Here is a 55,974-nt window from a genome sequence, read left to right as displayed (position 1 = left end):
TTGCCAGGAAGCTGCGACCCTTGGGGTTACACATTTTCGTGAGTACTTGCCGATGGGCCAGCGGGTTTTGTATGAAGTGTTCCCGAGTGAAGGTCTTGTCGTGGTGGCTTTGGTTATCGGTCAGCGACAAAGTATCGAGAAGCAATTGCTCGACTACTGCTTGTTGCTCTGACAGTTCGCTACTTCTGCCAAGGGTTGCCTCAAGGCAACCCTTTTTGGTGAGTGCTCAATAAAGGCAACGCTTCTCCCTCAACGAAACAGAATCAAAAAACCAACCCCATCCGCCGCTCATAACCAATCCGGCCCTTGTACGCCTCGCCGCTGTCGACATAGCCATACTTGGCATACAGCGCGATAGCCGAGTCGTTATCGGCGTCGACCGACAATTCCAGCCCTTTGATTTCCGGGAATGCCTGGCGCGCGGCGGCGGGCAGGGCTTGCAGGCAGGCCTTGCCATACCCTTTGCCCTGGCAACGTTGATCCACTTGCAAGGCGTGCAACGTGGCGCTGTGTTCGTTGGCCCAGTCCGGCAAAACCGGGGGCGCTTGAGCAGCAGGAAGGCCACCGGAATCTCTTCGACCAGCAGCGCAAAACCTTTGACCCCAGGACCTGGCTTGGACAGCAAGGTGTGCAGCGCGCCGTGGATGTCGCCGCAGAATCTGATTTGTTCTTTGTGGACTTCGATGGCCTCGACCTGCTGGCGCTGGTGCGCGTTCAGGCTTTCGTAAGGCACGAGCTTGGCTGTCACTGGAGTGTCCTTTTTCCAACACAAATGAGTCTCGGATTCTAGCGAGTTTGCGTGCCTGGATTATTTTTATTTCGGTTGTCGATTTGCCTCTTCGTGGAGCGACTAAGGGTGTCTTCACAACAAAAACCACGGAGAACCACCATGAGTGCGCAAACACCCATTCATCACCTGATCGAAAACTACCGCCAGGCCGTCATCGCCAAGGACGTGGAAAAAGTCATGGCCCTGTATGCCGACGACATCGTGTCCTTCGACGCGGTCAAGGCCCTGCAATTCAAGGGCAAAGCGGCGTACCGCGCGCATTGGCAGGCCTGCATGGAAATGTGCCCTGGGCCGCACATCTTCGAATTCCACCAGATCGACATCGAGGCGTCGCAAGACATCGCCTTCGCCCATTGGCTGGCCCATTGCGGCGGCACCAATGACAAGGGCGAAACCCAGGCCTGCTGGATGCGCGTCACCGCGGGCTATCGGCAAACGGCGGGGCTTTGGCAGATAGTCCACGAACACTGGTCGGCGCCGTTCGACATGATGACCGGCACGACCCTGTTCGGGCTTGAGCCCTGATCGTCGGTTTTTTCGCCAAAGCATTAATCAGCAGCCATAGTTGATCAGCCGATCACGGAGAGCCCCATGAAATACCTATGCCTGGTTTACAGCAACGAACAGGCGTTGCACTCGCTGCCCGACAGTCCCGAGGATGCCGAGTGCAAGGCCTACGCCGAGTCGATCCAGGGCAGTGGCCGGATGGTCGCCGCCGAGGCGCTGGAGTCAGTGCAGACCGCCACCACGGTGCGGATGCGCAACGGAAAAATGTCGATCACCGACGGTCCGTTCGCCGAAACCAAGGAACAGTTGGCGGGCTTCTACCTGATCGATGCCAAAGACCTCAACGAAGCCATCCAGGTTGCCGGCAACATCCCGGCGGCCCGGGTCGGCTGCGTCGAGGTGCGTCCCGTTCGCCAGTTGAATCCCTGAACAATCAAAAATAAACAGGAGATCTGCATGAGCCCGCAACCGCTTGAAAAACAGCCTGCCCCATTCGAGTTGTCCATCAGCCGCCTGATCGACGCGCCACGCCAAAAAATCTTCCGCGCCTGGACCGAGCCGGCCTTGCTCGTCCAGTGGTGGGGGCCGCACGGCATGACCACGCCGGAGTGCGAAATGGACCTGTGGGTCGGCGGCCAGTTTCGCACCCTGATGCGCGCGCCCGACGGCAACGAGTACCCGACGATGGGCGTGTTCCTGGAGATCGTTGCGCCTGAGCGGCTGGTGTTCACCGATGCGTTTATCCCCGGCTGGATTCCGGCGGGCAAACCGTTCATGAGCGCCGAAGTGACCCTCGAAGACCAGGGCGGAAAAACCCTCTACACCGCCCGCGCCATGCACTGGAGTGAGGACGATCGCCAGGCTCATGAGGCCATGGGCTTCCACGACGGTTGGGGGCAGAGCCTCGAACGGTTGGTGACGCTGGTGACTGAAGGCATGCCAGACTGATGTCGGCCGAGGCGGTCAAGGTTCGAGTCGAGCAGGTCTATCGCGAAGACTCGCGGCGGATCCTTGCGACGCTGATCCGTTTGCTCGGCGATTTCGACCTCGCCGAAGAGGCCTTGCACGAGGCGTTCTTCGTCGCGGTCGAGCGCTGGCAGCGTGACGGAGTGCCGGACAATCCGCGCACTTGGTTGGTGTCCACCGGGCGCTTCAAAGCTATTGACGTGTTGCGTCGGCGCGCGCGTTTCAACGCATCGCGGCCGATGTTGATGGCTCAGTTGGCGGCGCTGGAGCAATCCGACTGGAGTGACGAAGACGTCGAAGACGATCGCCTGCGGCTGATCTTCACTTGCTGTCACCCGGCACTCGCGGCGGATGCGCAGGTGCCGCTGACCCTGCGCGAAGTCTGCGACCTGACCACGGAAGAAATCGCCCGGGCCTTCCTCTCGGCACCGGCGACCATTGCCCAGCGGATCGTGCGGGCCAAAGCGAAAATTCGTGACGCGAAAATCCCCTATCAAGTGCCTTCGCTGGCCGAGTTGCCCGAACGCCTCGACAGCGTATTACGGGTGATTTACCTGGTGTTCAATGAAGGCTACTCGGCGTCCATCGGTGCCGAACTGACCCGCGAAGACCTGACTCGCGAAGCGATTCGCCTCGGGCGCTTGTTGATGGAATTGTTGCCCGAGGGGGAGGTGATGGGGTTGCTGGCGCTGATGCTGTTGCATGAGTCGCGGCGCCCGGCCCGGACCTCGGACACTGGCGAGCTGATCCTGCTCGATGAGCAGGATCGTTCGCTGTGGGACGCAGCAATGATTGCCGAAGGTTGTGCACTGGTGGAGCGGGCGCTGACCCTGCGGCGCTTCGGACCGTATTGCCTGCAAGCGGCCATTGCGGCGGTGCATGCCGAAGCACCGACGGCGGGGGAGACGGATTGGCCGCAAATTGTTGGCTTGTACGATTTGTTACTACGGGCGGTGCCGTCACCGGTGATCGAATTGAACCGCGCCGTGGCGCTGGCCATGCGCGATGGGCCGTTGGCAGGGTTGACGGTGGTGGAAGGGATTCTGGGGCGCGGGGAATTGCTGGATTACCACTTGGCGCATTCGGCGCGGGCGCAGTTTTGTCGGCAATTGGGGCGGGTGGAAGAGGCACGGGGGGCGTATCAACGGGCGCTGGAGTTGACGCAGCAGGAGCCGGAGCAGCGGTTTATCGAGGGACGATTGCGAGCCTTGGGATGACCGGGTTCAGTGGCGCAGCGGCTGACGCCATCGCGGGCGAGCCTTGCTCCTACAGGATCAGGTCCAATCACAATAGTGCGATCGACTCTATACTGTAGGAGCAAGGCTTGCTCGCGATAAGGTCCGCAGGACCTTCAGCTTTTAATCAGGCCTGCTGCCGGGTAGCGGTCAACACAATCTCGCGAACACACACGTTCTGCGGCTGCTGATACGCATAAGCAATCGCCGAAGCCACATCCCCGGCACTCAACACCGTACCGCCCATGTCCTGTTTCCAGGCCTGGTAACCGGTCTTGATCGCCTCATCGGTGGTGTGGCTCAACAGCTCGGTTTCCACCGCGCCCGGTGCAATGGTGATCACCCGCACATTGTGCGGCGACAGCTCTTCACGCAGGTTTTCCGACAGGCCATGCACCGCGAATTTGGTGCCGACATAGGCCACGTGATTCGGGAACGTCTTGCGCCCGGCCACCGAGCTGATGTTGATGATCGTGCCGTGCTTGCGCTCGACCATCCCCGCGACCACCGCATGTACGCCGTTGAGCAAACCCTTCACATTGACGTCGAGCATCTGGTCCCACTGGGCCGGGTCCTGCTGGGTCATTTCACCCAGCAGCATCACCCCGGCGTTGTTGATCAAGGCATCCGCCGGACCGAATTGCGCTTCAGCCTCGGCGACCGCCGCGAGCAGCGCGGCGCGGTCGGTGATGTCGACGCGGCGGCTCAGGGTGTTCGGCAGTTCCAGCGCCTCCAGGCGTTCAACGCGGCGTGCCAGCAGCAGAAGTGGATGGCCGGCAGCGCTCAACAGCCTTGCAGCGGCTTCGCCAATGCCCGAACTGGCCCCGGTGATGATGATCAATGGCTTGCTCATGGCTAGACTCCTGAAATAAGAAAAACAAATATCTGAACGTGGGGCGCAGTATATTTACCGCCATTCAGGCTGAAAAATGCCTTATTCCTCTGTCTGCTATCGGAATTTCCTATGGATATCCGTCATCTCAAAGCTTTCCTCGCGGTGTTCGAGGAACGCAATATCACCGCCGCGGCCCAGCGGTTGTTCATCAGCCAGCCGACGTTGTCCGTGACCATCAAGCAACTCGAAGAAGAAATGGGTGCCGCGTTGTTTGTGCGTCAGCCTCGAGGTGTCGAGGTCAGTGACGAGGCGCGGGTGCTGTATCCGCAAGCGCGGCGGATGGTGGCCGAAGCCGAGGCCTTGAGCCGTTTGTTTCGGGGCCGGGAAAACCGTGCGCCGCTGACCCTGGGCATTGAAGGCGATATCGCAGATCGTCAGATCGAAGCCTTCGTGCGCATGGCTCATCAGGCGCTGCCCAACCTGCTGCTGACGCTGGAAGAAGGCTGCCACGGCGACGGTCGGTTGGCGGTGGAAGAGATGTGCTGCGAGGACGAACTGTTCCTGCCGTTATGGGAAGAGTCCTATGTGATGGCGTTGCCGGTCGGGCATCCGATGGCATCGGCGGAATCGGGGCAAGCCTGGGCGCCGATCGATGACTGGATCACCTGCCCGCAGCATCCGTCCCATCAGCGCTTGATGGCGTTGTACGGGCGTTCGCCGGAAGCGCTGGCGGGGCATGCCGGGTCATTGACACAGGCGCTGCACATGGTGGCCGCCGGGGTCGGCGTGGCGATGTTGCCGCAGTCGTTGGTCAGTGGGCACGCACGGGTCGTGACCCGCGCCCTGCACCTGCCGGCACCGACGCGTCGGGTCGGGTTGTGTTATGCGGCGCAGGCGCTGGAGTTGCCAGCGTTTCGCGGGTTGCATGAGTATTTTCAGGTGAATCGGCCGGTAGAGGTTGTGGCGGCATAACACAACCAAAATCAAAAGATCGCAGCCTTCGGCAGCTCCTACACGCAATCGCGTTTCAACTGTAGGAGCTACCGAAGGCTGCGATCTTTTGATTTCATTCCAACATCTTGCTCAATAGCCAACTCCCCGCCGGCCCCGGCGGATGCAGCCGCGACCACAGCGCATCGACATACACCGGTTTCGGCCAGCCCCGCACCTCCAGTTCCACCAGCGATCCCGCACCAAACCGCCCCACCAGCCAACGTGGTAGCGGTGCCCAGCCGAATCCGCCCTGAGCCATTTCCAGCAGCATCAAGTAACTCGGCGCCGACCAGACCCGGCCCTTGGCCCGGCTTTCATATGGGTTGACGATGGTCGCCAGACGCAACTCCCGGTGTTGTCGCAACACGTCTTGATCGATCCCGCCGAGTGTCGCCAACGGGTGCTTTTGAGCAACGAACAGCGCGATTTCCGTGCGTTCATCGACAGTCGAACTGACCAGGTCCGGCGGGTAACTGTCCTGCATTTCGGCAAAGGCGACTTGAGCCCGGCCCCGTTGCAGCAAGGCCACCAGGTCGTCGCATTCGGCGATCAGGCATTCAAGCTCGAGGTCCGGATAACGCTGTTCGAACGCACTCAGGGCCGCTTCGAAACGGTCGGACTGATAAGTGTCGGAAATCGCCACGGTCAGCTTCGCCTCGACCCCTTGGGATAATTGGCTGGCGGTCATTTCCAGGCGACTGGTGGCCGCCAGGATTTCCTCGGCCCGTTGCAACATCACGTGCCCGGCCGGGGTCAGGCTGGGCTTGCGGCTGCTGCGGTCGAACAGAACCAGGTTCAGGTCGATTTCCAGGCTCGCCACAGCGGCGCTGATGGTCGACTGACTGCGCCCGAGTTTGCGTGCCGCCGCGGAAAACGAGCCTTGGGTCGCGGCCTGGACAAATGCCAGCAATACTTCGTGGGAGGCCATGAACTATCGCCTTGGTCGATGGTTATTGGTTATGAAGTATCGGTTGGCTGACAGATCATGGCAACCACAGTCACTCAGGGAGTCTGGCCATGAACGCCAACAAATCCATTACTGAACGTATTTTCCAGGCCGTCGGTTTCGAAACGCTCGCCGTGATGATCTGCACCCCGCTGCTGGCCTGGGTCATGGACAAACCGATGGTGGAAATGGGCCTCGTCACCATGGCCATCGCCGCGCTTGCCTTGATCTGGAACGTGATCTTCAACGGCTTGTTCGACCGGTTGCTCAAGCGCCTTGATGTTGTGCGCAACGCCTGGGTCCGGGTGGTGCATGCGCTGTTGTTTGAAGGCGGCCTGATCGTGATGGGCGTGCCGCTGATTGCCTGGTGGCTCAGCGTCAGTCTGTGGCAGGCGTTCCTGCTGGACATCGGCGTGCTGCTGTTCTTCCTGCCGTACACCTACGTTTACCACTGGGGCTATGACGTGATTCGGGAGCGGATGGTTTTGCGCTCATCTTGCCAAGGATAAAAGCAAAGATCGCAGCCTTCGGCAGCTCCTACAGGATCGGGTTTACACGCGGTCAATGTAGGAGCTGCCGAAGGCTGCGATCTTTTGATCTTGATCTACCGCTGCTCACACAACTCACTCACAAACGCCAAAAACGCCCGTACCTTCGCCGCCGGCAAATGCCGCGACGGGTACAGCGCATACAACGGAAAGCGCTCATCCGGCCAATCCGGGAACAACTCCACCAACCGACCTTCGGCCAATGCCGGAGCAATCCCCAAATCCAGCACCTGGGCGATGGCCTGGCCGCTTTCGCAAATGCTGTGCAAGGTACCGACATCATTGACCAGCAACCGGCAGTGCGGCTGTACATGCAGCACCGCGCGCCCCGGACGATGAAACTCCCAGCCAAATGGCCGAGCGGTTTGCGGGTCACGGAATTGCACGCACACGTGTCGCTCGTCTTCCATGTCCAGCGGCGCCAACGGTCGGCCGTGACGCTTCAGATACGCCGGCGAAGCAAGCGTCAGGACTCGAACATCCAACAACTGACGCGCCACCAGCGACGAAGACTGCGGATGGCCGAAACGCACCGCCAGATCAAAGCCGTCCGCCACCATATCGCCCAGTTGATCGCGGGTTTGCAGTTCCAGGTACAGCTCGGGATAGCGCGCCATGAATTGGCCCAACTGCGGTCCTAGAATCAGCCGCGAAAAATACGGGTCCATGTTGACTCGCAGTCGCCCGCGCACCTGCGTGGCGCTGGTCGAGGCCGAGTTGGCCGCTTCTTCCAGGCTGGCCAGCAGCGGCGCGATTTCCCCATGGAAGCGCCGACCTTCATCGGTGAGGGTGACAGTGCGGGTGGTGCGATCAAACAGCCGGATACCCAGGCGTTTCTCCAATCGGGCGATGGCCCGGCTGACCCCGGAGGGCGTCAGCTCCAGCACTTCGGCGGCGCGGACGAAGCTGCCGCCATCGACCACAGCGCTGAACACACCCATGCCGTTGGCGAGACTGGCGTCAAAGCTCATTGGTGACTCCCGATCATTTGTTCAATGACATTCATGCTATCGGAGAATGTCTGCCTTGAGCTCGATAATCTGCCCAACGCGATAACCGTCGCCGTCTTGCAGGAGAACAGCTGATGTACGCAGTCATGGGCATTACCGGGAAAGTAGGCGGCGCGGTCGCCCGGACGTTGCTGGCCGCCGGGCACTCCGTGCGTGCAGTGGTGCGCAGTGCCGATAAAGGTGCAGTGTGGGCGCAGCAAGGGTGTGAATTGGCCGTGGCCGATGTCGATGACCGAGACGCCATGATCGAAGCGTTCGCCGGCGCAGAAGGGGTGTTCGTGATGATGCCGTCGAATTTCGACCCCTCGCCAGGCTTCCCGGAAACCCGGCAAGTGGTGGAAAACATTCGCTCGGCGCTGGACGTCGCACACCCCGGCAAAGTGGTGGGCCTGTCGACCATTGGCGCCCAGGCACGCCAGCCAAACCTGCTCAATCAATTGCGATTGCTGGAGCTGGCATTGGGTTCGCTGGCGCTGCCGGTGACCGTCCTGCGGCCCGCCTGGTTCCTCGAAAACGCCTTGTGGGATGTCGAGCACGCGGTCGGTTCTGGTGTCATTCCAAGCTTTCTGCAACCGCTGGATAAACCCGTGCCGATGATTGCCACCGCTGACGTCGGCCGAGTGGCGGCGCAACTGCTGCTGGAAACCTGGCCCGGTCAGCGCGTTGTCGAACTGGAAGGCCCGCGACGGATTTCACCGCTGCAACTGGGTGCTGGTTTCAGCGAACTGCTGGGCAAACCGGTGCGCATGCAAAGCGTGCCTCGGGAGACGTGGCAGGGACTGTTTGAACGTCAGGGGATGAACCATCCACTGCCGCGGATGCAGATGATCGATGGCTTCAACGAGGGCTGGATCGAGTTTGAAGGCGAACCGCGCAAGGGCCGGGTCGAGTTGTTGACGGTCTTGGGGCAACTGTTGTCGGGCCATTGATCGCGTTGAGCGGGCTGATGTCAGCCCGCTCATGCCATGGTCAACTGCGCCAGCCCGGCTTACTTGCAGCGCCATGTCGTGCCGCAGGGGCTTGAAGACCTGATGCAGCATCGGCTGGTGCATTACGTTGGGGGGCTGGGTTCGCGTTCGCAAGGGGTTCTGTACGAGGAAGAGGGCAGCTGCATCGCGTGCCGATGGCCGGCAGCATCACGGTGAACAACACCGATGGTTATGAGTCGGCGTGCCTGGGCGGCTTCGGTCTGATTCAAGCGCTGCTGATGGGCATGCAAGCGTATTTGCAGCGCGGAGAACGGGTGGCGGTCTTGCCGCACCTCAACGCGCCGTCGATGGAAGTCTCGCTGCTGTATGCACGGCAACGGCATTTGCCGCTGCGGGTACGGGCGTTCATGGATTGGTTGGCCCAGATCATCCAGACAGCCCAATGACCTGTAGGAGCGAGGCTTGCCCGCGATAGCGATCTCAAGAACGCCATCGCGGGCAAGCCTTGCTCCTACAAGTCCGGGGTGGGTCAGAACAATTTGGTGAACAACCAGTACAAGCTTCCCGACAACAGGATCGCCGCCGGCAAGGTCAGCACCCAGGCCATCAGCAGGTTGCGGATGGTCTTCATCTGCAAACCGCCGCCATTGGCGACCATGGTCCCGGCCACACCCGAGGACAACACGTGGGTGGTGGAGACCGGCAAGCCGAACATGTCAGCGGCGCCGATGGTCAGCATGGCCACGGTTTCGGCCGACGCGCCCTGGGCGTACGTCAGGTGGGTCTTGCCGATTTTTTCACCGACCGTCACCACGATGCGCTTCCAGCCGACCATGGTGCCCAGCCCCAGCGCGATGGCCACGGCGATCTTCACCCACAGCGGAATGAAGCGCGTGGCGTTGTCGATCTGTTGCTTGAACAGTTGCAGCTTGCCGGTGGTGTCAGCGTCGAAGTTACCGACCTTGTTCTTGTCCATCAGGCGAATGGTTTCGCTGGTCAGGTACATGTCGTTACGCACGTTGCCCATGGCCTCGGCCGGGACTTTCGACAGCGAGCCATAGCCTTTCACTTCGTTACCGATGTGGCCGGCCAGCGAGGCGAGGGCGGGCACCAGTTGCGGCGTGACGTCTTTGCTGCGCACGTAATCGGACAGCACCGCACGCGGGTCGGCGGGTGTCGGCAGCGGTGCGCTTTTGACCAGCGCTTGCTGGGTGACTTCGGCCACGGCGGCGAACTGCAACGCCTGATCGGCCGGCATGGTGCAGTTCAGCGCATACGCCATCGGCAGGGTGCCCACCAGAATCAACATGATCAGGCCCATGCCTTTCTGGCCGTCGTTGGAGCCGTGAGCGAAGGACACGCCGGTGCACGTCAGAATCAACAAACCTCGAATCCACCAAGGTGGCGGCGCATCACCTTGCGGTGCCTTGTACAGCGAACGATTCTTGACGAACGCCCGCAGGGCCAGCAGCAACAGCGCGGCAAAGCCGAAGCCTACCAATGGCGAAAGCAGCAGCGCATAACCGATCTTGGTGGCTTGCGCCCAATCCACACCGCTGGTGCCATCGCGGCCGTGCATCAAGGCATTGGCGACACCGACGCCGATGATCGAGCCGATCAGGGTGTGCGACGAGGAGGCCGGCAGGCCCAGCCACCAGGTGCCGAGGTTCCACAGGATCGCAGCGATCAACAGGGCGAAGATCATCGCAAACCCGGCGGAGGAACCGACTTGCAGAATCAGTTCCACCGGCAGCAACGCGATGATGCCGAATGCCACCGCGCCACTCGACAGCAAGACCCCGAGGAAATTGAAGAACCCGGACCAGGCCACCGCGAAGTTCGGCGGCATCGAGTTGGTGTAAATCACCGTGGCCACCGCGTTGGCGGTGTCGTGGAAGCCGTTGACGAATTCAAAACCGAGGGCGATCAGCAGCGCCACGCCCAGCAGCAGAAACGGTGTCCAGGTGGTCACCACCGTGCCGAGTTCGTGCATGTCGTGCATCAGGCTGTAGGCGGTGAACAACAACCCGCTGGCCAGCACTCCGAAGAAAATCACGAAGGTGAACAGGCCGGGTTTTTTATCGAAGTGCGGTCTGGCGCTGCGGGCGGGCGCCTGGCCAGCGGATAAGGAAGGAGTAGCCATCACGGACAATCCTGAGTGAGGAAGGAGTATTGCCTATGATCGTTTCAAAATATGACAGAGAGACTGCGGTGGGTCAGTGTTTGGGGGGTTTGGTTATCCGTTGATCCGCAAGATCAAAAGATCAAAAGATCGCAGCCTTCGGCAGCTCCTACGGGGGGAATGTGTACACCTGTAGGAGCTGCCGAAGGCTGCGATCTTTTGATCTTGCTTTAGACTTTAGTAATCCTGGCGCTTACGAAACGCCCAACGCCCGGCCAGTAGGGTGAAGGTCGCCACCAGCGCCACCAGAATCCAGAACCCTTCCGGGTCGCCCGAGAGTGGTATCCCGCCGACGTTCATGCCGAAAAAACCGGCAATGATGTTGATCGGCAACGCCAGCACCGTCACCACGGTCAGGGTGAACAACGTGCGGTTGCTCTGCTCGTTGAGGTTGGCCGCGATTTCTTCCTGCAACAGCTTGATCCGTTCACCGAGGGCCGTGAGGTCGTTGATGATCAGCGCAAACTCCTCGGTGGACTTGCGCAACTCCTTGACGTCTTCCTTCTGCAACCATTGCGGCGGACGGTTGAGCAGGCGCAATAACGACCCCGGCTCCAGCGCCAACAAGCGTTGCAGGCGCACCAGCACCCGGCGATTGGCGCCCAATTCGGCACGGTTGGTCGACAGCCGCGAAGACAGCAACTCATCTTCGATCTGATCGACACTCTGGCTGGTCTTGCGCACGATCTGCGTCAGCACCTCGCCCTGATCGCGCAGCAGGTGCACCAGCAACTCCAGCGGTGAGCGAAAACATTCACCGGCCTTCACCGAGGAGCGAAGCTTGTCCACCGAGTGCAGCGGTTGCAGCCGAGCGCTGATGATCAGCTTGCTGCGGGCGCAGACCCACAGCGTCGAGACATCCGAAGACACCATGCTGCTGAGGTTGAACACCACGTCGTTGACCACCGCCAGCAACGCCGAGTCGACATGCTCGATGCGGGTCGAGCGGGAGCCTTCGTGCAGCGCCTCGAAAAACTCCTCGGGTAATTCCAGATGGCTTTTCATCCAGCGCTCGCACGCGGCGTGGGCCAGGTTCAGGTGTAGCCAAAGGAATTCGTCGTTGCCTTCGGTGTGTTGCAGGCATCGCAGGGCTTCGGCCGAATCGATCTCCCGGCCGCGCTCACCGGGACGAAAACGGAAGCCGTAAAGCAGGCCGAACAAGTCAGTGTCGCGATGGCTTTGGTCGATGCTGTGGTTCATGAGGTCTCGCTGAGAAGAAGTGCCGGTCGCTAATGCCGCGTTATGGCTGCTATCGCCCGTAGCAGCTGTCGAGCACCGCGAGGCAGCGTCCGGCGGCGTAGCCGTCGTAAAATCAGGCGACTCGGTGTTTCAGGAACACCGCGTCCGATCGCGGCCCGCGCCTCGCGCTGCTCGACAGCGGCTACCGGGCATCATCGCAAGGTGTTTTGACGGTTTTGTGACGGTTACATGGCGGCGCAAACGTGTGCGTTACCGGTGGTCGGGAAGGATTCAAGAAGCGCTCTGGCACGCCGATGACGCAGGTGTCAGGTTGCGCGGCTTTGGCCACGAGCCGAGATTGCAGACAGGGAAGTTTGGACGTCTTTCACGCCCAATCAGGCGTGCTTCTTTCTTGTCATGAGTATCACTCGATGCTGAAAAAATCCCTGAGAGCCCAAATCCTCGCGTTGCTGAGTGGCAGCCTGTTGGCGATGTTGTTGATCGCCTTGGCCTGCTTTCACTTCCTGTCCAGTGGCGTCCAGCGTTACGCCAACCTGATCGACGGCCCGCTGCGCACGTCGCAATTGATCGATGAAGCCAACCTGCAATTCAAGGTGCAGGTTCAGGAGTGGAAAAACGTGCTGCTGCGCGGCAAGCAGCCGGCGGACCTGGACAAATACTGGAAGCAATTCGAAGACCGTCAGCGCGACGTGCAGGGCATTCTCGGCGAACTGGCCGGGCAGAAAGGCCTGGATGGCCAACTCAAGAGCAGCATCGAACGCCTGCGTGACGAACATCGCCAGTTGGGTAACGCTTACCAGAAAGGTCGTGATGCCTATGTTGCTGCCGGCGCCGATCCAACGGCAGGCGACAACGCGGTCAAGGGTATGGACCGTGCCACCAGCGATCAGATGAGCGAATTGGTTGGTGAACTGCGCAAGCACGGCACCGAGCAGTCGGCGTTGATCAGCGCCAGTGCCGATCGCACGGTGTTGCTGGGGATCATCGTGATGCTCGCGTCCGGGCTGCTGATCGGGCTCTTGAGCCTGTGGCTGATCAACCGCAACCTGGTTGACCCGATTCGCAAGCTGATCGACTACGTGGCGCAACTCAGCCAGGGTAAATTCGCCGAGCGCGTGGCCAGCAGCCGTGAAGACGAGTTGGGCAAACTGGCGATGGCGGCCAACACCTTGCGCGATTTCCTTGCCGAAACCTTCACCCGTTTGCAGCGCAGTGCGTCGGACCTGGACAGCGCCAGCGGCGAGCTGAACTCCATCGCCACGTTGATGGCCAACGGCACCAACGAGCAGTTCAACCGCACCGATCAGGTGGCCACGGCGATGAACGAAATGTCTGCCACCGCGCAGGAAGTCGCTCGTCACGCAGCGGACGCTGCACGTGCGGCCGATGATGCCGACCAGTCCGCCCAGCAGGGCGAAAAAGTCATGCAGGGCACCATTCAGACCATCACCCAAATGCGCGGCGAAATCGCCAACACCGCCACCGTGATCCGTCGTCTGGAAACCGACAGCGGGCGTATCGGCAAGGTGCTGGAAGTGATTCGCGGGATCGCCGAGCAGACCAATTTGCTGGCGCTGAACGCGGCGATCGAAGCGGCCCGCGCCGGTGAAGCCGGACGCGGTTTTGCAGTGGTGGCCGATGAAGTGCGCAGCCTGGCCCAGCGTACGGCGGCGTCGATCATCGAAATCAACCAGATCATCCAGACCGTGCAAACCGGTGCGGTGGACGCTGCCCAGGCGATTGAAAGCGGTCAGTCGCGCAGCGAAGAAAGTGTCGAGCAAGTGACCCAGGCCGGCGCCATGCTGGAGCGCATCACCCATGCCGTGGAAGCCATCCGCGACATGAACCGCCAGATCGCCACGGCGGCCGAAGAGCAGACGTCGGTGGCCGAAGACATCTCGCGCAACCTGACCGAGATCACCAGCATCGCCAGTACCAACCTGGACCACGTGCAGCGCACCGAAGCGGCGAGCCACAACCTGCACGGGTTGTCGGGGCAGTTGAATGAGGTGACGTCGCGCCTGAGCGCGTAACGGAAAAGGCTGTGTACCGGCTTGCTTACCGAGTCGGTACACAGTTGATCTCAAGTCCGGCTAAACGATGTCGATGATGGATTTAACCTGAACCCAAATAGGATAAGTCCCATGGTCAGCATCACCTCTGTTTCGATCAATCAGACCCTCTCGACGCCGACGAGCCAAACCTCGATCAACGGCAGCACTGGCGACACTACATCAGCAACGTCCACCACCTCCAGCAGCACGACTTCCAGCGATGGCCCCAAGGCTGCTGCTGGCGGAGCCGCGCCGGCTGGCGGCAGTAGCAGTTCGAGCAGCAGCACTGAATCCGATGCCGTGAAAGCGCTGCGCAAGCAGATCGCTGAACTGCAAAAGCAACTGCAGGAACAACAGCAGCAACTGCAAGCGGCTCAGGCCAGGCAGGAAAGCCCCGATGCCAAGGCCGCGGCTGTTGCCGCCGCGCAGTCGCAGCTCTCAGCCACCTCGGGCTCGTTGGAGACCGCCACCTCGGCGTTGGTGCAGGCGCTACAGGACGAAGGCAGCAGCACTTCCGGGTCGATGGTCAGTACTACGGCTTAATCCACTGTTGGCAGGCTGAAGGTAAACAACGTGCCGTTCTGCGTCGTGAACGGATTCCAGTGGCCCCTGGCGCACGCAGGCACAAAAAAACGCACGACCCGAAGATCGTGCGTTATTAAAAAACGTGTAGGCGCGAAGCTTGCTCGCGAAAGCGGTGTGTCTGTCACATCAATGTTGAATGTGCTGCCGTCTTCGCGAGCAAGCTTCGCTCCTGCAGGGACTGCGGTGATTATTTGTCCTGTTTGTTGCTCAGCACCTGGCCGGTCTTGGCGTCCAGGTCCACGTCCCACTCAACGCCTTTGGCGTCGCGGATTTCCACCTGATAGACGTAGGTGCCGGTGGCAGTCTGATCCAGTTCGGTGTCGGTGATGTTCGCCGCTGTAGTGCCTGGGTGCTGGGCGAGGGCGGCCTGGTTGAGTTTTTCCAGGTCCATGATGGTGCCCGCTTTCAGCAGCCCCGGAATCAAGTCCGGGCGAACGTCAGCCTGGGCCAGGCCAGCAGTAACAGTCAGGGCCGCGGCGGCGAACAGGGCAGTCAGGGTTTTCATAAGCGTCTTTCCTTGGGTGAGCTGTTTAAGTGGGCTCAGATTAACCAGCGCAACTTAACTCACCCTTAATTCTTCGGCGGCGGTAAAGCATTCGCGAGCAAGCCCGCTCCCACACTGGATCGCAGTCGTTCACAGACTCCATGTATGCAGGCGATCCAATGTGGGAGCGGGCTTGCTCGCGAAGAGGTCGACGCGCTGTCGCCTCAGGTGCCGATCAGTAGCCGTTGTTCTGCAGCAATTGCGCGACGGAGCCAGCCGCCGGGCGTTTGTAGAACTTCAGCAGTTCGCTGGCGCGATTGGTGAAGATGCCATCGACGCCGGCATCCATCACCTTTTGGTAATCCACGGCATCGTCGACGGTGTAGACGTGCACCAGCATGCCCTGATCGTGGGTGTACTGGTTCATCCAGGGTTGCACCAGGTCCGAATAGCTCTGGTCGCCGCCCTTGGTCAGCGCCGCCGAAGGGCCGGTGCCGATCGCGCCCTGGGCCTTGGCGTACTCGATCCATTGCTGGAATTCGGCTTTGCTTTTCGGCTCTTGCCTGGCGTAGTAAGTGGCTTTGTCCTTGTCGCCGGATTGCGCGAAGGTCTCTTTGGATTTCGGCTCGATACTGCCTTCACCGACCCACAGCAACAGGACCTTCGGCACGTTGGGCATTTCTTTTGCAGCAGTTCGAGGCTGCTCTTTTCGAAGGTTTGCAGCACGACCTTGCCTTTGCCCTGGCCGACCGAGAGCTCGCTCTTCGCCAGTTTCGAGCCCGCCGGGCTCAGCCAGCCGCGATCCTGGAGTTTCTCCTTCAGGTCATGCTCGATACCGGGGAATTGCTTTGGCTCTTTGGTCTCGATGTACAGGCCGGGCTTGTGCAGCGGGTTGCCCTGGGCGATGTCGATGATTTCATCGAGGGTCAAAATCTTCAGGCCGACGTAGGCCGCACGCGCGCGATCAGGGTAGGCGGCGTTGAACCAGCTACCGGCGTCGAGGGTTTTCAGTTCGGCGAGGGTGAACTGGTTGGCCGGCGCATCCTTGCGCTCAGGGAATTTGCTGGCAACGTCGGTGGTGCGTTGCAGGTTGTTGTCGTGCAAGGCGAACAGCACGCCATCCTTGCTGCGTTGCAGGTCCATTTCCAGGTAGTCGGCGCCCAAATCGCGGGCCAGTTTGTAGGAGGCAGCGGTGGATTCCGGGGCATCGAAGGACGCGCCACGGTGGGCAATCACGGCCGGATGCGGGATGCCTAATGTGGTCGCCAGCGCGGTGGGGCTGGTCTGGCTGGCAGCCTGTGCCTGGCCGAGGCAGAGCAGCAGGCCCAGCGCCAAGGCGCTTTTGCTGAAGGTAACAGGCATGGTCGAGATCCTTTCGCAGAGGTTTTCAAAGACGTCCCTTTTAACAACTGAGCGCCGCAAGCGCTATCGCAAGACCGACATAAACTTGTTTAAAACAGTTTTTTCTGCGCTTTTGTGCGGTTCTTTGCAGTACTCTTGGCCGCGGCAGTTTCCCCGCCAGAGGGAAACCCGTTCGCCAGCCCTGCGTGTAAACCATCGATCACCGGTCCCTTAGCGACCTTTTGTGAGGTTTATCATGCGCATCACTTCCCAGCTCATCTGCCAGGCCGCTGACCAGCTCAAAGGCTTCGTTGGCCTCAATCGAAAAACCGGTCAGTACATCGTGCGTTTCAGTGAAGACTCCTTTGGCATGGACGTGGCGGACGACGGCATTATTCCCACCAGCGAGTTCGTCTGGGCGCCAGGCCCGGAGCAGGCCATGACCCTCAAACGTGAGTTGATTCAGTTATTGCTGGATCAGAATATTGATGACCGGATCAACATTACCGAACCGTTGCGGGTGTATATGAATCGGCGGGAAGTGCCGCAGATATCGGCGGTGCGGAGTTTGGTTCAGGGGTGATGTTTTTGTGGTGATCTTGCTGGCCTCTTCGCGAGCAAGCCCGCTCCCACACTGGATTTGCGGCGTTCACAAAATCCAATGTGGGAGCGGGCTTGCTCGCGAAGGCGTCCTTCAAAACGCTGCATCAATTAAAGTTTGAACTCATAAGCCCGCTCAACCCGGCACACCCGCGTATGACACGCCGCATACCACGTCGAGCGCCCACGCTCACGAATCGCACTGTGCTCGGGGTGATGCTTCCACGCCAAAATCGCCGACTCGCTGGTCCAGTACGACACGGTAATCCCCAACCCGTCCTCGCCCGGGCTGACTCCACACCGAGGAAGCCCGGTTGCTCGCGAGCCAGTTCGACCATGCGCTCGGCCGCCTCGGCGTAACCCAGGTCACCGTCGGTGCGCAGGGACGTAAAGATCACCGCGTAATAGTGCGGCGGCGGGGTGGCGGCGATCATGACTGTTGCCTCGCACAGGCCTCGATCAAGGCCCGAACCAGAGGCGGCAAAGTCCCCTTGAGGGCCGCACGTTCCGGCTGGAACAGGGTGGCGACGAAGAACGGATGACCTTTCAATTCCACCGCGCGCAAATCCCCTGTCGAATCGTGACCGACAGCCTTGAGTTGCTGCTTCAGTAGCGCCTGTTCGAATTGCGGATTCACACCATAGCGGCAGCGATAGCCTTCGTGAATTTCGGACTTTTCATACGCCCCGGCGATCAACGAGCCTTCCACCAGTTGAATGCTGTCGACCGCCTCCACCAGCGCGCACGTCAGCGGCGTGAGCAAGGCCCGCGCAGCCTCGGGGCGGTTTCTCCGTGCTCGGCATCGGCCCAGCCCAGTACATTGCGGGCATATTCCAGCACCGCGTGTTGAAAACCGCCGCAGGTCCCAAGGAACGGTCGCTGATGTTCGCGGGCAAACCGGATCGCCCGCAAGGCGCCGTCCCTATCGCGATAGGGGCTGGCGGGCACACACCAGAAACCGTCGAATGTTTCGAGCGCAGTATCGGCGTGGATGTGGTCAGTGGCGAGCCATTGCAATTGCACGTTCAGGCCTGAATGTTCGGCGGCCATGCCGAGGGCGACGGGGATGGCTTGATGGGCGGTGACTTGCGGGTCGTAGTCGCCGATCAGGGCGATGCGAATAGCGGTTGCAGGAGAAACAGCGTCCATTTGGTTTTCCTTTTAAACAGCGATCTTGAAAGTGACGACTAACCCTGTGACGAGGTTGTTCGTTTCTGGCACCCACTATAGATTGGCGTTCACGCACTCAATATTGGCGTTTACCCAATTGATCAATGCACTGTCGCACTATCGGCTCGATTACCCGGACCTGGCGTTGATCCTGGCCCTGGTCCGTGGCGGCTCTCTGGCCCGGGCTTCACAGCTGTTGAAAGTCGACGTCTCGACGGTATTCCGCGCTGTGCGCCGACTGGAAGCCGCACTCGGCCAGCAATTGTTCGAAAAAAGCCGCGCCGGCTACCTGCCGACAAGTTTGGCGCAGTCCCTGGCGGTGCAGGCTGAGCGCGCCGAACAGGCGCTGGACGCGGCACGCATCGGGGTCGAGCAGGGCGGTGAGGTCATCAGCGGCACCGTGCGCCTGACCTGCACCGATTCCGTCCTGCAGGGTTTGTTGCTGCCGGCGCTGGCGCAATTCATGCCGTCCTACCCGGCGTTGACCATCGAACTCAGCACCTCCAACGATTTCGCCAACCTCAGCCGCCGGGATGCCGACATCGCCCTGCGCCTGACCCGTACACCGCCGGAGCATTTGGTCGGGCGATGCCTGGCGCAGGTCTCGTATCGGGTCTGTGGCAGTGCGGCCTACCTGAAAACGGTTGATCCCACCGATCTGGCTTCGCTGACCTGGATCGCTCCGGACGACTTCCTGCCCGATCATCCGACCATTGCCTGGCGCCGACAGCAATTACCCGGCGTGGTGCCGGGTTATCGCTGCAACAGCATGCTGTCGGTGACGGAGTTGGTGCGGGCGGGGCTCGGCGTCGCGGCGTTGCCGGACTTTCTGATGGGTGACAGCTTGCAGCCATTGACCGAACCGTTGCTCGGTTGCGACACGGCGCTGTGGTTGCTGACCCGCCCGGACTGCCGCGCCTTGCGCTCGGTGGTGACGCTGTTCGACGAACTGGGGCGAGCGCTACGGCTACCTTGAATAAGCGTCAGGCTTTCGGCCCATCCTTGTGCACAAAATGCTGATGCATTTCCGAGGTCAGGTTTTCGATGCGCTCGGTCAGGCTCTTGGTCAACTCGGTGAGCCGGGTGTTCTGCTCCAGCAACTCCATCAATTGCGTCGTATTCTGTGCGGCCTGAGCCTGGCGCTCGCTGTTAGCAACCGCCAGGGCTTCGCGGTGTTGCGCGTCGGCCTCGGAGTTGACTTTATCACGCGCAGCCTGACGGGTCTGGGCCAGCAGAATCAGCGGCGCGGCATAGGCCGCCTGCAGGCTGAACGCCAGGTTGAGCAGGATGAAGGGGTAGACGTCGAAGTGAGTCACGCCCGCCAGGTTGACGCCGATCCAGATGGCCACGATCAGGGTTTGTGCCCCCAGGAACGTTGGCGTGCCGAAGAACCGCGCAAACGCCTCGGCGCGCAGGGCGAAGGTGTCATTGCCGAAGGTCGGGGCGAGGTGAGCGTGAGGGCGGTGGAAGCGCAGGTGATCGATCGGGGCAGCGGTGGGCTTGGTGTCGGACTTGGTTGAATTCATGATGCGCTCGGCAAGGATTCGGGACTTGGAGTCACTATAGCCCTGGGCAAGCGTTGACTGGCTGAATCAATGTTGAATGACAGTCCGTCTTCGCCAGCAGGCTCGCTCCCACAGTTGATCTGTGGACGACACAAATCCGCTGTAGGCGCAAAGCTTGCTCGCGAAGGCGGCGACAAGGTCTCTGACCAAGCAACGAAAAGCGGCCCCGTTTGTTGACATGTTGCACAAGTTTTCAGGCTGAGATGCGTGTTGTTGAGCCGCCGGTGGGAGGGGGCAAGGTGACACTGATCTTGTTGCGCCCGGTGTTTTTCGCGATGTAGAGGGCTTTGTCTGCGTCGTTGAGCCAGGCAATCGCGTCGGTGAACGCCGTTTGATAGGTGGCCAGGCCAATGCTCAACCGGATTCGCAGCTCGGGGACTTGCGGGTGGCGATAGTCATTGAGCAACTTGCGCAAGCGCTCCATGACTTCCCAGGCTTGGCGCAACGACATGTCTGGCAGGATCACGCAGAACTCATCGCCGCCATAACGTCCCGCCAGATCTCCTTCACGCAGGTTACGCCTGAGTTCAATGCTCAATTGACGCAGCACCGAATCACCGATGATGTGCCCGTAGGTGTCGTTGATCACCTTGAAGTGGTCGATGTCGATCAGGGCAATCACTGACGTCACCTGATTTTGCCGGCATTGCTGGAATGTGACGTGCAGCAGATCCTTCCAGGCGCCGTGATTGAGCAGGCCGGTCAAACTGTCAGTGCGGCTCAAGGCGCTCAAGGCGCGTTTGTGTTCGGCGAGTTTGAACGCCAATCGATAGAAAACCATCCCCACCGCCAAAGGGTAAAGGGTCAGCGACGGCAGGCAGGCCCAGACCTGGATCGGCGTGGTCGTCGAGGTGAAGGCTATGCCGAACAGTAGCCAGGCAATGATCACACCGCTCATTTGAGCCAGGGCGCCTTGCAGGAATAGCTTCGGACCACCGGCTGCGACGTTGTTCATGGTCATCATTGAAAGAATGGTGACGGTTGCGATCGGGTTGAACTGAACGCTGGCGGCCCAGAAACCGCCCCACAGCGAATCGCAGATGATGTTGCGACGCTCGGCTTGATAGGGGCGGAGCGAACGGGAGGCTATCTGGTAGGCGAGATGGGGCCAGACAAAACCGTTGAACAACATCAGGGCCCAGACCCAGCCCGGCATGTTCAATGGATACAGCGCGGCGGACACACAGATGCAGCCAATGCCCAGTCCGACAGTCCTGGGCATGTAGATGCGTCGGGCGAATGAAAGGCCTTTGCCGCGTTGCTTTTTCATAATTCCCTATACCAGTTTCATTCTGAAACACATTACGGTGTTTCATTCAGAGCTTCCGTTCATAGGCAAAGCAACAGACATTGTCATTTATTCCAACAGGAATAATCAGTGTCCCTGGAAGCCATTTAACGAGGGCGCAGGCGTGGCACAGACGTGATCTAGAGCTGATAGCAGGCCAGGAACATGTCCATGGCCGACTCGACCACTGTGGCTTGCACCTCGGGTGAAAGGCCCGTCTGGCCCATGGAAATCTGCGGCCAGAACGCAAAGGACTTGAGCAGCCCCTGGACCTGCTTGGCGGCAAATTCCGGGGCGACCGGCTTCACTCGGCCATCAGCCTGAGCGGCGCGAATCCACAGGGTCAGGCCTTCTTCGCGTTCACCCATGCGAGTGATCATGTTCTGGGCGCGCTCGGGGGAATGGATGGTGGCGGCAATCGCCACGCGTGCCAGGTCGAGAAAGTTGTTGTCGCCCATCATCTGCACTTTTGCCATCAGGATCTGACGAAGCTGATCGCGCAAAGGCCGTTCCGGGCGGTAGGGCGTTTCCTGTTCGGCCGTCACCCGTGCCCATAATTGATTGAGGATTTCGGCAAACAACTCTTCCTTGCTCGGGAAGTGGTTGTACACCGTGCGCTTCGACACGCCGGCGGTGGCGGCGATCTTGTCCATGCTGGTGATTTCAAAACCGTTGGCACGGAATTCAGTAATCGCCGCCTGGATGATGGCTTCGCGTTTTCGGTCGGTGAGACGCTGTGGAGCTGTCATAAATATGCTTCGGCAGGAAGAAGTGAGGGAATTACACTCGGCAGTTTACTTGTGATCGGCTTTCATGCAACCTAGAAACTACACTGTGCAGTGTAATGTTTTGTTAATCCTGCACGGTGAAAAATAGAATCTTCGGCTGATGCGTGCGTGCCTTGGCCATTTATCGTCCCAAAGCGCAAACCGTGAATTGCACGGTTTTCTGGAGTTCAGTCATGGCCACTTCAACGTCCTCTGTGGATAACGCCACCCAGCCTGAAGCGTCCCGTCACGCTCAAGGGCAATATCGAAACCATGCGCCGGTGCAACGCGAAGGCTTTCGCAAAACCTTGCGCATCATGTGGAACATGATCTTCCACAAACCGCGAAACACCCGCCCAAGTGCTGCCGTGCCCGTACAAGCACTGACCCGGGCCGCGTTGATCGCCGCACCCAATCACAGCGTCTACCGCCTCGGTCATTCCACCGTGCTGCTCAAATTGCGGGACAAATTCTGGATCACCGACCCGGTTTTCGCCGAGCGCGCCTCACCCGTGCAATGGGCCGGCCCCAAGCGTTTCCATCAGCCACCGATCAGCCTCGAAGAATTGCCGCCGATTGAAGCGGTGATCCTGTCCCACGATCACTACGACCACCTCGACTACCAGGCCGTGCTCAAACTGGCGGACAAGGCCAAGTACTTCCTGACCCCGCTGGGCGTCGGCGACACCCTGATCAAGTGGGGCATCGACGCGAGCAAAATCCGTCAACTGGACTGGTGGCAGGGCACTGAAGTCGACGGGATTCAATTCATCGCCACACCGTCGCAGCACTTTTCCGGTCGCGGCCTGTTCGATGGCAACAGCACGCTGTGGGCCTCGTGGGTGATGATCGATGGCAACACACGGGTCTTCTTCAGCGGCGACACCGGTTACTTCGACGGCTTCAAACGCATCGGTGAACAGTACGGCCCGTTTGACCTGACCCTGATGGAAACCGGCGCCTACAACGTTGAATGGCCGCACGTTCACATGCAGCCCGAACAAACCCTGCAAGCTCACATCGACCTCAAGGGGCGCTGGTTGCTGCCGATTCACAACGGGACCTTCGACCTGTCGATGCACGCCTGGTACGAACCTTTTGACCGGATTCTGGCATTGGCCTGGGAGCGGAATGTATCGATCAGTACGCCGCAGATGGGGGAGGCGTTCAACGTGATGTATCCGCAGCGTGGCAACCCTTGGTGGTTGGGGTTGGAAAACGTTGGGGATCAAGTGACGGTGCAAAATGCTTGATGGCCTGAGGCCGGGCCGCTTGCCATGAAAGCGGTCCTGGCTTCACCACTAAACTACCTGCTCTTGTCGTTTAGTCGGTTCAGGTATTCCGAGATCTTTGCGACGGTCAAATCGCGAAATTGTCCGCGGAGCATTTCACTCAGTTCCTCCTGAGACAGCCCGAGCTTGTGCGCCACCTCGTCCTGACTCAGATGCCCGGTTTCGAGAAGCATGCCTATCTTCATGACGTATTCAGCTTTGGCCCGCATCTCGGCAGTATCGGGACAATCGAGCGCGTCATAAACGCTGCTGTTTCTTCCAGTGATGTCGTTCATTTGCAGGCTCCTCACTCAACCATCGCATAATCCGCCCGCGCCACCGGATTCGGCGTCGACCCTTTCACATTCATCCCTCTGCCCGGCGCGAACCCGGGGAAGAACACCAACCCTTCCGATTCAAACCGATACGCCAACGCCAGCCGCGTGACATCCAGCACATCGTGTTCGGCCTCGAAACGCTCGATGGCCTCCACGCTAACCCCGGATTCGCGAGACAGCTCTTGCACGCTCCAACCCAGCATCGCTCGGGCCTGGGCGCTGTGGGCCGGGGTGAATTGGAAAAGGGCGATACGTTCCAGGGTGATTTTCATCGCAAGAGAGGCCATGGTGTTCTCCGGGCTCGAGAGTGCTGATTCAAAATGTACTGTGTTTTTGTACAGTTGTTTTGATCCCGGATCAAACGCATTTTTTGATTTGTGCTATTTCGCCGCCTCCATCCAGACAGACGGTGCCTGCCCCAGTACCCGACGAAACATCGTCGAGAACGCCGTGGGCCTGTCATAGCCGAAGTCCGCGCCAGGGCCAGTACCACGCAGGCTTGCTGCCGCCATTGGCTGAAACTCCAGCCGGTCTGTTGGCGGAACAATCGATTGAAGGTGCGCAGGCTGCACGTAATCGGCGCAAAGAAGTGAAGCGTGAGATTCGGGCACTGGAGCAGCAACTGAGCGGGGCAGAGTACTAATCCGCCAACCCCGGCGCTTCCCGAACAATAAAGTGATCCAGGTTCTCAATACTGGCACTGAACACCCCGAACGTCTGTTCGGGGTTTTTCTTGCTCGGCACCTGCTTCAACTCCGGCGTCACGCCATAGAAGAAACAAAACAACGCTTTCCCGCTCTCGATGGCGTGCTTGATCTCTTCCAGGAACGCCTTGCGCTTGCGGTAGTTGTCGATCAGCTTCTTGCTCAAGTAAACATTCACCGAGTAAGGCTTCTTCTTCGCCTCATCCGGTGCCTTGAACCAGACCTTCTGCTCGAAGTCGATGCGAAAGCTCTGGGTGTAATCCTTGATCTCCTTGATCTTGCCCCAGTAAATCAGCCCCTTGTTGTCCTGCAGGTACTCGATCTTCTTGAAGAACGACCCATAAGGCGCCGTGTGCTCGCCAATCTTCAGCGGCATGCGCTTGAGCAACTCCTTGTCTTCGAAGTTCGACACAAAACACTCCACCGGGTGGGCGAAGACACTGGTCTTGTCCGGCGCCGACTCGCGCCCCGGGTGCTCGGCATGACTGTCCGCCGAAGTGCTTTTCGGCGCATCCCGCAGCACATCCGCCGCTACCGCCGAGGTCGACGGCTTGCGCACATACTCACGCCGCGTCAGCAACAATTCCGACGGGAAATGCTCCTCGCGGCCGTCATCCGTTTGCGTACCGTCGACGCCCGTTACCTGCGCCTTGAGACTGACATAAGGACAATCGGCCACGTGCCGGGTGCCGGGCGTGTTCTTGAAGTGCGGGGTTCGAACGTAATTCACATTCCTGGCGTTGAACGTCGTCAACACATTCAACCCATCGAAGGCCAGACGACAGGCATCGTTGGGGCACTGGAAATGTTCCTTGGCCGAATCGAACGCCACCGTCTCATCGAAATTCAAATCCCGCACGTCATAGATCGACAGCTTGTCATCGAGGCTGAGGCAGTAGGCGAGGTCGAATTTCATGGTGGGCTCAGGTCCTTGCAGGCGCGAGCTTGCTCGCGATGGTGGCCAACGATAACGCATAAAACCTGACACCTCGTGGCGTTCTCAGGTTTTCGTCGCAACGCCGCCCGGAGCCGGCTCGCACCTGTACCCATCAGCGCAATCCAGTCCTGCCCACCGCTGCTCAACCCTGGCGGATATCCAGCAACCGGGGCTTGGCAATCGACAGGTAATCCTGGGTATCGAGCACCATTGATGCATCCAGCCGACCGGCGTTGAAGGCGATTTCGCCGTAGCCCGTGGTCAGGGACGGATCGACGATCAATTGAATCCGCTCATCGAAGGTAAACGGAGGGATGGCGCCGATACTGCAGCCGGTCAGTTGCATGGCCGTTTGCGCGTTTACCAGCTCGGCTTTTTTCCCTCCCAGGGCCGCTCCGACTTTCTTCATGTCGAGCCTCTGGTCCCCTGGCAGTATCACCAGGGCATAGGGTTCGGCCTGACCCTTTAGCGCGCAGAGCATGGCTTTTGCGCCTTGGCCGGGTTCGGTGCCACGGAGTTCGGCGACCCGCGCCGACTGGCCCTCGGCATCGTGCATCAACACCCGATAGGAGGCGGCGTTGGCATCGAGTAGCGTCACCAGGCGATCAAACATGGGCTGCATGGGCTTTCCTCAGGTTTTCAGTAACAGGTCGTAGGACAGTTTGCTGATCAGGATCACCAGCAATACCAGAAACAGCGCCCGGACAAAGGGCACGCCTTTACGCACCGCCAGCCAGGTGCCGGTCAGCGCGCCCAGGATGTTGAAGACCGCCATGGGGAGGGCGATCAGGTACAGCACGTTACCTGTCGGGATGAAGAATATAAGCGCTGCCACGTTGGTCGCGATGTTCACCAGCTTGGCCGACGCCGAGGCGTGCAGGAAGTCGAAGGCGAAGCAGCGGATAAACAGGAAGATCAGGAAGGTACCGGTGCCAGGGCCGAACAGCCCGTCGTAGAAACCGATGGCGCCGCCGATGACAACCGCCAGCCACTTCTGCCGGATACCGATGAAAGTGGGGGCGTGCAGGGCGCCGAAGTCCTTTTTGCAGAAGGTGTATATCGCCATCAGCACGATCAATACCAGCACCGCCGGGCGCATCACTGACTGGGGCACGAACGATACCGTGGCCGCGCCGAAGAAGGCCATGACAAAGGCGGCGCAGGCGGCTGGAATCACCAGGCCCCAGTCGATCACCACCTTGCGCACGAAGGACCGGGCCGCGAACGCGGTGCCGAATGCGGCCGCGACCTTGTTGGTCCCCAGCAGCGCCGCCGGCGGTGCGGCGGGCAGCACGTTGAACAATGCGGGTATCTGGATCAGGCCGCCGCCGCCCACCGCCGCATCGATCAGGCCGGCGGCGAAGGCGAACACACAAAGTAGGACAATATCGACCATTAATATCAGGCTCTGGCGATGAAGGGTTGTTGGGGGTTCAGCGCCAGCACGCGGGCCGGGTCATTGACCCCGAAAACCCGCAGCAGCCAGCGGTCGCGCCCGTCGTAGCGCGGGGTAAAACCTTCCCTGGCATGCAGGGTTTGCTGGTTCTTGAAGATCAGCATGTCCCCCGGTTGCAGCAGGACGGGGCGTACGACATCGGGGTGATTGGCGGCGGCTTCAAACAGCTGCAGGGCCAATTTCGCGATGGCGCAGGTGGCGGTGACACTGGCCTTGTTGTAACGGCAAAACAGCTCGCCGGTTGCGTTTTTGTACAGCAGGGGCACGTGTTCCAGCACATTGCCCGATTTGCCGAAGGACACCGGTCGGCGAATGGCGAACTGCGGTTGTGACAGGGCTGATTCAACCCAGTCGGGCAACATCGCCAGCACCTCGCCAATGGCCACGATGCGGGTCGGCACATCCAGCTCGCAGCGCAGGCCGGTCAGGCACAGGTACTCCGGACAGGCCGACAACGCTGAGACCGGTTCGCAGGTCAAGGGCAGGTGCGGGTTGTCGACGTGCATGCACAGGTCCATGCGCGATCCATAGGAGCTCTCTTCGGTTTCACGCTGGCGCTTGGGCGACACGTGGCGGAACACCGTGTCGTCGTTTTCACCCTCGTAGGCCACCGGATGGGTTTGCAGGGTCTGCAGCACCGCCAGGATCGCGCCGGCCACTACCGGCAGTTGCTCGATACCCGGCGCCATGTCGTAGGGGGTGGCGGGCAGGTGCGAGTCCAGGGGCAGCCCCCTGACGATCATTGCCGCCTCGGGGGCCTTGGGAAAGTTGCGCAAGCGCTCGATTTTTTCACCGCACAGGACGCTCTCAAGCAGCTGCCCCAAGGCCGGCATGTGACGGATACCCGAGAGGCTGTCGGTCACGCCCAGGGAGGTCAGGCCGGCGTGAAGCGCGTGCTGTTCTTCGAACGAAACATGAATCTGCGGTATCGCCTGTCGGGTTGAACTCGCTGGGTGACTGCCCTGCCAGTCACGAATCTGTTCACCCTCAGAGGTCGTTGATGTCCCGACTATTTTTTCCATCTTTGCCATGTCCATTTGCTCCTGTTTGCCTACATCCCTGTAAGTTGAGCGCGAAGGTTAACGGAAGGGCCTTTTTTGTGTTGCAATGCCACGTTGCGATAAATGCAATGAGGTGATCAATGGCTCTGGATCAGTTGTGGGCGCTTGAAGCCTTCGCGACCGTCGCGCGCAAGCGCAGCTTCGTCGCGGCGGCACGCACGCTGGGGCGCTCCCCCAGTGCGTTGACCCGTGCCGTTCAAGGCCTGGAGGAAAGTGCCGGGGTCAAGTTGTTTAATCGCTCCTCCAGCGCCGTAAGCTTGACCGAGGCGGGTGAACGCTTGCTGCCCCACGCCTGCAAAATGCTGGAATTGCAACGTGAGGCGGATGAAGACCTGGCCGGTCTCAGCGGCATGGCGAGCGGCTGGGTGCGTTTTTCCGCCCCCGAGTCCCTCGGCCACGGTGTTTTGCCGCAATTGATCGCGCAGTACGCCGAGGATTATCCGGACGTGAACGTCGACGTGATCTTCACCGATGAGACCCTCGACCCGGTCAAGAGCAAGCTGGACTTCTCGATTCGAGGCGCGTTTGCGCAATCCAGTGACCTGATCGGCTATCCACTCTGGAGTTACTCGCGTCATCTGTACGCCAGCCCCGGCTACCTGCAGCGGCGCGGGACGCCTGAGGCCATTGAAGCGCTGGAGGCCCACGCGCTGATCCTGCACACGGCGCCGCGCATCCTCAAGGAATGGAATTTCCGCAGTGAACAGCAGGCCATCAGCGTTCGGGTCCATCCACGGTTTCGTTTCAGCTCGGGCGTGGCGGTGTTCCAGGCCGCCCTGGCGGGTATCGGCATCGCCCGCCTGGCGGACTGGCTGGCGGAGCCCGAAGTGCAAGCGGGGCGCCTGCGCCGGGTCTGCCCCGAGTACCGGCTCACCTCCAGCAACGGTGACAGCCCGCAGATGCACGTGGTGTATCCGGCCGGGAACTTGCCGCTGCGGGTGAAGGCACTGCTGGAGGTGATTCGCGGGTTTGGTGACAGTCTTGAGTACAAGCATGGGCCTTAAACGTAAGGGGCCGGCCACGTCACCGTCAGAACTCCAGTATTAAGGACGATGGTGTCCGCGTATTGGGCGCACCCCTTACACTGAATACTCATGACCAACCACGTGTGAATCTACAAAATGCACTTGAAGCGATTTAGATGTTTTGGAACAGGCCCGAATAGCGGAAATGAAGCGTTGGTCATTTTTGAAGGGGCTTCCTCCGGACGGTCGATAGCTGAGCGTCAACGTTTTGCAGCCGCGCAGAAGGCCAAGGCTTGCGTGTTTATCAACATAATGGAGGATGGCGTCGGGCCGTGCGTTCTCGATTTTTATTATCCGCATGCCAGAAGTCCGCTCTGTCTGCACGCATCACTGGCGGCCGCGTATTACTTGCACACCCATAATGTCGCTGAATATTGCGGGTCGGTGCTGACATCCATGAATAAACAGTTATTGACCTTTACTCACTCAGGAAATGAGCTGCACATCAGCGTCGAACCTGATCAAGTGAACATGTCTGTACCCTCAATTTGCGTCATTGCAAAACTGCTCGGTTGTACTGAGTCGGCGATCAAGTCCCCCGCTGCAATAGCGTCAATTGGTAGTCCGAAGTTATTGGTTGAAATGGTCAGTCCAGAGGCGTTATACGCGTTGCGTCCGGCACTGAACGGGATTGTTGAATGGGGGCAGGCGGCAGCCGTGAGCGGCGTTTATGCCTACGCGCACCGCGAACTGAATAAGTACGAGGGACGAAATTTCAATCATCTGGATGAGAGCATGGAGGATGCTGCAACGGGGGTGGCGGCTGGCGCGCTCAGTTTATTTCTGGCAAGAAACATCATCTTGTCCCAAGGCGTCATGCTGGGCAATCGGTGTCAAATCAGCGCGTCTGATTGTGATGGATTGATCAGTGTTGGGGGCCTGGTTTTCGAAGCATGACAACAGCGTTCGCCTGCGTGGTAAACAAACGCCGGGCTGTATGGTCGGGGCGCGGCGGGTATTCCTGATGCTTACGTGGAGTGTCATCCTGCTCACCGTGCCGGATGATTTTCTCCGCTCAGAATGCGCTACTCAGCAGCGTCTCTTCTTTAACGCATTGCGATTGTCGTTTGCAGAGGAAACAATGCAACGGCCAATTCGGCAACGCGTCTCAAGGAGGATCCATCGCAATGAAGCACGGCTGGCTTTACTTCAACACCATATCCCTGGTGTCATCGGTTTTAACGATCACTGCTTACTTCGTGCCTGACGGTGCATCAGGCGTACTCGCATTACTTTCCCGTGATGTTCCGTTATGGGTGCTTTTCCTGGCGCTGGCGGCGGTCTCAATCATTTTGAGCCTGGTGTTCCGACTGAACAGGAAAGACGAAAAGTACCTGTACCAACAATTAGTTGCTGAAAATAAAATCTTGACTCTTGAGCGGGATCGGCAGACTGCAGATTGTCAAAATGCTCGGCATTTGCTCGTGAAATACCAAGGACAGGAGGATCTGGCGGGCCGTCTTGACGATTACAAAAGGCTCGAAAATGAGATTTTGAGTCACCTTAAAGGTGGATTGTCAAAAAGCGGCGAGCAGCTCGCTGAGTTGACCGGTCGTGATCTGAATGACGTCATGCTTGCTTTACATGTTTTGGGTGAGCGCGTAGTCGGGGTAGTAGGTTTTTATGAGCTCAGTAGACCATCCTGAATCGCCCGGGCCGGGCCCGGACCAGGGCAAAGTGGGCTGGGGTGAATTGCAAGGAGAGCGTAGATTCAGCAAAGGCTGGCTTTTCGGCTGATAGTGAACCAGCGCATTCAACTGTTTTGCGGAACCAATCTGACTTCAGCTCGGTGACCCAGCGCACGTGCGGCACTCGCCAACGTCGCGAGCGTCATTCCAGAGTCATTCTGATCCAGCGCGCGATCCACAGCGGTACGACTGGTTTACATTCGCTGAGCCAGCGTCTTTTTGCTGACTTTCTGAGATGCCATTGCTTGGGCAATTTGCCAAGCAATGACGCGCTTCAAGACAGCGGCGGAAACCTCTTCGAGCATCCCCTGTTCTGCGAGAAAATCGTCAAAGTTGGAGCCGACAGCAGTGGTCATGGTGATGGTCCCGGATTTGATTCACTCAGGAGGGTACCAAAAAAGGTACGGAGTGAAAGATGATCATATTGGGCAGTGCGCAGGTGATCACAGCAAAGAGTTTGGCAGCGGTGACGTTGAGACGCCATTTTTGACAGACGGTCAACTCGACACCTTGCTGATAAAAAGTATACGGCTTAGTCTAGCTTAGCTAATGCTATGGAGGTGCAATATGAATGAACTGGTGCAAGTAAACATGCACGAAGCAAAATCCCAACTCTCTCAACTTGCCGAACGTGCATGGCATGGCGACAAGGTTGTGATTGCCAAGGCTGGCAAGCCTTATCTGGATCTGCTGCCTCATGTCGATACACCTCGGGCGCGTAAGCCTGGGCGGTTGAAGGGGAAAATTCGGATGTCCGCAGATTTTGACAAGACCCCTGATGACATCATTGATGGATTTGAGGGCAACCTATGAGGCGCCTGTTGTTGGATACCCACGCGTTTCTTTGGTGGCTGTCCGATGATCCGGCGCTGGGCGCAGAAGCTCGGCAGATGATAGGGGAGCCGCGTAATCAGGTCTTGGTAAGCGCCGCTTCGATCTGGGAGATATCGATCAAACAGGCGAAAGGGATGCTGGAGGCTCCAGAGGATCTTGAGGCGCTGGTTGAAGACGAGGGTTTCACAAAACTGCCGATTTCACTGTTCCACGGACAGCAGGCGGGCAAGTTACCGGAAATCCATCGTGATCCCTTTGACCGAATGTTAATTGCCCAGGCCCAGGCGGAAGGGCTGGAGTTGGTCACCGCAGATGGAATTATTCCGAAGTACGGAGTGCGTGTGGTTCCGGCACGGTTGTAAGGCGCGCGGGACACTGATATTTCCAACCCGCCGCAGACACCCTGTGGGAGCGGGCCTACCCCTTGGCCGGGGCTTTATCTGTCTGTCTGCGGTCCTTGGAAGCTACCATTTTGTATTCGCCGGTGTCGGTCTCTTTCCCTGGGCGTACGATCCGAGGGGCATTGCGAAAGCGCTTATAAACGGAGGTTTTCTTGACCGTGGGGCGAACGGTTTCGATCGAAACTGCCTTTCCCGGGGCTGCCGACACGAAAGCACCCGGTTCCATCGCAAACCGCTCTGCCAACGCGTACGCCATCTTGTGACTGATGGGCCGATCCCCACTGAGCACCTTGGACACTGCCGTTTTATCACCAATTTCAGGCAGGTCCGAACCGGTGAGCCCGAGCGTCTCCATCAGATCCTTGATCAGCTGCACAGGAGTGCACGTCGCCTCAAAAGCGGCATTCGATTCGCGAAACTGGTCGGAGTCGCGCTGGTAGGCCAGAATTTCGTTTTCGAGCTCAACGAGGATTTTCTCCTCGACCTTGCTCAGTTCGCGCCCGTCGGAGAGCTCATCGAGCAGGTCGGTCGCACGCTCATAGTCAGCGGGGGTCTTGATGCCGTGCACAAATTCACCGCGCAGGCGCTCCAGCGTCGCGTGCAGCTCGCCAAGTGTTGCGATCACGGTTTGAAAGTCGTTCCGGGCGGCGCTCATCGTTTTACCCCTTTGTTTCTTGCATACCAGACGTTGGCAACGTCGTAATCGGCATGCGTGTAGATGTGTTTGACGTAGAACTTCTGCCGGGTGTAGTTGACTGCGCCTAGCACCCTGAGATTATTGCCGCCTACGTCGATCACGACCCAATTCATTGCGGCTCTGGGCTTGAACAAGTCGATACCGTGCGTACCGAAAAGCTTTTGCAGGTCCGCGAATTCTTTAGGGCGTGCCATTTTCAGGATGGATTTGAGCGCAGCCGATGAGGCAACTAAAATTCCCGAAAATCCCTGTGGGAGCAAGCCTGCTCGCGAATGCGTCACTGAATACACCATTCAAAAATCCGCTGCCTGAGATTCAAGCAGCGGATTTTCATACGGCAATGAACAATCAAAACCCTCGCAACACTCGTGACGCCTTACGCCACCAGGATCCTCGTTGATTGAATGGATCATCCGCCAACACGCAAGGCATGTCCCGCAACCGAATCCACGGTTCATCCTGCCAGTGCAACATGCAGAGCGACATCTCCGGCCAGTCCAGCACGCTCAACGTTGGCCGTTCAACTGACCGCGTTGGGCGCGCATCACGTAGCGCCGGAACCACCTGGTGAGTCAGCCATTCCCTCAGGAGGCGATACTCCGGGCAATAGTGATAAACCAGCAACGCATAGACGCCGGACTCGCTGATCATCAGTCGTTCTTTGGCAGTACCGTGAGCCTCGACGAGCATTATCTGCCGCTGATCTGCATCGAGTTTGCGTGACATGCGTTCGTCAAGATGTTTACCCATCAATCGCCCCAGGTCCTGAGCACAGAACCAAGCCTGGTTCTCCAACAGAAGGGCATGAAGACAGACGCTGTGACGAAGGAACAGGGTTGAAACGAGCGGTTCAGGCATGGCGAACCTCCTGAGACGGAAGCGCGCGATTGGAGAGACGGATAGGGCAAGTCACCTTCATCGTGAAGATCGGAATGTCAGACATTTCCTTTACCTCTGTGTGATGGCAGCTTTCTTAGGGCTGGGTGCCGGGAGTTAAGAAACCCCACACAGAGGGCCGGACATATTCCCCTTTCGGGTCTTGTATTAGCCCACTCCCGGCATAACAGAGATTTTTGATGCCCACGGGGAAACCGTAGGCACAAAAAAGCCGCTACTGTCGGGTGCGGTCAGTCCGCTGTGTGAGGTGTTTCTTAGGCACCAGATTCAGATCGTAGGGAACAGCAATCGCGTGGTCAAGGGGCGGTGTTTTTTGAGCTGGTACCAGTCAGGAAATTTTATGGTGACTCCCCCGTCTCAACTATGGTGAATTCTGGGGTTTAAGGAGGATAATGCTATCGCCTACGCGTGTTTTGAGGTCGCGCCAAGGGGTGGGTAGACCTGAATTTGGAATCACTGCTACCTTGGATCTGCTGAAAGCCAGGTCTTAAGCGTGTTGCAATCGCTGTTAACGGTGTGAATTAGACACCGCAGTTCCTCGGATTCTGGTGAAATACAATTTTCATTATTTTTATTTTTAAAAACTGTGTCAGTGATAGCGGTTAATATTGAGATGAGTGCGATGGAGACAATTTCAAAGGTTGTCAACAAAAAATGGCTTGCTGTAGATTTGTTCAGTGGTTCGGGAGCTGTAACTGCTGGATTGAAGCAAGAAGGCTTCGAGGTGGTGGCCGCCGTAGATAGCGATCTGATTGCTTGTAAAACCTACTCTCTCAATCATCCTGAAGTAAGGTTAGTATCGGAAGATATAAAAAAGGCCAATCCACTTGATATCTATGTCGCTTTAGATGGAAGGAAACTCGATCTGTTGGTAGTGTGCGCCCCCTGTCAGCCTTTTAGCAGCCAGAACAGAAAGAAAGCAGAAAGCGATCCTAGAATGGATTTGATTTTTGAGTGTGTAAAGTTTGCTCGCGTATTGAACCCTACCGTGATTTTTTTTGAAAATGTCCCGGGGATTGTTAATGCTGGATTGTTAGACTTGCTGTCGAAACGATTAAAGAGACTTGGGTATAAACTAAGTCTTCCGTTAAAAATAGATGCTGCAACTCTCGGGGTCCCTCAGCGGCGTGAGAGATGTATCTTGGTGGCTTCAAAATATAATGCGATTGTTAAATCTTTTGGAGTTGCACTTGCTACCACGAAACCTAAAACTGTTAGAGACGCGATTGGTTTTTTACCTTCTTTGCGGAGTGGGGAAGCTAGCCAGGACCCACTTCACAGGGCCAGAAAACATCATGCAATTACGTTAGAGCGATTGAAACATATTCCTAAGGACGGTGGCAGCAGAAGCGCCTTACCTGAATATCTTCAGTTAGCATGTCATAAAGGTAAGGATAACGACTTTCCAGATGTTTATGGCCGAATGGAATGGTCCGCGGTTGCTCCAACGTTAACGACCGGATGCACTGACTTAACACGGGGTAGATTTGCTCACCCCGAAGATGATAGAGCATTGAGCTTGCGAGAGGCCGCGTTACTCCAAACGTTCCCCAAAAACTACATTTTTTATGGGAACAGTGGGCAGGTTGCAAGACAAATCGGAAACGCGGTTCCAGTTGAAATGGCTCGTCGCATAGTGTCTCATCTTAAAGATCTTGCTGTTGCATCTGCTTTGGATGTGAGAATTTAAATAATCTGCCTCGCAAGGATGCTCTGATGGATGATCAAATTTTGAATAATCCCGAAGTACAGCGCGCACAAATGACTGTGCGGGCGAGAGCCGTTGATATGTTGGGGCGTCAGCAAATCGCGGGTGTCCCATCTGCCGTTCATGAGCTATTTAAAAATGCCTATGATGCTTTTGCGCAGCGAGTAGAAGTTGACGTATTACGTCAACAGAAGATATTTATGCTGCGTGATGACGGCATCGGAATGACCCATCATGACTTTATCAATCGATGGTTGACAGTAGGTACGGAGAGTAAATTAGGGACGAAAATTAGTACTGCTCCGTGGCTAGGTGATTATGGGAAAATAAAACGTCATGTGTTAGGTGAAAAGGGTATTGGGCGTTTAGCTATTGCTGTAATTGGCCCTGCTGTTTTAATCCTTACGCGAGCCTCTCGTGAAGACGGGTTGCATGATCTCGTAGTCGCACTAGTGCATTGGGGGCTTTTCGAGATTCCAGGTATTGGGCTTGATCAAGTAGTTGTTCCAATTAGAACATTTAAAGGTGATGATTTTCCGGGCAAAGCAGATATCGACGCGATGATTGCTGTTGTTTTATCTAGTTTAGACGGACTTGAGCCTAATCTTACCAGTGATAGTCGGCAGAAAATTGAGTCCGATCTTCAGATGATGAGCTTTGATCCGTCATCTGTATATAACGGTTTGAAATTTAGAGGGGTGTGTGATGATGTCGCTTCTCCTTTGTTCGAGGGAGGCAGGCACGGAACCCATTTTATTATTCGTCCTTATGACGAGATTTTAGAACTGGATCTGGAAGATGATGCTCAGTTAGGTGACGGGCGCACATCTAAATTGCAGACACTGCTCGTGGGATTTTCGAATACCATGTTCCCCGATATGGCGTCGACTCCAATTAGGGCATTCTTTCGTGATCATAAAGGTGAGGTTTTTACTGATCTTATTGATGATAAAGTATTTATCGGTCCCGAAGATTTTGAAGCTGCTGATCACCAGGTCGATGGGGAGTTTGATGAGTATGGTAAGTTTGTTGGGACAGTTAAAGTTTACGATCAGCCGAAAGCTTCTTATACGTTAAGCTATCCATTAAAATCTGCTATTCCATTACAGTGTGGTCCTTTCAAGATCAGATTTGGTTACTCTCAAGGTTACGCACATCAATCTCTTTTAGATTCAACGAGCCATGGGCTACTAAGCGCTAAGCTTGCTAAGCACGGTGGGTTGTATGTTTATAGGGATGGAATACGGGTCCTGCCATACGGGGATATTGAGCATGATTTTCTGCGCATTGAGCAGCGGAGGAATAAGGCCCACAAAGATTGGTTTTTCTCATTCAGGAGAATGTTTGGCGCGATAGTCTTGGATAATGTGGAAAATCAGGCGCTTCGTGAAAAGGCTGGTCGTGAAGGATTTCAAGAGAATGCTGCGTTTCGCCAGTTCCGAGGCGTTTTGGAGTTCTTCTTAATGTCCCTCGCAAAAGATTATTTTCGGAAGGATGCGCCTCTAGGCAACGAATTTAACCGATTGCGCGATGAAATGGAGAACCAAAATAAACTACTGAAAATTCGAGAAAAACGTGTTTCTGTAAGAAAAGAAAAATTACAGCACGCAATTAATCAGTTTTTTGTGAGAGTCGAAGAGGGAGACGTTGCAAAGGAGGCTGAAAAGTTCAGGGACGATTTGCTACAAAAATTTAACTTGGTTCAAGCAGTTGCAGACCCTGATGAAATGACAAGAGAGCTTCAAATTGTAGAGCGAGAGCTCAGGGTTGGTCTAGATGCGTTGCGAAAACTAAACAAAATATCACGGCCACGTGGAGTCGGACTCAATAAGGAAGGTGAGGCGGATTGGGCTCGATACAGAACTATTTGTGATGAAATAGAAAGCACCGTTTATTATCCGATTGAAGGTGTTTTACAGGAAAAATTAGCTGAAATACTTCATGAGCGTGGCGATGCAATTGATCGTCGGGGCATGTTAAGGGATGGATTGGCTTTTCGAAAAGGTGAAATGGAAAAGTTGGTGAAGGCGGAAAGGAGGTTGGCCCGCGATATAGTCGAACAGTCACAGCAAGATCTACGGTTCGGAATAGAAACAAGCTTTCAAAGATTTCGTAATACGGTAGAAGATGCGCTGTCGGATTTTGATAAAACAGATTTAAAAAGCTTTGATGATTCATCGCTAGTTACCTTTCAATCTATGCTCCAGCAAAAGTTAGAGGTTGCGGCAGTAAAAGAGCAGGATTTTTTATCTAATTTGAGGTCGCAACTGGAGTCGTTGAGCGAAGGTGTAAAAGATGGTCTCTTGCCAGATGATTTGAGTGCTGCTCTTGAAGGACAGAACTTAAGTCTCCGAGAAGACTTAAGTGACTCGATGTATTGGGCGCAGATAGGCATGGCGCTTGGTGTCGTGCAGCATGAGTTTGACGCAGTTGCTAAAACGGTCAAAAAAGGAATTAAAGATCTAAAGCCTTGGGCGGATAAAAATCCCGCTTTAAGCGGATTGTTCAAAGGATTACATTCAGGGTTTGCTCATCTTGAGGAATATTTGTCCCTGTTTTCACCTCTTGATCGACGTCTTTATAGAACAGCAATGGATCTTTCCGGCGGGGAAATATCAAACTATATAGAAAATGTTTTTGCTGATAGGTTTGAGCGCCACTCGATTATCTACTCTGCTACTTCGGATTTTTTATCTGGGGTGATCTCTGCATATCCGTCGACAATCTATCCGGTTCTTATCAATGTCATTGACAATGCTTGTCACTGGGTTTCGAAGGAGATCGGAGAGAAACGCTGGATAAAACTTGAAAGACATAAAAATGGTATTGTTATTCGAAACGGAGGCGTCGGTATAGATAGACGACATGCTGAGCAAATTTTTGAGTTCGGCTTCTCCGAGAAACATAACGGCCGCGGAATGGGTTTGGCAATTTCTCGAAAGGCGCTTCGACGCGACGAACTAGATTTGATTTTGACGAATCCTGGAAGGGAGAATAATCCAGCTTTTCTCCTTGCGATTAAATTTATAGAAGATGATGACGGACTTTTTGAACAAGGAGTGCTTGGTGATGAGTGATGTTCTAGTAGCGGGAGAAATGGTTTTATCTGTGTTTTCACTTAAGGATCATTATAAAGAGTCCGTTAAGAAATTTCTCAAGACTGTAGTCGTTGTCGACGATCGAGCATACAACAGTACTCCTATGATTGGGGCGGCTAGTATCGAAGCTCCTACTAATCCTTTCGATTTTTTTTCGGTAGATACACCCTCCGAACAAAATTTTGTCTCTGAAGACCCTCCGTCAGGGACCGAACCAATTGGAGAGGATGCCTCCGAAGTAGCTATAGCAGATAAGGATCATGAGCTTGATGGGCCTGGACTTGTAAGGTTGTTCGCGCATCATGGCATCATATGTTCCATCATTCAGCCTGAGTCGAGTATGGCTTTGGAGCCCCTTGTTGAAGAGATTAAGTCCATCGCTCAGGCGGCGGATGTGCTTGTGTTAGATTGGGAGCTTCGTCCAGGTGATCACACTGCTAGCTTAAGAGCAATTGAAGAAATTATAGCAGGCGATAAAATTAATGGAGGCAGGCTCCGATTCATTGTTGTTTACACTGCTTCGAATCAACGCATCGTTAAGTCTGAGATTAAACGTGTGTTTGGTGCTGATAAGGTTAAAACTGACGGCAAATTAATAAAAATTGACCACGCTTGTGTCGTTATTTTAAATAAACCTTCTGTCGCGAATGCTTACGGAGTTCCTCTTTCTGAACTTCCTGACAAAATATTTGATCTTCATTCTGAGCTTTCTGCCGGCGTGCTGCCTGCAGCTGCACTTTCAGCGATTGGTACTATACGTAATCATACGCATCAAATACTTGGGCAATTTAAAGAGCATTTAGATGCGGCTTTCATAACACATCGTGCTTTAATTCCTAACTCTGACGATGCTGAAGCTCATTTGATAGAGTTGGTTGCTGATAGTTTACACCACCTGATGCTTACAGAAGGCGTCAGAGCGCAGCTCTCGGATAAATTGTGTGTTGAGCGACTGCGTGAGCTTAAAAATGCAGATGTAACCGAGGAGGCAACTGCTGTGATTGAAGATTGCTTATCAAGTTTTAGGCTTGATAAATTGGCCGCGATATCTTCTGCATTAGCCATTTCGGATCATGAGAGACATCCTCAAAAGCGTATCATGGAACGATTTTATCCAAATAGTAGCGAAGCTGACGTAGCGCGTAAAGAGATGGCGTTTTTACATGATTTTACCAGAAATCATATGCTCAAGCTTTCAGCGAATCACCCCCCGCGGCTGACGCTGGGGACGGTAGTTGCGGTGAGTACTGGACAAAGTTATGAGTTTTATCTTTGTATCCAACCAAGATGCGACAGTATTCGATTCGACAACACTCGCACGTTCCCATTGATGAGATTGGCGTCTAACTCTGACTCCCCTAATATCCATTTGCAGTGGCACGGTTTGCAGCGTTCATTGTCTGTAAGTGAAAAGTTATACGATTTGCTTATGTTTGGGTTTGGTTCGGCTGGTGTTTCAAGTCAGGCAGTATTCGGTCAATTTGACGATACTTGTTTGAAGTGGTTTTTTCAGGATGGTCGTGGTGTAAAATTTTATTGGGTAGGTGATTTGAGGCGTGAAAAAGCTCAGCGACTCGTCAGTAAGATAGCCAGCCGTTTACATCTACCGGGCATAAATGATTATGAGCCAACTCGTGTTGATTAGTAATGCCTGAGGATTCTGCGGCGGTTTATAACGAAAAAGCCCTGAAGGCGTTCAGGGCTTTTTAAAAAAATCAATCAGGAAATTAGGCTTTGCGACGGCAAATTAATCCCAGCTCAACGCCCCACCAGTCTGATACTCAATAACCCGCGTCTCAAAGAAATTCTTCTCTTTCTTCAAGTCCATGATCTCGCTCATCCATGGGAACGGGTTAGTCGTCCCTGGATACTCTTCCTTCAACCCAATCTGCGACAGGCGACGGTTAGCGATGAACTTCAGGTAGTCCTCCATCATCGCCGCGTTCATGCCGAGTACGCCGCGAGGCATGGTGTCGCGGGCGTATTCGATTTCCAACTGAGTGCCCTGCAGAATCATCTGCGAAGCCTCTTCCTTCATTTCAGCGTCCCACAAGTGCGGGTTTTCGATTTTGATCTGGTTGATCACGTCGATGCCGAAGTTCAGGTGCATGGATTCGTCGCGCAGGATGTATTGGAACTGCTCGGCGACGCCGGTCATTTTGTTGCGCCGGCCCATGGAGAGGATCTGGGTGAAGCCGCAGTAGAAGAAGATGCCTTCCAGAACGCAGTAGTAGGCGATCAGGTTGCGCAGCAGCTCTTTGTCGGTTTCGACGGTGCCGGTTTCGAACTTCGGATCGGAGATCGAGCGGGTGTATTTGAGGCCCCAGGTGGCTTTTTTCGCGACCGACGGGATCTCGTGGTACATGTTGAAGATCTCGCCTTCATCCATGGCCAGCGATTCGATGCAGTACTGGTAGGCGTGGGTGTGGATCGCCTCTTCGAACGCCTGGCGCAGGATGTACTGGCGGCATTCCGGGTTGGTGATCAGGCGGTACACGGCCAGGACCAGGTTGTTGGCAACCAGGGAGTCGGCGGTGGAGAAGAAGCCGAGGTTGCGCATGACAATGCGGCGCTCGTCGTCGGTCAGGCCTTCCGGGTCTTTCCAGAGGGCGATGTCGGCGGTCATGTTGACTTCTTGCGGCATCCAGTGGTTTGCGCAACCGTCCAGGTACTTCTGCCAGGCCCAGTCGTACTTGAAGGGTACGAGTTGGTTGAGGTCGGCGCGGCAGTTGATCATGCGCTTTTCGTCAACGGCGACACGGGCGGAGGCGCCTTCGAGTTCAGCCAGGCCTTCGGCAACATCGAGGTTGTCCAGGGCAGCCTTGGCACGGGCGATCGCGGCGGAGTCGGCGGCGGTCACGGCACGCGCTTCCTGGGCGGCGACGCCACCGGCGGTGTCGAGGCGGTCCATGTTGGCTTCAGTCGCGTGGCCGGCGTTGGCGCCTTTACAGCCACTTCGCCCGTGTCTTCTTTGTCGAATTCGTCCCAGCTCAGCATGACGTGTCGTCTCCTGCGTGAGGGCCAGATTGCCCGTGTGATGATTTTTCACACGGTCGTACTGGCCGCGTTGGATCTAAAGGAATCGTTTTTTGCAGCAGCTATACGCAGGCATCAAACAGAATTTTGTACGGAGGATCCGAAGCAGCCGGGGTTCGCAGAAACGTGAACAGCTTCTGCTTGGGCTTCGGACTGACTGTTCATCCCCTGTAAGGGAATATTGCAGGCCCGTTTAAGCCCGCATTATAGGGAAAAAATTGCCTTCGTGGTGCGACCAAGTGGCACTGGGAACGGTCGGCGGGGGGCGTTTTGAGGTTGGAGCGAGGGTTTACAGGGCTTTGGCGGATGAAGTTTTTTTTTGCTTTTTTTTGGCTGGTTTTTGACGGTGGTGTCGGGGTGGGGGCGTCGTTGCGATCTATTGATGTACCGCAAGCCAGGCGCGGCGCGGCTTACAGGGCGATATAGAGGATTTTGTGGACGAGATTGTGTGCAGTTTTTGGCTAAAAATGGTCCTGTGCGTTTTTGTTCAAAAAGTAGCCAAAATCACTACATGTTGTGGTTTTGGTCGATTTTCAACCACTCCAGACACAACTAAGCCCGACTGAGGCCGGGCCCTGGTGTTGCGTTCAGCCATCAGCTGAAACGGGCAGCACCGACGTGATCTGCACCATCGGCAGCCAGCTTGGCGCTGCCGGTGTGATCGGCACCGTCAGAAGCCAGTTTGGCAGCGCCCGTGTGATCGGCACCATCGGCAGCAAAAGACGCCGAACCGGTGTGGTCGTAGCCATCGGAAGCGACAGCCGCATCGCTGGTAAAAGCAGCCGAGCCGGTGCGGTCGTAACCATCAGCGGCAAAAGCGCTGCCGGCCAGTACGGAGAGGGTCAGGGCGAGAATCAGTTTGGTTTTCATGGTCGTGGCTCCAGGTTCGTTGGCATGTGCCTTGGGTGTGGAATTTATCCTACGCCAACTTATTTGATTGAAAAGCGCAAATAATCGCACTAAATAATCTTATTTATCGATGTATTCGGTTCGGCGCTTCATCGGCCTTGAATCGCGGGCAAATGGGTCGAACCGTTAAGGGGAGTGCGGGGGGATCAGCCGTTGGAGCAGCCGTTACCCATAACGCTGTAACGCAGGATGTGGCGTTGGCCTTTAGAGTCGTCGTATTCCATTTTCATCGGAACAACTTCACACACGTTCGGCACTTCGCTCATGGACACGATGTTGGCGATGTCCAGGTGGGTGGAGTAAGTGTATTCCTCTACTACTGCGGGTTTTTGCTGTGCAACATCAGTCGGGGCCTCGTCTGCCATGGCGGTTGCGCACAGACTGCTGAGGGCCAGAACTAATAAAGCTTTCATTTCAAATTTACCTTTCTAAAGTCGAGAGGGGTCACGCAATCCTTTTGGGATTGCGTGTGGAACTTCAGTACCTGGTTTTTGATTAACTGCCTTCGTGGGGGCTGCAACTTGGTTAATCAGGTTTGCCTTGTTGGCGAGGCTGATTTTAGGCGTGGGGGTTACATTCATATAGCCATGGTTTTGATAAACACCTTTCGTGATTCCTGTAACAATCGGTCTTGAGATCAAAAGATCGCAGGCTTCGCCAGCTCCTACAGGGGCGCGGGGCCATGGAGTGCGGGGTTTCAGGCGGATGAAGGGGGTATTCACCGCATTTTGCAGGGGCTTGTTACTACCATCGTCGAATGGTTCTATAGGCCCGGCCCGGCTACAACAGAGCCATACAAAAACAACTATTCCACCGAGGTAAGAAAGATGAGTGCGGCTTCTCTGTATCCCGTTCGTCCCGAGGTAGCAGCCAATACGCTGACTGACGAGGCGACCTACAAAGCCCTGTACCAGCAGTCGGTCGTGAACCCGGACGGGTTTTGGCGCGAACAAGCCAAGCGCCTCGACTGGATCAAGCCTTTCACCACGGTGAAGCAGACTTCCTTCGACGATCACCATGTCGACATCAAATGGTTCGCCGACGGCACCCTGAACGTTTCCTACAACTGCCTCGACCGTCATCTGGCCGAGCGCGGCGATCAAATCGCGATTATCTGGGAAGGGGATGACCCTGCCGAGAGCCGCAACATCACCTACCGTGAGCTGCACGAAGAAGTCTGCAAGTTCGCCAACGCCCTGCGCGGCCAGGATGTGCACCGCGGCGACGTGGTGACTATCTATATGCCGATGATCCCCGAAGCCGTGGTCGCCATGCTGGCCTGTACCCGGATCGGCGCGATTCACTCGGTGGTATTCGGTGGTTTCTCGCCAGAAGCCCTGGCGGGGCGCATCATCGACTGCAAATCCAAAGTGGTGATCACCGCCGACGAAGGCATTCGTGCCGGCAAGAAGATCCCGCTCAAGTCCAACGTCGACGACGCGCTGACCAACCCGGAAACCAGCAGCATCCAGAAAGTCATCGTGTGCAAGCGCACCGGTGGCAACATCAAGTGGAACCAGCATCGCGACATCTGGTACGAAGATCTGATGAAAGTGGCGGGCACCGTGTGTGCGCCGAAAGAAATGGGCGCTGAAGAGGCGCTGTTCATTCTTTATACCTCGGGTTCGACCGGTAAGCCGAAGGGTGTGCAACACACCACCGCGGGCTATCTGTTGTACGCGGCGCTGACCCACGAGCGCGTGTTCGACTACCGTCCGGGCGAAGTCTACTGGTGCACCGCCGACGTCGGTTGGGTCACTGGCCACACTTATATTGTCTATGGCCCGCTGGCCAATGGCGCGACCACCCTGTTGTTCGAAGGCGTGCCGAACTACCCGGACATCACCCGGGTGGCGAAGATTGTCGACAAGCACAAGGTCAACATCCTCTACACCGCGCCAACCGCGATCCGCGCGATGATGGCGTCGGGCAAGGCGGCTGTTGAAGGCGCTGATGGCAGCAGCCTGCGTCTGTTGGGTTCGGTCGGTGAGCCGATCAACCCGGAGGCCTGGGATTGGTACTACAAGAATGTTGGCCAGTCCCGTTGCCCGATCGTCGATACCTGGTGGCAGACCGAGACCGGTGCCACGCTGATGAGCCCGCTGCCAGGGGCGCATGCGCTCAAGCCGGGTTCTGCGGCTCGACCATTCTTCGGCGTCGTGCCGGCGTTGGTGGATAACCTGGGCAACATCATCGAAGGCGTTGCCGAGGGCAACCTGGTGATTCTCGATTCGTGGCCAGGCCAGGCGCGCACGCTGTATGGCGACCATGACCGTTTCGTCGACACCTACTTCAAGACCTTCCGTGGCATGTACTTCACCGGTGACGGCGCACGTCGTGACGAAGACGGTTACTACTGGATCACCGGTCGTGTGGATGACGTGCTTAACGTCTCCGGTCACCGAATGGGGACGGCGGAGATCGAGAGCGCGATGGTGGCTCACCCGAAAGTCGCCGAAGCGGCGGTGGTCGGTGTGCCGCATGACATCAAGGGGCAGGGCATTTATGTCTACGTCACCCTGATCGGTGGCGAAGAGCCAAGCGAGCAATTGCGCCTGGAGCTGAAAAACTGGGTACGCAAGGAGATCGGCCCGATTGCTTCGCCGGATGTCATCCAGTGGGCACCGGGGCTGCCGAAAACTCGTTCGGGCAAGATCATGCGCCGGATCCTGCGCAAGATTGCGACCGCCGAATATGACGGGTTGGGGGATATCTCCACCCTGGCGGATCCGGGTGTGGTGCAGCATTTGATTGATACGCACAAGACCATGAACGTCGCGTAAACCGCGGTTCTTGTGTCAGCGAAGCCCTGCCAGGTGTTAAGTCTGGCGGGGTTTTTTATTGTTGAAGATCAAAGGATCGCAGCCTCGTTTCACTCGACAGCTCCTACAGAGGGGGGCGACCCGGCTCATTATTTGTAGGAGCTGCCGAAGGCTGCGATCTTTTGATGTTGATGTTCAACCAATAATTATCGGCATCACGTGTAGGTGATTTCCCACTGTTACCACGCCCCAAGAAAGTAACTGAATGTGTAACCGCCCGCGCCGATACGGGGCATTGGGAAACGCAAAGCCCCGTTTCAGGGCCTCTGAAGCCCCTCTGAAAAATAAGGCATCACGCTGCGCTTGCCGGATTAGAAGGGTTTGCGAATAATAGGCCCGCAATTTGCAGCATAGATCGGTTCACTGTCTTTTGCTCTTGCATGAAATTGCAAGGCTGTCAACATGCCCAGGCGGCATTCTCGGTGCATCTGTAATTTGTTGTCGCATTGAAGAAATATCGGCTTCCGGCCTGTCGTTAGAATGCCGATCACTCGCTCGTCGTTGCTCACGTTGAAAACAACGTGGGTTTTGTAGGACGCAGCACCGCATTCCGGTTTAACCCATTCGCATATTGGGCCTGTGCTCACTCTGCCGTTTTTGCCCTTTACCGATGGAGTCCCAAGATGAAGAAACTTGTGCTGCTTGGCGCCCTGGCACTGTCCGTGCTGTCCCTGCCGACCTTCGCCGATGAAAAACCTCTGAAAATCGGTATCGAAGCAGCTTACCCTCCGTTCGCCTCCAAGGCGCCGGACGGCAGCATTGTTGGTTTTGACTACGACATCGGCAACGCCTTGTGCGAGCAGATGCAGGTCAAGTGCGTCTGGGTCGAGCAAGAGTTCGACGGTCTGATCCCGGCACTTAAAGTGCGCAAGATCGACGCGATCCTGTCGTCCATGTCGATCACTGAAGACCGCAAGAAATCCGTGGACTTCACCAACAAGTACTACAACACCCCGGCTCGCCTGGTCATGAAGGCCGGCACTCAAGTCAGCGAAGGCTTGACTGAGCTCAAGGGCAAGAACATCGGTGTACAGCGTGGTTCGATCCACGAGCGTTTCGCCCGCGAAGTCCTGGCCCCGCTGGGTGCCGAGATCAAGCCTTACGGCTCGCAGAACGAAATCTACCTCGACGTAGCCGCTGGCCGCCTCGACGGCACCGTGGCCGACGCGACCCTGCTGGATGACGGCTTCCTGAAAACCGACGCCGGCAAAGGTTTCGCCTTCGTTGGCCCGGCCTTCACCGACGTCAAATACTTCGGCGACGGCGTAGGTATTGCAGTTCGCAAGGGTGACGCACTCAAAGACAAGATCAACGGTGCGATCGCTGCCATTCGCGAGAACGGCAAGTACAAGCAAATCCAGGACAAATACTTCGCCTTCGATATCTACGGCAAGTAACACGTCCAGGCGACAAGTCCGAAATGGCGCAAGCAACAGGATCCCTGAGGTTTGCGCCATTTTTTCATCCCAACTTTCGAGGACCTGAATCATGTTGAAAGGCTACGGGGCTGTCATCCTCGATGGCGCATGGCTGACGCTTCAGCTCGCCTTGTCGTCCATGGTCTTGGCCATTGTTCTGGGTCTGATCGGCGTTTCGCTGCGTCTGTCCCCGATTCGCTGGCTGGCCTGGCTGGGCGACCTGTATTCCACAGTGATCCGCGGGATTCCCGACCTGGTGCTGATCCTGCTGATTTTCTACGGTGGTCAGGACCTGCTTAACCGCGTCGCACCGATGCTCGGCTTTAACGACTACATCGACCTGAATCCGTTGGCTGCCGGTATCGGCACCCTGGGTTTCATCTTCGGTGCGTACCTGTCCGAAACCTTCCGTGGCGCCTTCATGGCGATCCCCAAAGGTCAGGCAGAAGCCGGCATGGCGTACGGCATGAGCAGTTTTCAGGTGTTCTTCCGGGTGTTGGTGCCGCAGATGATTCGTCTGGCGATTCCGGGTTTCACCAACAACTGGCTGGTATTGACCAAGGCGACCGCGCTGATTTCGGTGGTGGGCCTGCAAGACATGATGTTCAAGGCCAAGCAGGCGGCAGATGCCACCCGCGAGCCTTTCACCTTCTTCCTCGCGGTGGCGGCGATGTACCTGGTGATCACCAGTGTCTCGTTGCTGGCATTGCGTCACCTTGAGAAGCGCTACTCGGTAGGCGTAAGGGCGGCTGATCTATGATCTTCGACTACAACGTCATTTGGGAGGCCCTGCCGCTGTACTTCGGCGGCCTGGTGACCACCCTCAAGTTGCTCGCGCTGTCGCTGTTTTTCGGTCTGTTGGCGGCCTTGCCGCTGGGGCTGATGCGCGTCTCCAAGAACGCAGTCGTCAACATGAGCGCCTGGCTGTTCACCTACGTGATCCGCGGCACGCCGATGCTGGTGCAGCTGTTCCTGATCTACTACGGGCTGGCGCAATTCCAAGCGGTGCGTGAAAGCTTCATGTGGCCGTGGCTGTCCAGCGCAACGTTCTGTGCGTGCCTGGCTTTCGCGATCAACACCAGCGCCTACACCGCTGAAATCATCGCCGGCAGCCTGCGCGCTACGCCCAACGGTGAGATTGAAGCGGCCAAGGCCATGGGCATGTCGCGCTACAAAATGTACACGCGCATCCTGTTGCCGTCGGCCCTGCGGCGGGCGCTGCCGCAGTACAGCAACGAAGTGATCATGATGCTGCAGACCACCAGTCTGGCGTCCATCGTGACCCTGATCGACATTACCGGTGCCGCACGCACGGTCAACGCTCAGTACTACCTGCCGTTCGAGGCGTACATCACCGCCGGCGTGTTCTACCTGTGCCTGACCTTCATTCTGGTGAAGATCTTCAAACTGGCCGAGCGCCGCTGGCTGGGCTACATGGCCCCGCGGAAGCACTGATATGGAACGTATCGATCATTCATTGCCGTGGAGTCACCTGGGCAGCGAACGCCAGATTTCGGTGTTCCGTTTCGGTAGCGGCGAGCGCAAGGCTTACATTCAAGCCAGCCTGCACGCCGATGAACTGCCGGGGATGCGTACCGCCTGGGAGCTGAAAAAGCGCCTGACCGAACTCGAAGCCCAAGGCTTGCTGAACGGCGTCATCGAACTGGTGCCTGTGGCCAACCCACTGGGCCTTGGTCAATTGCTGCAAGGCAATCATCAGGGGCGTTTCGAGGCGGGCAGTGGCAAGAACTTCAACCGGGATTTCGTCGAGCTCAGCGCGCCAGTGGCCGCCGAACTGGAAGGGCGCCTGGGGGATGATCCGCACGCCAATATCCGCTTGATCCGCCAGGCCATGAGCGACGCCTTGGCAGCATTGCCGCCGGCGGCGAGTCAGTTGCAGGGCATGCAGCGCATTTTGCTCAGCCATGCCTGCACGGCTGACGTGGTGCTGGATTTGCATTGCGATGCCGAGGCGGCGCTGCACATGTACGCGTTGCCGCAACACTGGCCGCAATGGCGTTCGCTCGCCGCGCACTTGAATGTGAAAGTGGGCCTGCTGGCGGAAGACTCCGGCGGCAGCTCCTTCGACGAAGCCTGTTCGTTGCCGTGGCTGCGCCTGTCGCGCCACTTTCCGGATGCGCAGATTTCACTGGCGTGCCTGGCGACGACCATTGAATTGGGAGGGCAGGCCGATACCACTCGCGTTGATGCCATAGCGTATGCCGAAGGCATTCTGGCGTTCCTCGCCGAGCAAGGTTTGATCAGCGGCGAATGGCCGAAACCTGCCCGGGAAGCGTGCGAAGGCATGCCGTTCGAAGGCACTGAGTTGTTGTTCGCACCGCACCCCGGTGTGGTGAGTTTCCTGCGTAAACCCGGTGAATGGGTTGAAGCCGGCGATGAGATTTTCGAAGTGATCGATCCGTTGGCGGATCGGGTCAGCACGGTGTGTGCTGGTACGTCCGGGGTGCTGTTTGCCATTGAACGGCTGCGTTATGCCCAACCCGGTTTCTGGCTGGCCAAGGTGGCGGGGCGCGAAGCGCTGCGTCACGGGCGCTTGCTCAACGACTGACTGACTGTTTTTGTGAGAACCGACCGCATGTACAAACTTGAAGTCCAAGACCTGCATAAACGCTATGGCAGTCACGAAGTGCTCAAGGGCGTGTCCCTGAAAGCGGCGGCTGGCGATGTGATCAGCATCATCGGCTCCAGTGGCTCCGGCAAAAGTACTTTCCTGCGTTGCATCAACCTGCTTGAGCAGCCGCACGCAGGCAGGATTCTGCTCAATAACGAAGAGCTCAAACTGGTCGCCAACAAGGAAGGCGCGCTGAAGGCCGCCGACCCGAAACAGCTGCAACGCATGCGTTCACGTCTGTCGATGGTGTTCCAGCATTTCAATCTGTGGTCACACATGACCGCGATGGAAAACATCATGGAAGCGCCGATCCACGTGCTCGGCATGACCAAGGCTGAAGCCCGCGAAAAGGCTGAGCACTACCTGAACAAGGTGGGTGTGGCACATCGCAAGGACGCCTACCCGGGCCATATGTCTGGCGGCGAACAACAGCGTGTGGCGATTGCCCGTGCGCTGGCGATGGAACCTGAAGTGATGCTGTTTGACGAACCGACCTCGGCCCTCGACCCGGAGCTGGTGGGCGACGTGCTGAAAGTCATGCAGGCCCTGGCGCTGGAAGGCCGGACCATGGTGGTGGTGACGCACGAAATGGGCTTTGCCCGTGAAGTGTCGAATCAACTGGTGTTCCTGCACAAAGGTATCGTCGAAGAGAGCGGCAACCCGCGTGAGGTGCTGGTCAATCCACAGTCCGAGCGTTTGCAGCAATTCCTGTCAGGCAGCTTGAAATAATCAGGACTGCCGTTGTGCACAGGGATAGTGCATGCTTCGCAATTTAGAGGCTGGCCCCGATCCCCTGTGGGAGCTGGCTTGGTAGGAGCTGCCGAAGGCTGCGATCTTTTGGTCTTGATTTTTCAACTCAAAAGATCGCAGCCTCGTTTCACTCGACAGCTCCTACAAGGGGGGCCCAGCTCATTATTGGTAGGAGCTGCCGAAGGCTGCGATCTTTTGGTCTTGGTTTTTCAACTCAAAAGATCGCAGCCTCGTTTCACTCGACAGCTCCTACAAGGGGGGTGACCCAGCTCATTATTGGTAGGAGCTGCCGAAGGCTGCGATCTTTTGATCTTGATTTTTAAAATCAAAAGATCGCAGCCTCGTTTCACTCGACAGCTCCTACAAGGGGGTGACCCAGCTCATTATTGGTAGGAGCTGCCGAAGGCTGCGATCTTTTGGTCTTGATTTTTAAAATCAAAAGATCGCAGCCTCGTTTCACTCGACAGCTCCTACAAGGGGGGTGACCCAGCTCATTATTGGTAGGAGCTGCCGAAGGCTGCGATCTTTTGGTCTTGATTTTTAAAATCAAAAGATCGCAGCCTCGTTTCACTCGACAGCTCCTACAAGGGGGTGACCCAGCTCATTATTGGTAGGAGCTGCCGAAGGCTGCGATCTTTTGATCTTGATTTTTAAAATCAAAAGATCGCAGCCTCGTTTCACTCGACAGCTCCTACCAGGGGGGGTGACCCAGCTCCCACATTTGATCTTTGTTGGTGTTGAGATTTGCGTTCATTTACGGGCTAGCATTGGCCCATGCCATCATCACTGTTCTTCGTTTCGGATTGCCCGCCATGACTGCCCATCGAATTGGTTTCCTGATTTGGCCCAGCACTAAAGCTCTGACGCTTGCGCTGGCTGAGGAGGCCTTGCGTGTTGCTCAGCGTGTGCATCCGGACGTTGTCTACGAGCTGTCGTTTTTGCAGGCCGAACCGCCGACCGAAGGCGCCTGGCAATTGCCGGGTGAGCCCTGGGCCGGCAAGCTCGAAAATTTCCAGAAGTTGTTTTTGCTCGCCGACGAGCCGCCGACCGCACTCGCGCCGGCCCTCAGCAGTTCGCTCAAACAACTGGTGCGTGCCGGTTGTGTGATTGGCGGTTTGTCCGCCGGGGTTTATCCGTTGGCGCAGCTCGGTTTGCTCGACGGTTATCGCGCTGCCGTGCATTGGCGCTGGCAGGACGATTTCGCCGAACGCTTCCCGAAAGTCATCGCCACCAGTCATCTGTTCGACTGGGATCGCGATCGCCTTACCGCTTGCGGCGGCCTGTCGGTACTCGACTTGCTGCTGGCGGTGCTGGCCCGTGATCACGGTGCCGAACTGGCCGGTGCGGTCTCGGAAGAACTGGTGGTCGAGCGCATCCGTGAGGGTGGCGAACGCCAGCGCATTCCCCTGCAAAACCGTCTCGGCTCCAGCCATCCGAAGCTCACCCAGGCGGTGTTGCTGATGGAAGCCAACATCGAAGAACCCCTGACCACCGACGAAATCGCCCAGCATGTGTGCGTGTCGCGCCGGCAGCTGGAGCGGATCTTCAAGCAATACCTCAACCGCGTGCCGAGTCAGTACTACCTGGAACTGCGCCTGAACAAGGCCCGGCAGATGTTGATGCAAACCAGCAAGTCGATCATCCAGATCGGCCTGTCCTGTGGTTTCTCTTCGGGGCCGCACTTCTCCAGTGCCTATCGCAACTTCTTCGGCGCCACGCCGCGGGAAGATCGCAACCAGCGGCGCAGCAGCAGTCCGTTCGAATTGTCGTCGGCGCCTTCAGAGCGCGGCTAGCTCCAGCGCCCGTTGATCGGCCATTATCCCCTGTAGGAGCTGCCGCAGGCTGCGATCTTTTGATCTTGAAAAACCAGAATCAAAAGATCGCAGCCTGCGGCAGCTCCTACAGGGCATCGGTTTCCCGCGGTCCTGCCTATAAGCACGCTCGACAGTTTAAACTGCGCCTTTGCGACGGTATATGTCGCATTGCCGTAAACCCGGTTGAAACCGGGGTTTGCGCTATAAGAAGTTGTCGCTTGGCGGCAAGGCCGGGCTGAAAACTGTCCTTACAATCCCCTCATCGCTCGCCAGTTTCAGGCGAGTGTTCCTCTTCAGGAGACTCCGATGTCCGTTGAGCACGCTGCGGTACAACGCGCCGATTTCGACCAGGTAATGGTTCCCAACTACGCGCCTGCCGCTTTCATCCCTGTGCGTGGTGCCGGTTCCCGCGTTTGGGACCAGTCTGGCCGCGAGCTGATCGACTTCGCCGGCGGGATTGCCGTTAACGTCTTGGGCCATGCGCACCCGGCGCTGGTCAGTGCATTGACCGAACAGGCGAACAAACTGTGGCACGTGTCCAACGTGTTCACCAATGAGCCGGCCCTGCGCCTGGCCCATAAGCTGATCGACGCCACCTTTGCCGAGCGCGTGTTCTTCTGCAACTCGGGCGCCGAAGCCAACGAGGCCGCCTTCAAGCTGGCCCGTCGCGTCGCGTTCGATCGTTTCGGCAGCGAGAAGTACGAAATCATCGCCGCGCTGAACAGCTTCCACGGCCGCACCCTGTTCACCGTGAACGTGGGTGGCCAGTCGAAGTACTCCGACGGCTTCGGTCCTAAAATCACCGGCATCACCCACGTTCCTTACAACGATCTGGCCGCTTTGAAAGCCGCCGTTTCGGACAAGACTTGCGCCGTGGTGCTGGAACCGATCCAGGGCGAGGGCGGCGTACTGCCGGCCGAACTGGCTTACCTGCAAGGCGCCCGCGAATTGTGCACCGAGCACAACGCGCTGCTGGTGTTCGACGAAGTGCAAACCGGTATGGGGCGCAGCGGCAAGCTGTTCGCCTACCAGCATTACGGCGTGACCCCGGACATCCTGACCAGTGCCAAGAGCCTGGGCGGCGGTTTCCCGATCGCGGCAATGCTGACCACCGAAGCGTTGGCCAAGCACCTGGTTGTCGGCACTCACGGCACCACCTACGGCGGCAACCCGCTGGCGTGTGCGGTCGCAGAAGCGGTGATCGACGTGATCAACACCCCTGAAGTGCTGAGTGGCGTCAACGCCAAGCACGACAAGTTCAAGGCTCGCCTGGAGCAGATTGGCGAGAAATACGGCCTGTTCACCCAGGTCCGTGGTCTGGGCCTGTTGATCGGTTGTGTGTTGAGCGATGCCTGGAAAGGCAAGGCCAAGGACATTTTCAACGCTGCCGAGCGTGAAGGCCTGATGATCCTGCAAGCCGGCCCGGACGTGATTCGTTTCGCGCCAAGCCTGGTGGTGGAAGACGCGGATATTGACGCAGGGCTGGACCGTTTCGAGCGCGCTGCCGTAAAACTGACGCAAGCCTGATAGACCCTTCGACGCCTGATGATTCAAGCGTCGAACCCAATTTTTATGCCGGGCCGGATCAAATGTGGGAGCGGGCTTGCTCGCGAAAGCGGTAGGTCCGACAGCAACAATGTCGACTGATACACCGCTTTCGCGAGCAAGCCCGCTCCCACATTAGTCCGAGTGTTTGCAATGACTGCCCGGTTATTTTTCCTAAAAGAGTTTTTCGAGAAAGGAGTGACACCATGCTGGTGATGCGCCCCGCGCAAATGGCTGATCTGGGCGAGGTACAGCGTCTGGCTGCGGACAGCCCGATTGGTGTCACTTCCTTGCCGGATGACGTTGAACGCCTGAGCGACAAGATCGCGGCAAGCGAAGCCTCGTTTTCCGCTGAAGTCAGCTTCAACGGTGAAGAGAGCTATTTCTTTGTCCTGGAAGACACCGCTACCGGCAAGTTGGCCGGTTGCTCGGCGATCGTTGCGTCGGCCGGTTATTCCGAGCCGTTCTACAGCTTTCGCAATGAAACCTTCGTGCACGCTTCTCGCGAACTGAAGATTCATAACAAGATTCACGTGCTCTCCCAGTGCCACGACCTGACTGGCAACAGCTTGCTGACCAGCTTCTACGTGCAGCGAGAACTGGTGGGGTCGCCCTGGGCGGAACTCAATTCCCGTGGTCGTCTGTTGTTCGTGGCCAGCCACCTGGAACGCTTCGCCGATTCGGTCGTGACCGAGATCGTCGGTTACAGCGACGAGAATGGCGATTCGCCGTTCTGGGACGCCATCGGCCGTAACTTCTTCGACCTCAACTACGCCGCTGCCGAGCGTCTGTGCGGTCTGAAGAGCCGGACCTTCCTCGCCGAACTGATGCCGCACTACCCGATCTACGTGCCGCTGCTGCCGGACTCCGCTCAAGAAGCGATGGGCCAGGTGCACCCACGGGCGCAGATCACCTTCGACATACTGATGCGCGAAGGCTTCGAAACCGATCATTACATCGACATTTTCGACGGCGGCCCGACCCTGCACGCCCGCATCTCGGGGATCCGTTCGATCGCCCAGAGCCGCGTGGTCCCGGTGAAAATCGGTGAGCCGGTCAAAGGCGCCGGTCGTCAGTACCTGGTGGCCAACGCCCAGTTGCAGGATTACCGCGCCGTATTGCTCGAACTCGATTACGCGCCGGGCAAACCCGTGACCCTGGATCTTGAAGCAGCCGAAGCCCTGGGCGTCGGTGAAGGTGCCAGCGTGCGCCTGGTCGCGGTTTAACGCCGCTGCTTTGTCTATAAAGAATGCCTGGAAAGAATGCCTAGAAAGCTGAGAGTTTCGCGGGTGGCGCAAGCGGCCCGTTTGAGGAGATAGCATGATCGTTCGTCCCGTACGCAGCAGCGATTTACCCGCTCTGATCGACCTGGCCCGCAGCACCGGCACCGGCCTGACCACTTTGCCGGCCAACGAAGAACGTCTGGCCCATCGGGTTGGCTGGGCCGAGAAAACCTTCCGCGGCGAAGCCGGGCGGGGCGATGCGGACTACCTGTTCGTGCTCGAAGACGACAATGGCCGTGTGGTGGGCATTTCCGCCATCGCCGGTGCGGTCGGCATGCGTGAGCCCTGGTACAACTTCCGGGTCGGCCTGACCGTTAGCGCTTCGCAGGAACTGAATATCTATCGCGAAATTCCGACGCTGTTCCTGGCCAACGACCTGACCGGTAACTCCGAGTTGTGCTCGCTGTTCCTTCACGCCGATTACCGCAGTGGCCTCAATGGCCGCATGTTGGCCAAGGCACGGATGTTGTTCATTGCCGAATTCCCACAACTGTTCGGTAACAAGATCATTGCCGAAATGCGTGGTGTGTCCGATGAAGCCGGGCGTTCGCCGTTCTGGGAAAGCCTGGGCCGGCACTTCTTCAAGATGGAATTCAGCCAGGCGGATTACCTGACCGGTGTCGGCAACAAGGCGTTCATCGCCGAGCTGATGCCGAAGTTTCCGCTGTACACCTGCTTCCTGTCGCCAGACGCGCGCAACGTGATCGGCCAGGTTCACCCGGACACCGAGCCGGCCCTGGCCATGCTCAAGAGCGAAGGTTTCAGCTATCAGGGCTACGTCGACATCTTCGACGCCGGCCCGGCCGTGGAATGCGAAACCGGCAAGATCCGTGCAGTACGCGACAGCCAGGCGCTGGTGCTGGCCATCGGCACCCGGGTGACGACGCCACGCCATTTCTGATTCACAACCGCAAGCGCGAAGACTGCCGGATCACTGCCGCGCCAGCACGCTTCGCCGCCGGTACGTTGGTGGTCGATCCGCTAACCGCCAAACGTCTTCAACTCAACGCCGGCGATCAAGTGCGCGCCGTTCCGTTGTCCGCTGCCCGGGAGTCGAAATAATGAATTCGCTATACATCGCAGGTGAATGGCTGGCTGGCCAGGGTGAAGCTTTCCAATCGCTGAACCCGGTGACCCAACAAGTACTGTGGACTGGCGAAGGCGCCACCGCTGCTCAGGTTGAGTCGGCCGTGCAAGCCGCGCGTCAGGCGTTCCCGGGCTGGGCCCGTCGGACCCTGGACGAGCGCATCACGGTGCTGGAAGCCTTTGCAGGCGCACTGAAAAACCACGCTGACGAACTGGCTCGCTGCATCGGTGAAGAAACCGGCAAACCCTTATGGGAAGCGGCGACTGAAGTCACCAGCATGGTCAACAAGATTGCGATCTCGGTGCAGAGCTACCGTGAACGTACTGGCGAAAAGAGCGGCCCGTTGGGCGACGCCACTGCGGTATTGCGCCACAAGCCACACGGTGTCGTCGCGGTGTTCGGTCCTTACAATTTCCCGGGTCACTTGCCAAACGGCCACATCGTGCCGGCGCTGCTGGCCGGTAACAGTGTGCTGTTCAAGCCTAGCGAACTGACCCCGAAAGTTGCTGAATTGACGGTCAAGTGCTGGATCGAAGCGGGCCTGCCGGCGGGTGTGTTGAACCTGCTG

51 protein-coding genes and 9 pseudogenes (1 of these 60 only partly in view) are annotated in these 55,974 nt (G+C 57.3%); 33 read left to right on the top strand and 27 right to left on the bottom strand.

Annotated features, from left to right (window positions below; genetic code table 11):
- Window positions 1-172: the 3' portion of a type II toxin-antitoxin system RelE/ParE family toxin gene (locus tag JFV26_RS16370; RefSeq protein ID WP_201193954.1), read on the top strand. It extends 170 nt beyond the left edge of the window; 172 of the gene's 342 nt are visible here — the last part of the coding sequence; the start codon falls outside the window, past its left edge; it ends in the stop codon at window positions 170-172.
- A 91-nt stretch (window positions 173-263) separates the two neighbouring features.
- On the opposite strand, the pseudogene JFV26_RS16365 reads toward JFV26_RS16370, so the two are convergent.
- A pseudogene (locus tag JFV26_RS16365) lies at window positions 264-748 on the bottom strand (GNAT family N-acetyltransferase).
- Between the two features lie 141 nt (window positions 749-889).
- On the opposite strand from JFV26_RS16365, the gene JFV26_RS16360 reads away from it, so the two are divergent.
- The 4 genes from JFV26_RS16360 to JFV26_RS16345 all read left to right on the top strand — a co-directional run bounded on the left by JFV26_RS16360 (window position 890) and on the right by JFV26_RS16345 (window position 3,480).
- Window positions 890-1,315, top strand: a complete 426-nt coding sequence (locus tag JFV26_RS16360) for a YybH family protein (protein WP_201193952.1) — start codon at window positions 890-892, stop codon at window positions 1,313-1,315.
- A 66-nt stretch (window positions 1,316-1,381) separates the two neighbouring features.
- Entirely contained in the window at window positions 1,382-1,726 is a 345-nt protein-coding gene (locus tag JFV26_RS16355) for a YciI family protein (protein WP_201193950.1), read from the top strand.
- 27 nt (window positions 1,727-1,753) lie between these two features.
- Window positions 1,754-2,245: an SRPBCC family protein gene (locus tag JFV26_RS16350; protein WP_201193948.1), complete on the top strand. Its 492-nt coding sequence runs from the start codon at window positions 1,754-1,756 to the stop codon at window positions 2,243-2,245.
- Window positions 2,245-3,480 (top strand): RNA polymerase sigma factor, encoded by a 1,236-nt coding sequence (locus tag JFV26_RS16345; protein ID WP_201193946.1) that lies wholly within the window; start codon window positions 2,245-2,247, stop codon window positions 3,478-3,480. The genes JFV26_RS16350 and JFV26_RS16345 overlap by 1 nt, the downstream gene beginning before the upstream one ends.
- A gap of 145 nt (window positions 3,481-3,625) precedes the next feature.
- Here the strand turns inward: JFV26_RS16345 and JFV26_RS16340 are convergent, their stop codons facing one another.
- A complete protein-coding gene (locus JFV26_RS16340) occupies window positions 3,626-4,351 on the bottom strand; it encodes an SDR family oxidoreductase (RefSeq protein WP_201193944.1) in 726 nt (241 codons plus the stop codon).
- Between the two features lie 111 nt (window positions 4,352-4,462).
- On the opposite strand from JFV26_RS16340, the gene JFV26_RS16335 reads away from it, so the two are divergent.
- Window positions 4,463-5,305 (top strand): LysR family transcriptional regulator, encoded by an 843-nt coding sequence (locus JFV26_RS16335; protein ID WP_201193942.1) that lies wholly within the window; start codon window positions 4,463-4,465, stop codon window positions 5,303-5,305.
- 94 nt (window positions 5,306-5,399) lie between these two features.
- Here the strand turns inward: JFV26_RS16335 and JFV26_RS16330 are convergent, their stop codons facing one another.
- Window positions 5,400-6,254, bottom strand: a complete 855-nt coding sequence (locus JFV26_RS16330; protein ID WP_201193941.1) for a LysR family transcriptional regulator — start codon at window positions 6,252-6,254, stop codon at window positions 5,400-5,402.
- A gap of 89 nt (window positions 6,255-6,343) precedes the next feature.
- On the opposite strand from JFV26_RS16330, the gene JFV26_RS16325 reads away from it, so the two are divergent.
- Complete coding sequence (locus JFV26_RS16325; protein ID WP_201193939.1) at window positions 6,344-6,781, top strand: multidrug/biocide efflux PACE transporter; 438 nt, start codon at window positions 6,344-6,346, stop codon at window positions 6,779-6,781.
- A gap of 95 nt (window positions 6,782-6,876) precedes the next feature.
- Here the strand turns inward: JFV26_RS16325 and JFV26_RS16320 are convergent, their stop codons facing one another.
- Complete coding sequence (locus JFV26_RS16320) at window positions 6,877-7,791, bottom strand: LysR family transcriptional regulator (protein WP_201193937.1); 915 nt, start codon at window positions 7,789-7,791, stop codon at window positions 6,877-6,879.
- A gap of 113 nt (window positions 7,792-7,904) precedes the next feature.
- Here JFV26_RS16320 and JFV26_RS16315 point away from each other — a divergent pair, with 113 nt between their 5' ends.
- Window positions 7,905-8,759, top strand: coding sequence for an NmrA family NAD(P)-binding protein (locus JFV26_RS16315; protein WP_201193935.1), 855 nt, complete (start codon window positions 7,905-7,907; stop codon window positions 8,757-8,759).
- Between the two features lie 36 nt (window positions 8,760-8,795).
- Window positions 8,796-9,205, top strand: a pseudogene (locus tag JFV26_RS16310) (LysR substrate-binding domain-containing protein); the annotation flags it as partial.
- Window positions 9,206-9,288: 83 nt separating this feature from the next.
- Here the strand turns inward: JFV26_RS16310 and JFV26_RS16305 are convergent.
- Window positions 9,289-10,902, bottom strand: a complete 1,614-nt coding sequence (locus JFV26_RS16305) for an inorganic phosphate transporter (protein ID WP_201193933.1) — start codon at window positions 10,900-10,902, stop codon at window positions 9,289-9,291.
- A 216-nt stretch (window positions 10,903-11,118) separates the two neighbouring features.
- Entirely contained in the window at window positions 11,119-12,141 is a 1,023-nt protein-coding gene (locus JFV26_RS16300) for a transporter (RefSeq protein ID WP_201193931.1), read from the bottom strand.
- Window positions 12,142-12,551: 410 nt separating this feature from the next.
- On the opposite strand from JFV26_RS16300, the gene JFV26_RS16295 reads away from it, so the two are divergent.
- Window positions 12,552-14,174, top strand: coding sequence for a methyl-accepting chemotaxis protein (locus tag JFV26_RS16295; protein WP_201193928.1), 1,623 nt, complete (start codon window positions 12,552-12,554; stop codon window positions 14,172-14,174).
- A gap of 111 nt (window positions 14,175-14,285) precedes the next feature.
- Window positions 14,286-14,738: a hypothetical protein gene (locus JFV26_RS16290; protein WP_201193926.1), complete on the top strand. Its 453-nt coding sequence runs from the start codon at window positions 14,286-14,288 to the stop codon at window positions 14,736-14,738.
- A gap of 229 nt (window positions 14,739-14,967) precedes the next feature.
- On the opposite strand, the gene JFV26_RS16285 is transcribed toward JFV26_RS16290, so the two are convergent.
- Both JFV26_RS16285 and JFV26_RS16280 read right to left on the bottom strand, forming a co-directional pair.
- Window positions 14,968-15,285 carry a PepSY domain-containing protein gene (locus JFV26_RS16285; RefSeq protein ID WP_201193924.1) on the bottom strand — a complete coding sequence of 106 codons (318 nt, stop codon included), beginning with the start codon at window positions 15,283-15,285 and terminating at the stop codon, window positions 14,968-14,970.
- Between the two features lie 214 nt (window positions 15,286-15,499).
- Window positions 15,500-16,626: pseudogene (locus tag JFV26_RS16280) on the bottom strand (glycerophosphodiester phosphodiesterase).
- 235 nt (window positions 16,627-16,861) lie between these two features.
- Between JFV26_RS16280 and JFV26_RS16275 the strand changes: the two are divergent.
- On the top strand, window positions 16,862-17,188 hold the full coding sequence (locus JFV26_RS16275; protein ID WP_201193922.1) for a DUF2025 family protein: 327 nt from the start codon (window positions 16,862-16,864) through the stop codon (window positions 17,186-17,188).
- 128 nt (window positions 17,189-17,316) lie between these two features.
- Here JFV26_RS16275 and JFV26_RS16270 read toward each other — a convergent pair.
- Window positions 17,317-17,639 (bottom strand): annotated as a pseudogene (locus tag JFV26_RS16270) (antibiotic biosynthesis monooxygenase family protein).
- Window positions 17,636-18,354 (bottom strand): annotated as a pseudogene (locus JFV26_RS16265) (CTP synthase C-terminal region-related (seleno)protein). The pseudogenes JFV26_RS16270 and JFV26_RS16265 overlap by 4 nt, the downstream one beginning before the upstream one ends.
- Before the next feature lie 55 nt (window positions 18,355-18,409).
- Between JFV26_RS16265 and JFV26_RS16260 the strand changes: the two are divergent.
- Window positions 18,410-19,351, top strand: coding sequence for a LysR family transcriptional regulator (locus JFV26_RS16260; RefSeq protein ID WP_201194240.1), 942 nt, complete (start codon window positions 18,410-18,412; stop codon window positions 19,349-19,351).
- A 7-nt stretch (window positions 19,352-19,358) separates the two neighbouring features.
- Here JFV26_RS16260 and JFV26_RS16255 read toward each other — a convergent pair whose 3' ends face one another.
- The 3 genes from JFV26_RS16255 to JFV26_RS16245 all read right to left on the bottom strand — a co-directional run bounded on the left by JFV26_RS16255 (window position 19,359) and on the right by JFV26_RS16245 (window position 21,977).
- Entirely contained in the window at window positions 19,359-19,901 is a 543-nt protein-coding gene (locus JFV26_RS16255; protein ID WP_201193920.1) for a DUF1003 domain-containing protein, read from the bottom strand.
- A 232-nt stretch (window positions 19,902-20,133) separates the two neighbouring features.
- Window positions 20,134-21,210: a diguanylate cyclase gene (locus JFV26_RS16250; protein ID WP_201193918.1), complete on the bottom strand. Its 1,077-nt coding sequence runs from the start codon at window positions 21,208-21,210 to the stop codon at window positions 20,134-20,136.
- 158 nt (window positions 21,211-21,368) lie between these two features.
- Entirely contained in the window at window positions 21,369-21,977 is a 609-nt protein-coding gene (locus JFV26_RS16245; RefSeq protein ID WP_201193916.1) for a TetR/AcrR family transcriptional regulator, read from the bottom strand.
- A gap of 212 nt (window positions 21,978-22,189) precedes the next feature.
- Between JFV26_RS16245 and JFV26_RS16240 the strand changes: the two genes are divergently transcribed.
- Window positions 22,190-23,248, top strand: coding sequence for an MBL fold metallo-hydrolase (locus tag JFV26_RS16240; protein ID WP_201193913.1), 1,059 nt, complete (start codon window positions 22,190-22,192; stop codon window positions 23,246-23,248).
- Window positions 23,249-23,301: 53 nt separating this feature from the next.
- On the opposite strand, the gene JFV26_RS16235 is transcribed toward JFV26_RS16240, so the two are convergent.
- The 7 genes and pseudogenes from JFV26_RS16235 to JFV26_RS16205 form a co-directional block, all read right to left on the bottom strand.
- On the bottom strand, window positions 23,302-23,562 hold the full coding sequence (locus JFV26_RS16235) for an XRE family transcriptional regulator (RefSeq protein ID WP_201193911.1): 261 nt from the start codon (window positions 23,560-23,562) through the stop codon (window positions 23,302-23,304).
- 11 nt (window positions 23,563-23,573) lie between these two features.
- A complete protein-coding gene (locus tag JFV26_RS16230; RefSeq protein ID WP_201193910.1) occupies window positions 23,574-23,891 on the bottom strand; it encodes a helix-turn-helix transcriptional regulator in 318 nt (105 codons plus the stop codon).
- A gap of 93 nt (window positions 23,892-23,984) precedes the next feature.
- Window positions 23,985-24,172: pseudogene (locus JFV26_RS16225) on the bottom strand (helix-turn-helix domain-containing protein); the annotation flags it as partial.
- 71 nt (window positions 24,173-24,243) lie between these two features.
- On the bottom strand, window positions 24,244-25,224 hold the full coding sequence (locus JFV26_RS16220; protein WP_201193908.1) for a hypothetical protein: 981 nt from the start codon (window positions 25,222-25,224) through the stop codon (window positions 24,244-24,246).
- A 163-nt stretch (window positions 25,225-25,387) separates the two neighbouring features.
- A complete protein-coding gene (locus JFV26_RS16215) occupies window positions 25,388-25,867 on the bottom strand; it encodes a YbaK/prolyl-tRNA synthetase associated domain-containing protein (protein WP_201193906.1) in 480 nt (159 codons plus the stop codon).
- A gap of 9 nt (window positions 25,868-25,876) precedes the next feature.
- Window positions 25,877-26,641 carry a sulfite exporter TauE/SafE family protein gene (locus tag JFV26_RS16210; RefSeq protein ID WP_201193904.1) on the bottom strand — a complete coding sequence of 255 codons (765 nt, stop codon included), beginning with the start codon at window positions 26,639-26,641 and terminating at the stop codon, window positions 25,877-25,879.
- A gap of 5 nt (window positions 26,642-26,646) precedes the next feature.
- Complete coding sequence (locus tag JFV26_RS16205; protein WP_201193902.1) at window positions 26,647-27,732, bottom strand: TauD/TfdA family dioxygenase; 1,086 nt, start codon at window positions 27,730-27,732, stop codon at window positions 26,647-26,649.
- Window positions 27,733-27,842: 110 nt separating this feature from the next.
- Between JFV26_RS16205 and JFV26_RS16200 the strand changes: the two genes are divergently transcribed.
- The 3 genes from JFV26_RS16200 to JFV26_RS16190 all read left to right on the top strand — a co-directional run bounded on the left by JFV26_RS16200 (window position 27,843) and on the right by JFV26_RS16190 (window position 30,433).
- Window positions 27,843-28,766, top strand: coding sequence for a LysR family transcriptional regulator (locus tag JFV26_RS16200; RefSeq protein ID WP_201193900.1), 924 nt, complete (start codon window positions 27,843-27,845; stop codon window positions 28,764-28,766).
- Between the two features lie 117 nt (window positions 28,767-28,883).
- Window positions 28,884-29,684, top strand: a complete 801-nt coding sequence (locus JFV26_RS16195; protein ID WP_274610353.1) for a PhzF family phenazine biosynthesis protein — start codon at window positions 28,884-28,886, stop codon at window positions 29,682-29,684.
- 230 nt (window positions 29,685-29,914) lie between these two features.
- Window positions 29,915-30,433, top strand: a complete 519-nt coding sequence (locus JFV26_RS16190) for a hypothetical protein (protein WP_201193896.1) — start codon at window positions 29,915-29,917, stop codon at window positions 30,431-30,433.
- Between the two features lie 107 nt (window positions 30,434-30,540).
- Here JFV26_RS16190 and JFV26_RS16185 read toward each other — a convergent pair.
- Window positions 30,541-30,831 (bottom strand): annotated as a pseudogene (locus JFV26_RS16185) (Fis family transcriptional regulator).
- A 211-nt stretch (window positions 30,832-31,042) separates the two neighbouring features.
- On the opposite strand from JFV26_RS16185, the gene JFV26_RS16180 reads away from it, so the two are divergent.
- Entirely contained in the window at window positions 31,043-31,288 is a 246-nt protein-coding gene (locus JFV26_RS16180; protein WP_201193894.1) for a type II toxin-antitoxin system Phd/YefM family antitoxin, read from the top strand.
- An 8-nt stretch (window positions 31,289-31,296) separates the two neighbouring features.
- Entirely contained in the window at window positions 31,297-31,671 is a 375-nt protein-coding gene (locus tag JFV26_RS16175; RefSeq protein WP_242487850.1) for a type II toxin-antitoxin system VapC family toxin, read from the top strand.
- 55 nt (window positions 31,672-31,726) lie between these two features.
- Here JFV26_RS16175 and JFV26_RS16170 read toward each other — a convergent pair whose 3' ends face one another.
- The 3 genes from JFV26_RS16170 to JFV26_RS16160 are packed head-to-tail and all read right to left on the bottom strand — an operon-like array spanning window position 31,727 to window position 33,265.
- Window positions 31,727-32,365: a helix-turn-helix domain-containing protein gene (locus JFV26_RS16170; RefSeq protein ID WP_201193890.1), complete on the bottom strand. Its 639-nt coding sequence runs from the start codon at window positions 32,363-32,365 to the stop codon at window positions 31,727-31,729.
- A complete protein-coding gene (locus tag JFV26_RS16165; protein WP_201193888.1) occupies window positions 32,362-32,700 on the bottom strand; it encodes a type II toxin-antitoxin system HigB family toxin in 339 nt (112 codons plus the stop codon). Before JFV26_RS16165 ends, JFV26_RS16170 begins: the two co-directional genes overlap by 4 nt.
- A 55-nt stretch (window positions 32,701-32,755) precedes the next feature.
- The gene (locus JFV26_RS16160; protein ID WP_201193887.1) at window positions 32,756-33,265 is read right to left on the bottom strand and encodes a BRO-N domain-containing protein; all 510 of its coding nucleotides are present in this window, start codon (window positions 33,263-33,265) and stop codon (window positions 32,756-32,758) included.
- 652 nt (window positions 33,266-33,917) lie between these two features.
- Between JFV26_RS16160 and JFV26_RS16155 the strand changes: the two genes are divergently transcribed.
- Genes JFV26_RS16155 through JFV26_RS16145 form a run of 3 tightly spaced genes read left to right on the top strand, consistent with a single transcriptional unit; the run spans window position 33,918 to window position 39,755 of the window.
- Complete coding sequence (locus JFV26_RS16155; protein ID WP_242487849.1) at window positions 33,918-34,994, top strand: DNA cytosine methyltransferase; 1,077 nt, start codon at window positions 33,918-33,920, stop codon at window positions 34,992-34,994.
- Between the two features lie 26 nt (window positions 34,995-35,020).
- Window positions 35,021-38,089, top strand: coding sequence for an ATP-binding protein (locus JFV26_RS16150; RefSeq protein ID WP_201193885.1), 3,069 nt, complete (start codon window positions 35,021-35,023; stop codon window positions 38,087-38,089).
- A complete protein-coding gene (locus tag JFV26_RS16145) occupies window positions 38,082-39,755 on the top strand; it encodes a response regulator receiver domain (protein WP_201193883.1) in 1,674 nt (557 codons plus the stop codon). The genes JFV26_RS16150 and JFV26_RS16145 overlap by 8 nt, the downstream gene beginning before the upstream one ends.
- Window positions 39,756-39,857: 102 nt before the next feature.
- Here JFV26_RS16145 and JFV26_RS16140 read toward each other — a convergent pair.
- The 3 genes and pseudogenes from JFV26_RS16140 to JFV26_RS16130 all read right to left on the bottom strand — a co-directional run bounded on the left by JFV26_RS16140 (window position 39,858) and on the right by JFV26_RS16130 (window position 42,468).
- Window positions 39,858-41,107 (bottom strand): annotated as a pseudogene (locus JFV26_RS16140) (ribonucleotide-diphosphate reductase subunit beta).
- A 633-nt stretch (window positions 41,108-41,740) separates the two neighbouring features.
- Entirely contained in the window at window positions 41,741-42,016 is a 276-nt protein-coding gene (locus JFV26_RS16135) for a hypothetical protein (RefSeq protein WP_201193881.1), read from the bottom strand.
- A 185-nt stretch (window positions 42,017-42,201) separates the two neighbouring features.
- Window positions 42,202-42,468: a DUF2790 domain-containing protein gene (locus JFV26_RS16130; protein WP_201193879.1), complete on the bottom strand. Its 267-nt coding sequence runs from the start codon at window positions 42,466-42,468 to the stop codon at window positions 42,202-42,204.
- 414 nt (window positions 42,469-42,882) lie between these two features.
- On the opposite strand from JFV26_RS16130, the gene acs reads away from it, so the two are divergent.
- The 11 genes and pseudogenes from acs to JFV26_RS16075 all read left to right on the top strand — a co-directional run.
- Complete coding sequence (acs, locus tag JFV26_RS16125) at window positions 42,883-44,838, top strand: acetate--CoA ligase (protein ID WP_201193877.1); 1,956 nt, start codon at window positions 42,883-42,885, stop codon at window positions 44,836-44,838.
- Between the two features lie 662 nt (window positions 44,839-45,500).
- Window positions 45,501-46,274 carry an ABC transporter substrate-binding protein gene (locus JFV26_RS16120; protein ID WP_201193875.1) on the top strand — a complete coding sequence of 258 codons (774 nt, stop codon included), beginning with the start codon at window positions 45,501-45,503 and terminating at the stop codon, window positions 46,272-46,274.
- 91 nt (window positions 46,275-46,365) lie between these two features.
- A complete protein-coding gene (locus JFV26_RS16115; RefSeq protein ID WP_054044772.1) occupies window positions 46,366-47,055 on the top strand; it encodes an ABC transporter permease in 690 nt (229 codons plus the stop codon).
- The gene (locus JFV26_RS16110; protein WP_201193873.1) at window positions 47,052-47,750 is read left to right on the top strand and encodes an ABC transporter permease; all 699 of its coding nucleotides are present in this window, start codon (window positions 47,052-47,054) and stop codon (window positions 47,748-47,750) included. The genes JFV26_RS16115 and JFV26_RS16110 overlap by 4 nt, the downstream gene beginning before the upstream one ends.
- A gap of 1 nt (window position 47,751) precedes the next feature.
- On the top strand, window positions 47,752-48,864 hold the full coding sequence (locus JFV26_RS16105) for a M14 family metallopeptidase (protein ID WP_201193871.1): 1,113 nt from the start codon (window positions 47,752-47,754) through the stop codon (window positions 48,862-48,864).
- Window positions 48,865-48,891: 27 nt separating this feature from the next.
- Window positions 48,892-49,656 (top strand): ABC transporter ATP-binding protein, encoded by a 765-nt coding sequence (locus JFV26_RS16100; RefSeq protein WP_201193869.1) that lies wholly within the window; start codon window positions 48,892-48,894, stop codon window positions 49,654-49,656.
- Between the two features lie 833 nt (window positions 49,657-50,489).
- Window positions 50,490-51,470: a transcriptional regulator ArgR gene (argR, locus tag JFV26_RS16095; RefSeq protein WP_201193867.1), complete on the top strand. Its 981-nt coding sequence runs from the start codon at window positions 50,490-50,492 to the stop codon at window positions 51,468-51,470.
- 327 nt (window positions 51,471-51,797) lie between these two features.
- Entirely contained in the window at window positions 51,798-53,018 is a 1,221-nt protein-coding gene (locus tag JFV26_RS16090) for an aspartate aminotransferase family protein (RefSeq protein ID WP_201193865.1), read from the top strand.
- Between the two features lie 224 nt (window positions 53,019-53,242).
- A complete protein-coding gene (gene aruF, locus JFV26_RS16085) occupies window positions 53,243-54,262 on the top strand; it encodes an arginine/ornithine succinyltransferase subunit alpha (RefSeq protein ID WP_201193864.1) in 1,020 nt (339 codons plus the stop codon).
- 94 nt (window positions 54,263-54,356) lie between these two features.
- Window positions 54,357-55,381, top strand: a pseudogene (gene astA, locus JFV26_RS16080) (arginine N-succinyltransferase).
- A partial coding sequence (locus tag JFV26_RS16075; protein WP_201194238.1) for an aldehyde dehydrogenase family protein occupies window positions 55,378-55,974 on the top strand: 597 nt, incomplete at its 3' end. The pseudogene astA and the gene JFV26_RS16075, both read left to right, overlap by 4 nt.

This window comes from Pseudomonas sp. TH31, assembly GCF_016650815.1.
Classification (GTDB): domain Bacteria; phylum Pseudomonadota; class Gammaproteobacteria; order Pseudomonadales; family Pseudomonadaceae; genus Aquipseudomonas.
The sequence above is the reverse complement of the archived record's forward strand: the minus strand, read 5'-3'. Positions and strand labels throughout refer to the sequence as shown.

Coding starts and splice junctions, on each gene's coding strand:
- JFV26_RS16360 (WP_201193952.1), top strand. CDS start 890: ATGAGTGCGCAAACACCCATTCATCACCTGATCGAAAACTACCGCCAG.
- JFV26_RS16355 (WP_201193950.1), top strand. CDS start 1,382: ATGAAATACCTATGCCTGGTTTACAGCAACGAACAGGCGTTGCACTCG.
- JFV26_RS16350 (WP_201193948.1), top strand. CDS start 1,754: ATGAGCCCGCAACCGCTTGAAAAACAGCCTGCCCCATTCGAGTTGTCC.
- JFV26_RS16345 (WP_201193946.1), top strand. CDS start 2,245: ATGTCGGCCGAGGCGGTCAAGGTTCGAGTCGAGCAGGTCTATCGCGAA.
- JFV26_RS16340 (WP_201193944.1), bottom strand. CDS start 4,351: ATGAGCAAGCCATTGATCATCATCACCGGGGCCAGTTCGGGCATTGGC.
- JFV26_RS16335 (WP_201193942.1), top strand. CDS start 4,463: ATGGATATCCGTCATCTCAAAGCTTTCCTCGCGGTGTTCGAGGAACGC.
- JFV26_RS16330 (WP_201193941.1), bottom strand. CDS start 6,254: ATGGCCTCCCACGAAGTATTGCTGGCATTTGTCCAGGCCGCGACCCAA.
- JFV26_RS16325 (WP_201193939.1), top strand. CDS start 6,344: ATGAACGCCAACAAATCCATTACTGAACGTATTTTCCAGGCCGTCGGT.
- JFV26_RS16320 (WP_201193937.1), bottom strand. CDS start 7,791: ATGAGCTTTGACGCCAGTCTCGCCAACGGCATGGGTGTGTTCAGCGCT.
- JFV26_RS16315 (WP_201193935.1), top strand. CDS start 7,905: ATGTACGCAGTCATGGGCATTACCGGGAAAGTAGGCGGCGCGGTCGCC.
- JFV26_RS16305 (WP_201193933.1), bottom strand. CDS start 10,902: ATGGCTACTCCTTCCTTATCCGCTGGCCAGGCGCCCGCCCGCAGCGCC.
- JFV26_RS16300 (WP_201193931.1), bottom strand. CDS start 12,141: ATGAACCACAGCATCGACCAAAGCCATCGCGACACTGACTTGTTCGGC.
- JFV26_RS16295 (WP_201193928.1), top strand. CDS start 12,552: ATGCTGAAAAAATCCCTGAGAGCCCAAATCCTCGCGTTGCTGAGTGGC.
- JFV26_RS16290 (WP_201193926.1), top strand. CDS start 14,286: ATGGTCAGCATCACCTCTGTTTCGATCAATCAGACCCTCTCGACGCCG.
- JFV26_RS16285 (WP_201193924.1), bottom strand. CDS start 15,285: ATGAAAACCCTGACTGCCCTGTTCGCCGCCGCGGCCCTGACTGTTACT.
- JFV26_RS16275 (WP_201193922.1), top strand. CDS start 16,862: ATGCGCATCACTTCCCAGCTCATCTGCCAGGCCGCTGACCAGCTCAAA.
- JFV26_RS16255 (WP_201193920.1), bottom strand. CDS start 19,901: ATGAATTCAACCAAGTCCGACACCAAGCCCACCGCTGCCCCGATCGAT.
- JFV26_RS16250 (WP_201193918.1), bottom strand. CDS start 21,210: ATGAAAAAGCAACGCGGCAAAGGCCTTTCATTCGCCCGACGCATCTAC.
- JFV26_RS16245 (WP_201193916.1), bottom strand. CDS start 21,977: ATGACAGCTCCACAGCGTCTCACCGACCGAAAACGCGAAGCCATCATC.
- JFV26_RS16240 (WP_201193913.1), top strand. CDS start 22,190: ATGGCCACTTCAACGTCCTCTGTGGATAACGCCACCCAGCCTGAAGCG.
- JFV26_RS16235 (WP_201193911.1), bottom strand. CDS start 23,562: ATGAACGACATCACTGGAAGAAACAGCAGCGTTTATGACGCGCTCGAT.
- JFV26_RS16230 (WP_201193910.1), bottom strand. CDS start 23,891: ATGGCCTCTCTTGCGATGAAAATCACCCTGGAACGTATCGCCCTTTTC.
- JFV26_RS16220 (WP_201193908.1), bottom strand. CDS start 25,224: ATGAAATTCGACCTCGCCTACTGCCTCAGCCTCGATGACAAGCTGTCG.
- JFV26_RS16215 (WP_201193906.1), bottom strand. CDS start 25,867: ATGCAGCCCATGTTTGATCGCCTGGTGACGCTACTCGATGCCAACGCC.
- JFV26_RS16210 (WP_201193904.1), bottom strand. CDS start 26,641: ATGGTCGATATTGTCCTACTTTGTGTGTTCGCCTTCGCCGCCGGCCTG.
- JFV26_RS16205 (WP_201193902.1), bottom strand. CDS start 27,732: ATGGCAAAGATGGAAAAAATAGTCGGGACATCAACGACCTCTGAGGGT.
- JFV26_RS16200 (WP_201193900.1), top strand. CDS start 27,843: ATGGCTCTGGATCAGTTGTGGGCGCTTGAAGCCTTCGCGACCGTCGCG.
- JFV26_RS16195 (WP_274610353.1), top strand. CDS start 28,884: ATGCACTTGAAGCGATTTAGATGTTTTGGAACAGGCCCGAATAGCGGA.
- JFV26_RS16190 (WP_201193896.1), top strand. CDS start 29,915: ATGAAGCACGGCTGGCTTTACTTCAACACCATATCCCTGGTGTCATCG.
- JFV26_RS16180 (WP_201193894.1), top strand. CDS start 31,043: ATGAATGAACTGGTGCAAGTAAACATGCACGAAGCAAAATCCCAACTC.
- JFV26_RS16170 (WP_201193890.1), bottom strand. CDS start 32,365: ATGAGCGCCGCCCGGAACGACTTTCAAACCGTGATCGCAACACTTGGC.
- JFV26_RS16165 (WP_201193888.1), bottom strand. CDS start 32,700: ATGGTGTATTCAGTGACGCATTCGCGAGCAGGCTTGCTCCCACAGGGA.
- JFV26_RS16160 (WP_201193887.1), bottom strand. CDS start 33,265: ATGCCTGAACCGCTCGTTTCAACCCTGTTCCTTCGTCACAGCGTCTGT.
- JFV26_RS16155 (WP_242487849.1), top strand. CDS start 33,918: ATGAGTGCGATGGAGACAATTTCAAAGGTTGTCAACAAAAAATGGCTT.
- JFV26_RS16150 (WP_201193885.1), top strand. CDS start 35,021: ATGGATGATCAAATTTTGAATAATCCCGAAGTACAGCGCGCACAAATG.
- JFV26_RS16145 (WP_201193883.1), top strand. CDS start 38,082: ATGAGTGATGTTCTAGTAGCGGGAGAAATGGTTTTATCTGTGTTTTCA.
- JFV26_RS16135 (WP_201193881.1), bottom strand. CDS start 42,016: ATGAAAACCAAACTGATTCTCGCCCTGACCCTCTCCGTACTGGCCGGC.
- JFV26_RS16130 (WP_201193879.1), bottom strand. CDS start 42,468: ATGAAAGCTTTATTAGTTCTGGCCCTCAGCAGTCTGTGCGCAACCGCC.
- acs (WP_201193877.1), top strand. CDS start 42,883: ATGAGTGCGGCTTCTCTGTATCCCGTTCGTCCCGAGGTAGCAGCCAAT.
- JFV26_RS16120 (WP_201193875.1), top strand. CDS start 45,501: ATGAAGAAACTTGTGCTGCTTGGCGCCCTGGCACTGTCCGTGCTGTCC.
- JFV26_RS16115 (WP_054044772.1), top strand. CDS start 46,366: ATGTTGAAAGGCTACGGGGCTGTCATCCTCGATGGCGCATGGCTGACG.
- JFV26_RS16110 (WP_201193873.1), top strand. CDS start 47,052: ATGATCTTCGACTACAACGTCATTTGGGAGGCCCTGCCGCTGTACTTC.
- JFV26_RS16105 (WP_201193871.1), top strand. CDS start 47,752: ATGGAACGTATCGATCATTCATTGCCGTGGAGTCACCTGGGCAGCGAA.
- JFV26_RS16100 (WP_201193869.1), top strand. CDS start 48,892: ATGTACAAACTTGAAGTCCAAGACCTGCATAAACGCTATGGCAGTCAC.
- argR (WP_201193867.1), top strand. CDS start 50,490: ATGACTGCCCATCGAATTGGTTTCCTGATTTGGCCCAGCACTAAAGCT.
- JFV26_RS16090 (WP_201193865.1), top strand. CDS start 51,798: ATGTCCGTTGAGCACGCTGCGGTACAACGCGCCGATTTCGACCAGGTA.
- aruF (WP_201193864.1), top strand. CDS start 53,243: ATGCTGGTGATGCGCCCCGCGCAAATGGCTGATCTGGGCGAGGTACAG.